At 72.2% G+C, this 55,445-nt stretch carries 51 protein-coding genes and 1 pseudogene (2 of these 52 running past the window's edge); 25 read left to right on the forward strand and 27 right to left on the reverse strand.

Annotated features, from left to right (window positions below; genetic code table 11):
- Positions 1-214, reverse strand: partial view of a response regulator gene (locus BM419_RS08925; RefSeq protein ID WP_020092557.1) — the 5' portion only. 167 nt of this gene lie to the left of the window's left edge; only the first 214 of its 381 coding nucleotides appear in the window; it begins with the start codon at positions 212-214; its stop codon lies off the left edge, out of view.
- A 195-nt stretch (positions 215-409) separates the two neighbouring features.
- On the opposite strand from BM419_RS08925, the gene BM419_RS08930 reads away from it, so the two are divergent.
- The 3 genes from BM419_RS08930 to BM419_RS08940 all read left to right on the forward strand — a co-directional run bounded on the left by BM419_RS08930 (position 410) and on the right by BM419_RS08940 (position 3,400).
- Positions 410-1,045: a glutathione S-transferase family protein gene (locus BM419_RS08930; RefSeq protein ID WP_091926229.1), complete on the forward strand. Its 636-nt coding sequence runs from the start codon at positions 410-412 to the stop codon at positions 1,043-1,045.
- A gap of 117 nt (positions 1,046-1,162) precedes the next feature.
- On the forward strand, positions 1,163-2,077 hold the full coding sequence (locus BM419_RS08935) for an amino acid ABC transporter substrate-binding protein (protein ID WP_091926230.1): 915 nt from the start codon (positions 1,163-1,165) through the stop codon (positions 2,075-2,077).
- 81 nt (positions 2,078-2,158) lie between these two features.
- Entirely contained in the window at positions 2,159-3,400 is a 1,242-nt protein-coding gene (locus BM419_RS08940; RefSeq protein WP_175556284.1) for an MFS transporter, read from the forward strand.
- 336 nt (positions 3,401-3,736) lie between these two features.
- Here BM419_RS08940 and BM419_RS08945 read toward each other — a convergent pair whose 3' ends face one another.
- Together BM419_RS08945 and BM419_RS08950 are read right to left on the reverse strand one after the other, a co-directional pair.
- Positions 3,737-4,981 (reverse strand): NAD(P)/FAD-dependent oxidoreductase, encoded by a 1,245-nt coding sequence (locus BM419_RS08945; RefSeq protein ID WP_091926231.1) that lies wholly within the window; start codon positions 4,979-4,981, stop codon positions 3,737-3,739.
- The gene (locus BM419_RS08950; protein WP_026604832.1) at positions 4,978-5,925 is read right to left on the reverse strand and encodes a LysR family transcriptional regulator; all 948 of its coding nucleotides are present in this window, start codon (positions 5,923-5,925) and stop codon (positions 4,978-4,980) included. Before BM419_RS08950 ends, BM419_RS08945 begins: the two co-directional genes overlap by 4 nt.
- A gap of 182 nt (positions 5,926-6,107) precedes the next feature.
- Between BM419_RS08950 and BM419_RS08955 the strand changes: the two genes are divergently transcribed.
- Genes BM419_RS08955 through BM419_RS08970 form a run of 4 tightly spaced genes read left to right on the forward strand, consistent with a single transcriptional unit; the run spans position 6,108 to position 9,536 of the window.
- A complete protein-coding gene (locus BM419_RS08955; RefSeq protein ID WP_091926232.1) occupies positions 6,108-7,163 on the forward strand; it encodes a class 1 fructose-bisphosphatase in 1,056 nt (351 codons plus the stop codon).
- Between the two features lie 23 nt (positions 7,164-7,186).
- The gene (locus tag BM419_RS08960) at positions 7,187-8,047 is read left to right on the forward strand and encodes a phosphoribulokinase (protein ID WP_091926233.1); all 861 of its coding nucleotides are present in this window, start codon (positions 7,187-7,189) and stop codon (positions 8,045-8,047) included.
- Positions 8,048-8,067: 20 nt separating this feature from the next.
- Positions 8,068-8,754 carry a ribulose-phosphate 3-epimerase gene (gene rpe, locus BM419_RS08965; protein WP_091926234.1) on the forward strand — a complete coding sequence of 229 codons (687 nt, stop codon included), beginning with the start codon at positions 8,068-8,070 and terminating at the stop codon, positions 8,752-8,754.
- Entirely contained in the window at positions 8,748-9,536 is a 789-nt protein-coding gene (locus BM419_RS08970; protein ID WP_091926235.1) for an HAD-IA family hydrolase, read from the forward strand. The genes rpe and BM419_RS08970 overlap by 7 nt, the downstream gene beginning before the upstream one ends.
- On the opposite strand, the gene BM419_RS08975 is transcribed toward BM419_RS08970, so the two are convergent.
- Together BM419_RS08975 and BM419_RS08980 are read right to left on the reverse strand one after the other, a co-directional pair.
- Positions 9,497-10,471, reverse strand: a complete 975-nt coding sequence (locus BM419_RS08975; RefSeq protein WP_091926236.1) for an MBL fold metallo-hydrolase — start codon at positions 10,469-10,471, stop codon at positions 9,497-9,499. The two genes, BM419_RS08970 and BM419_RS08975, sit on opposite strands and share 40 nt — an antisense overlap.
- Positions 10,472-10,505: 34 nt before the next feature.
- Positions 10,506-11,546: an SDR family oxidoreductase gene (locus tag BM419_RS08980; protein WP_091679417.1), complete on the reverse strand. Its 1,041-nt coding sequence runs from the start codon at positions 11,544-11,546 to the stop codon at positions 10,506-10,508.
- Between the two features lie 229 nt (positions 11,547-11,775).
- Here BM419_RS08980 and BM419_RS08985 point away from each other — a divergent pair, with 229 nt between their 5' ends.
- Entirely contained in the window at positions 11,776-12,522 is a 747-nt protein-coding gene (locus BM419_RS08985; protein ID WP_056526849.1) for a YebC/PmpR family DNA-binding transcriptional regulator, read from the forward strand.
- 145 nt (positions 12,523-12,667) lie between these two features.
- Here BM419_RS08985 and BM419_RS08990 read toward each other — a convergent pair whose 3' ends face one another.
- Complete coding sequence (locus tag BM419_RS08990) at positions 12,668-13,654, reverse strand: alginate O-acetyltransferase AlgX-related protein (protein WP_091926237.1); 987 nt, start codon at positions 13,652-13,654, stop codon at positions 12,668-12,670.
- A 178-nt stretch (positions 13,655-13,832) separates the two neighbouring features.
- Between BM419_RS08990 and ada the strand changes: the two genes are divergently transcribed.
- Complete coding sequence (ada, locus tag BM419_RS08995) at positions 13,833-14,897, forward strand: bifunctional DNA-binding transcriptional regulator/O6-methylguanine-DNA methyltransferase Ada (protein WP_091926238.1); 1,065 nt, start codon at positions 13,833-13,835, stop codon at positions 14,895-14,897.
- A gap of 192 nt (positions 14,898-15,089) precedes the next feature.
- Here the strand turns inward: ada and BM419_RS09000 are convergent, their stop codons facing one another.
- Together BM419_RS09000 and BM419_RS09005 are read right to left on the reverse strand one after the other, a co-directional pair.
- The gene (locus tag BM419_RS09000) at positions 15,090-16,400 is read right to left on the reverse strand and encodes a DUF5666 domain-containing protein (RefSeq protein WP_091926239.1); all 1,311 of its coding nucleotides are present in this window, start codon (positions 16,398-16,400) and stop codon (positions 15,090-15,092) included.
- A gap of 11 nt (positions 16,401-16,411) precedes the next feature.
- Positions 16,412-17,257: a DUF6502 family protein gene (locus tag BM419_RS09005; protein ID WP_091926240.1), complete on the reverse strand. Its 846-nt coding sequence runs from the start codon at positions 17,255-17,257 to the stop codon at positions 16,412-16,414.
- Between the two features lie 474 nt (positions 17,258-17,731).
- Here BM419_RS09005 and BM419_RS33195 point away from each other — a divergent pair, with 474 nt between their 5' ends.
- The 3 genes from BM419_RS33195 (at position 17,732) to BM419_RS09020 (ending at position 19,190) form a co-directional block, all read left to right on the forward strand.
- On the forward strand, positions 17,732-17,860 hold the full coding sequence (locus BM419_RS33195) for a hypothetical protein (protein ID WP_020092541.1): 129 nt from the start codon (positions 17,732-17,734) through the stop codon (positions 17,858-17,860).
- Positions 17,861-17,895: 35 nt separating this feature from the next.
- On the forward strand, positions 17,896-18,633 hold the full coding sequence (locus tag BM419_RS09015) for an outer membrane protein (RefSeq protein ID WP_091926241.1): 738 nt from the start codon (positions 17,896-17,898) through the stop codon (positions 18,631-18,633).
- 185 nt (positions 18,634-18,818) lie between these two features.
- A complete protein-coding gene (locus tag BM419_RS09020; protein WP_056526870.1) occupies positions 18,819-19,190 on the forward strand; it encodes a phospholipase A2 family protein in 372 nt (123 codons plus the stop codon).
- Between the two features lie 18 nt (positions 19,191-19,208).
- On the opposite strand, the gene grpE is transcribed toward BM419_RS09020, so the two are convergent.
- The 3 genes from grpE to BM419_RS09035 all read right to left on the reverse strand — a co-directional run bounded on the left by grpE (position 19,209) and on the right by BM419_RS09035 (position 24,189).
- Positions 19,209-19,823, reverse strand: a complete 615-nt coding sequence (grpE, locus tag BM419_RS09025) for a nucleotide exchange factor GrpE (protein WP_026604829.1) — start codon at positions 19,821-19,823, stop codon at positions 19,209-19,211.
- A 103-nt stretch (positions 19,824-19,926) separates the two neighbouring features.
- Positions 19,927-22,719 carry a [protein-PII] uridylyltransferase gene (locus BM419_RS09030; protein WP_020092537.1) on the reverse strand — a complete coding sequence of 931 codons (2,793 nt, stop codon included), beginning with the start codon at positions 22,717-22,719 and terminating at the stop codon, positions 19,927-19,929.
- Positions 22,720-22,770: 51 nt separating this feature from the next.
- A complete protein-coding gene (locus tag BM419_RS09035; RefSeq protein WP_091926276.1) occupies positions 22,771-24,189 on the reverse strand; it encodes a TAXI family TRAP transporter solute-binding subunit in 1,419 nt (472 codons plus the stop codon).
- A 224-nt stretch (positions 24,190-24,413) separates the two neighbouring features.
- On the opposite strand from BM419_RS09035, the gene BM419_RS09040 reads away from it, so the two are divergent.
- From BM419_RS09040 to BM419_RS09075, 8 genes are all read left to right on the forward strand, one after another.
- Positions 24,414-24,959 (forward strand): regulatory protein RecX, encoded by a 546-nt coding sequence (locus BM419_RS09040; protein ID WP_091926242.1) that lies wholly within the window; start codon positions 24,414-24,416, stop codon positions 24,957-24,959.
- Between the two features lie 76 nt (positions 24,960-25,035).
- Entirely contained in the window at positions 25,036-26,247 is a 1,212-nt protein-coding gene (locus tag BM419_RS09045; protein WP_091926243.1) for a putative DNA modification/repair radical SAM protein, read from the forward strand.
- Positions 26,247-27,728 carry a UdgX family uracil-DNA binding protein gene (locus BM419_RS09050; protein ID WP_244540728.1) on the forward strand — a complete coding sequence of 494 codons (1,482 nt, stop codon included), beginning with the start codon at positions 26,247-26,249 and terminating at the stop codon, positions 27,726-27,728. The genes BM419_RS09045 and BM419_RS09050 overlap by 1 nt, the downstream gene beginning before the upstream one ends.
- A gap of 60 nt (positions 27,729-27,788) precedes the next feature.
- A complete protein-coding gene (locus tag BM419_RS09055; protein WP_091926245.1) occupies positions 27,789-28,085 on the forward strand; it encodes a nucleotidyltransferase family protein in 297 nt (98 codons plus the stop codon).
- The gene (locus BM419_RS09060) at positions 28,066-28,425 is read left to right on the forward strand and encodes a HepT-like ribonuclease domain-containing protein (RefSeq protein ID WP_091926246.1); all 360 of its coding nucleotides are present in this window, start codon (positions 28,066-28,068) and stop codon (positions 28,423-28,425) included. The genes BM419_RS09055 and BM419_RS09060 overlap by 20 nt, the downstream gene beginning before the upstream one ends.
- A 22-nt stretch (positions 28,426-28,447) precedes the next feature.
- Positions 28,448-31,606, forward strand: coding sequence for a DNA polymerase I (polA, locus tag BM419_RS09065; protein WP_091926247.1), 3,159 nt, complete (start codon positions 28,448-28,450; stop codon positions 31,604-31,606).
- A gap of 220 nt (positions 31,607-31,826) precedes the next feature.
- Complete coding sequence (locus tag BM419_RS09070; protein WP_091926248.1) at positions 31,827-33,914, forward strand: hybrid sensor histidine kinase/response regulator; 2,088 nt, start codon at positions 31,827-31,829, stop codon at positions 33,912-33,914.
- 55 nt (positions 33,915-33,969) lie between these two features.
- Positions 33,970-34,941 carry an NADPH:quinone oxidoreductase family protein gene (locus BM419_RS09075; RefSeq protein WP_020092528.1) on the forward strand — a complete coding sequence of 324 codons (972 nt, stop codon included), beginning with the start codon at positions 33,970-33,972 and terminating at the stop codon, positions 34,939-34,941.
- A gap of 71 nt (positions 34,942-35,012) precedes the next feature.
- On the opposite strand, the gene BM419_RS32810 is transcribed toward BM419_RS09075, so the two are convergent.
- A complete protein-coding gene (locus tag BM419_RS32810) occupies positions 35,013-35,279 on the reverse strand; it encodes a hypothetical protein (protein WP_244540734.1) in 267 nt (88 codons plus the stop codon).
- Between BM419_RS32810 and BM419_RS09080 the strand changes: the two genes are divergently transcribed.
- Entirely contained in the window at positions 35,188-36,813 is a 1,626-nt protein-coding gene (locus tag BM419_RS09080) for a methyl-accepting chemotaxis protein (RefSeq protein WP_244540732.1), read from the forward strand. The two genes, BM419_RS32810 and BM419_RS09080, sit on opposite strands and share 92 nt — an antisense overlap.
- A 54-nt stretch (positions 36,814-36,867) precedes the next feature.
- On the opposite strand, the gene BM419_RS09085 is transcribed toward BM419_RS09080, so the two are convergent.
- The 7 genes from BM419_RS09085 to BM419_RS09115 all read right to left on the reverse strand — a co-directional run bounded on the left by BM419_RS09085 (position 36,868) and on the right by BM419_RS09115 (position 45,441).
- Entirely contained in the window at positions 36,868-37,881 is a 1,014-nt protein-coding gene (locus tag BM419_RS09085) for an adenosine kinase (RefSeq protein WP_091926249.1), read from the reverse strand.
- 52 nt (positions 37,882-37,933) lie between these two features.
- Entirely contained in the window at positions 37,934-38,485 is a 552-nt protein-coding gene (locus tag BM419_RS09090) for a Uma2 family endonuclease (protein ID WP_244491937.1), read from the reverse strand.
- Between the two features lie 76 nt (positions 38,486-38,561).
- The gene (locus tag BM419_RS09095; protein WP_091926278.1) at positions 38,562-39,971 is read right to left on the reverse strand and encodes an MFS transporter; all 1,410 of its coding nucleotides are present in this window, start codon (positions 39,969-39,971) and stop codon (positions 38,562-38,564) included.
- Positions 39,972-40,070: 99 nt separating this feature from the next.
- Entirely contained in the window at positions 40,071-41,000 is a 930-nt protein-coding gene (locus BM419_RS09100; RefSeq protein ID WP_020092523.1) for a glutaminase, read from the reverse strand.
- Positions 41,001-41,308: 308 nt separating this feature from the next.
- Positions 41,309-43,078, reverse strand: a complete 1,770-nt coding sequence (locus BM419_RS09105; protein ID WP_026604824.1) for an ABC transporter ATP-binding protein — start codon at positions 43,076-43,078, stop codon at positions 41,309-41,311.
- Between the two features lie 204 nt (positions 43,079-43,282).
- Positions 43,283-44,659, reverse strand: a complete 1,377-nt coding sequence (locus BM419_RS09110; protein WP_042669687.1) for an MFS transporter — start codon at positions 44,657-44,659, stop codon at positions 43,283-43,285.
- Positions 44,656-45,441 (reverse strand): PRC-barrel domain-containing protein, encoded by a 786-nt coding sequence (locus BM419_RS09115; RefSeq protein WP_091926250.1) that lies wholly within the window; start codon positions 45,439-45,441, stop codon positions 44,656-44,658. Before BM419_RS09115 ends, BM419_RS09110 begins: the two co-directional genes overlap by 4 nt.
- Positions 45,442-45,780: 339 nt before the next feature.
- Here BM419_RS09115 and BM419_RS09120 point away from each other — a divergent pair, with 339 nt between their 5' ends.
- Positions 45,781-46,188, forward strand: a complete 408-nt coding sequence (locus BM419_RS09120; RefSeq protein WP_026604823.1) for a hypothetical protein — start codon at positions 45,781-45,783, stop codon at positions 46,186-46,188.
- A 111-nt stretch (positions 46,189-46,299) separates the two neighbouring features.
- On the opposite strand, the pseudogene BM419_RS09125 reads toward BM419_RS09120, so the two are convergent.
- From BM419_RS09125 to BM419_RS33200, 3 genes and pseudogenes are all read right to left on the reverse strand, one after another.
- Positions 46,300-46,653 (reverse strand): annotated as a pseudogene (locus tag BM419_RS09125) (PRC-barrel domain-containing protein); the annotation flags it as partial.
- A 118-nt stretch (positions 46,654-46,771) separates the two neighbouring features.
- A complete protein-coding gene (locus tag BM419_RS09130) occupies positions 46,772-47,257 on the reverse strand; it encodes a DUF2721 domain-containing protein (RefSeq protein ID WP_042669689.1) in 486 nt (161 codons plus the stop codon).
- Positions 47,258-47,306: 49 nt separating this feature from the next.
- Positions 47,307-47,429: a hypothetical protein gene (locus BM419_RS33200; RefSeq protein WP_020092516.1), complete on the reverse strand. Its 123-nt coding sequence runs from the start codon at positions 47,427-47,429 to the stop codon at positions 47,307-47,309.
- A 243-nt stretch (positions 47,430-47,672) separates the two neighbouring features.
- On the opposite strand from BM419_RS33200, the gene BM419_RS09135 reads away from it, so the two are divergent.
- Positions 47,673-48,032: an SWIB/MDM2 domain-containing protein gene (locus BM419_RS09135; RefSeq protein WP_012320460.1), complete on the forward strand. Its 360-nt coding sequence runs from the start codon at positions 47,673-47,675 to the stop codon at positions 48,030-48,032.
- A gap of 341 nt (positions 48,033-48,373) precedes the next feature.
- Here BM419_RS09135 and BM419_RS09140 read toward each other — a convergent pair whose 3' ends face one another.
- The 5 genes from BM419_RS09140 to BM419_RS09160 form a co-directional block, all read right to left on the reverse strand.
- Entirely contained in the window at positions 48,374-49,171 is a 798-nt protein-coding gene (locus BM419_RS09140; protein ID WP_091926251.1) for an SDR family NAD(P)-dependent oxidoreductase, read from the reverse strand.
- 68 nt (positions 49,172-49,239) lie between these two features.
- A complete protein-coding gene (locus BM419_RS09145) occupies positions 49,240-50,667 on the reverse strand; it encodes an MFS transporter (RefSeq protein WP_091926252.1) in 1,428 nt (475 codons plus the stop codon).
- Between the two features lie 221 nt (positions 50,668-50,888).
- On the reverse strand, positions 50,889-52,235 hold the full coding sequence (locus BM419_RS09150) for an ATP-binding response regulator (RefSeq protein WP_091926253.1): 1,347 nt from the start codon (positions 52,233-52,235) through the stop codon (positions 50,889-50,891).
- Entirely contained in the window at positions 52,232-53,452 is a 1,221-nt protein-coding gene (locus tag BM419_RS09155) for an FIST signal transduction protein (protein WP_026604820.1), read from the reverse strand. The genes BM419_RS09150 and BM419_RS09155 overlap by 4 nt, the downstream gene beginning before the upstream one ends.
- 141 nt (positions 53,453-53,593) lie before the next feature.
- Positions 53,594-54,163, reverse strand: coding sequence for a c-type cytochrome, methanol metabolism-related (locus tag BM419_RS09160; RefSeq protein WP_091926254.1), 570 nt, complete (start codon positions 54,161-54,163; stop codon positions 53,594-53,596).
- A 250-nt stretch (positions 54,164-54,413) separates the two neighbouring features.
- On the opposite strand from BM419_RS09160, the gene BM419_RS09165 reads away from it, so the two are divergent.
- A complete protein-coding gene (locus tag BM419_RS09165) occupies positions 54,414-55,088 on the forward strand; it encodes a transglutaminase-like cysteine peptidase (protein WP_170855138.1) in 675 nt (224 codons plus the stop codon).
- 103 nt (positions 55,089-55,191) lie between these two features.
- Positions 55,192-55,445, forward strand: partial view of a hypothetical protein gene (locus BM419_RS09170; protein WP_091926255.1) — the 5' portion only. The gene runs 73 nt beyond the window's last position; only the first 254 of its 327 coding nucleotides appear in the window; its start codon is at positions 55,192-55,194; its stop codon lies off the right edge, out of view.

Genomic DNA, 55,445 nt, shown 5'->3' on the forward strand with positions numbered 1-55,445 from the left:
CGGTGCCGGATTTCAGCGTCCGGGCGACCGACCAGCCGTCGAGGACCGGCAGGTTCATGTCGAGGAGGATCACGTCGGGCTGGCCCGAGCGCGCCTGCCGGACGCCGGCCTCGCCGTCATGCGCGAGCATCACCTCGTAGCCGCGCCGCTTGAGGCGGCGCGAGAGGAAGTCCCAGATCTCTTCGTGGTCCTCGACCAGCAGAATCTTCGCCATCAGAACTCGTAACCCCCGGCTCGCGTCGTGCCGGTCGGAGGCCCAACGCGCGGCAACGCACAATCGCCCAACGTTCCTGCCGCGATTCCGGTCCCTGGAGAAGTGGGCTCCGGTCCGCGGTTGACCCGTCGGTCCGCGGGTAAGAGCGTGGACGCCAACGAATCGACAATCCTCGGACGGGGCGGAATGGCCAGTATGCCTGACATCGAGTTCTATCATTCGCCCAATACCCGCTCGTCGGGCGTCCGCGTGCTGCTCGAGGAACTCGGGGTCCCGTACCGGCTGCACGCGCTCAACATGCGCGCCGGCGAGCACCTCCAGGATGCCTACCGCGCCGTCAACCCGATGGCGAAGGTGCCGGCGATCCGCCACGGCGACGCCCTCGTGACCGAGCAGGCGGCCGTCTACCTCTACCTCGCCGACCTGTTCCCCGAGGCGGGGCTCGCCCCGGCGCCGACCGAGCCCGACCGCGCCACCTACCTGCGCTGGATGGTGTTCTACGGGTCGTGCTTCGAGCCCGCGGTGATCGACCGGCACCTCCAGCGGGAGCCGGGCCCGCGCGCCATGTCGGCCTACGCCGATTACGACAGCGTCATCGCCCGGGTGAAGGAGGCCCTGACGCCCGGCCCGTACCTGCTCGGCGCGCGCTTCAGCGCTGCCGACGTGCTGTGGGGCGGCGCCCTCGGCTGGACGACGGGCTTCGGCCTCGTCGCGCCCGACCCGGTGCTGGCGGCCTACGTGGAGCGCATCCGGTCCCGCCCGGCCTCGCGGAAGGTCGCGGCCGCGGACGCGCAGCTCGCCGAGGTGCACCAAGCGGCCGCGTCCGCCTGACCGCGGCCGGACTCTTGCTGGGGCTCGCGCCGGGGACCGGCCCCGGCGCGCGGTCCGGTCTCCCGCCGCCGGCGCACCCCGCGGACGGCCCCTCGCGCGACCGGAACCCGTCGGCCCATGCGTCTGCTCGCTCCCCTCATCGCCGCGCTCCTCCTCGGCGCCCCCGCGGGGGCCGCGCGGGCCGCCGATCTCACCGGCACCCTCAGGAAGATCCACGACAGCAACAGGCTGGTCCTCGGCGTGCGCGATACCGCGACCCCGTTCAGCTACCTGGACCAGAACCAGAAGGTCGTCGGCTTCGCGGTCGACATCTGCCTGAGGATCGCCGACGCGGTGAAGCGCGAACTGAAGATGCCGGGCCTCGAGGTCGGGATGGAGTTCGTCAACTCCTCCTCCCGCATCCCGCTGATGACCAACGGCACGATCGATCTCGAATGCGGGACGACCACCAACAACGCCGAGCGCAAGAAGCAGGTGGACTTCACCAACACGCACTTCCTCACGGCGACCCGCTTCGTCTCCCGGAAGGACCAGCACATCGCCGGCCTGGACGACCTGCGCGGCAAGACGGTCTCGTCGGTCGCTGGCTCGACCAACATCCTGATGCTGATCAAGGCCAACAACGAGCGCAAGCTCGGCATCACGGTGATCGCCGCCAAGGACGTCCCGGAGGGGTTCCTCATGGTCGAGACCGGCCGGGCCTCGGCCTTCGTCATGGACGACGTGCAGCTCAGCGTGGTCGCGGCCCAGTCCAAGGAGCCCGCCGCCTACGTGGTCAGCGAGGAGACCCTGTCCAATCCGGAGCCCTACGGGATCATGCTGCGCAAGGACGACCCAGCCTTCAAGGCGGTGGTCGACCGGGCGACGGCCGATCTCTACCGGAGCCCCGAGATCACGGTGCTCTACGACCGCTGGTTCCTGAAGCCCGTGCCGCCGCGCGGACTGACCTACAACGTGCCGCTGTCGTCGGCCCTGCGCTGGGCCTTCGCGCACCCGACCGACAATCCGGATCCCGCATTCTACGCGCACTGATCTGTCGCGCGGCGGGGTTCCGCTCCGGCGAGGGAGATGCGATGCCGCGGGTCTGATCCCGCCCGCCTCGCGAAGCGTGCCATGACCGACAGCACAGAGCCGGCTCTTCCGTCCAGCGCGGCCGTCGCCGCGCCGCCGGCCACGTCGATCCCGCGCCTGATCGTCGTGCTGGCCTGCGCGGGGTTCGGCAGCACCTTCGCGCTCCGCTCGGTCGAGCCCCTCGTCGGCGTGCTCGCCCGGGATCTCGCGAGCGACGCCCACACGGTGGCGCTCCTCTCCACCGCCTTCGCGCTGCCCTACGCGTTCATCCAGCCGGTGCTCGGCCCGATCGGCGACGCGCTCGGCAAGGAGCGGGTGATGAGCACCTGCCTTGCGGTGCTCGCCGTCGCGCTGACCCTGTGCAGCGTCGCGCCGGACATCGGCAGCCTGTTCGGCCTCCGCATGCTCGCGGGGGCTGCCGCGGGCGGCTGCATCCCGCTCTCGCTCGCGCTCCTGGGCGACCGCGTGCCGATGGAGAGCCGCCAGGTGGCGATCGGGCGCTTCCTCGTGGCGGTGATCCTCGGCCAGCTCTCGGGCTCGACCTTCGCGGGCCTGATCGAGGCGGCGATCGGCTGGCGCGGCGTCTTCGCGGTCACCGCCGCGGTGGCGGCCCTGGCCTGCGCGGCGACCGTCCTCGGCTTCGACCGGGCCGGCCGCGCCCCGGCCCGCCGCCCCGCCTTCGGCGAGGCGGTGACGCGCTACCGCACGATCCTGGGCAATCCCCGGGCGCGGGTGCTGTTCTCGGCGGTGTTCATCGAGGCCATCGCGATCTTCGGCGTGTTCCCGCACCTCGCCCCGCTGATCGAGGCGCGGGGGGAGGGCGGCCCGCGCGAGGCCGGGCTGGTTCTGGCGGGGTTCGCGGTCGGCGGCCTGCTCTACTCGGCCCTGGTCGGGCTGCTCGTCCGGCTGCTCGGCCTGCCGCGGATGCTGATCGGCGGCGGCCTGATCTGCGGCGCGTCGCTCACCGTGGTCGGGCTGGCGGGCTCCTGGCAGGTCGACTGCGCCGCGCTCACCGCCATGGGCCTCGGCTTCTACATGCTGCACAACACCTACCAGACGCAGGTCACCGAGGTCGCGCCCAAGGCCCGCGCCTCCGCGGTGGCGCTCCACGCCTTCTCGTTCTTCTGCGGCCAGGCGCTCGGCGTCGCGGTGATCGGGCAGGCGCTGCTCCGGTTCGGCCAGCTCGGGGCGCTGCTCGGATGCGCCGTCACCATCCTGGCGCTCGGGATCGCCACCGCCATCGCCCTGCGGCAGAAGCCGGGACCAGTCCCGTTTACCGGCTGAGCGCGCCTTTTCCCGGACGCCCGCAACGCAGTGGAAGGCGATCCGGGAACCAGCACACGAAGCGCCGCGAAAGCGGCACCGCATATCGATGCTTCGCGACGTTTCGCGCTGGAACCCGGGTCGCATTCCGCTGGTGCTCCATGCGCCCGGGAAAGGGCATGGTGCTCGGACGATTCAGAGCGGCGTCCAGCCGTTCCATGGTTTTCCGAGAGTTAGTCTGAACCGCGCGAGGTCGTCCTTGCGAGCGCAGCGAAGCAATCCAGTGTCGCGCCACGCCTCCCGATGTCGCGCTGCTCTGGGTCGCTTCGCTACGCTCGCGATGACGCGGAGCAGCTCTCAGACCCGCCCCATCGCCAGCCCCTTCAGGTCAAAGTCCGGATCGGCCGCCTGGTCGGGCGTCAGCGGCGTCCCGGCCGCGAGCAGGCGCCGCGCGATCATGTGGTCGCCCGCGCGGTCGACGGATTCCACCGCGCTCAGCTGCCCCTCGCGAAAGCGGAAGACCGAGAAGGCGTCGCCGATCCCGCGGACGACGCCGGCATCGCCGGGTCCCGACAGGCCCGCGATCTGCAGCTTGTGCGGACCCTGGTCGCTCCAGAACCACGGCAGCGCGCCGTAGGCGGCGGGCTTGCCGGTGAGGCGGGCCGCGAGGCAGCGGCCCTGGTCGATGGCGTTCTGCACGGACTCGATCCGCACCGTCCCGTCCGGCGTCAGCCCGTGGGCGAAGGGGATGGGGAAGCGGGCGCAGTCGCCGATCGCCGAGATGGCCGGATCGGGCGTCGCCAGGAACGCGTCGACCCGCACGCCGTCCTCGGCCGGCAGGCCGGCCTCCGCGGCGAGTTCCCGGTTCGGCAGGACGCCGATCCCCACGAGGACCAGGTCGGCCGCGCGTTCGCTGCCGTCCGCCAGGGCGACGCCGGTGGCGCGGCCGTCCCGCCCGACGATCGCCGTCACGCCCGCCCCGAAGGCGAAGCGCACGCCCATCGCGGCGTGGGCGCGGCGGAAGAATTCGCCCATCTCGGACGAGACCGCCCGGGCCATGGGCCGCTCGGCCGCCTCGATCACCGTCACCGGCAGGCCGCGCGCGGCCGCGACGGCGGCGAATTCGAGCCCGATGAAGCCGGCCCCGATGACGACGACCGCCCGGGCCTCGGCGACCGCCGCCTTCAGGACGTCGGCATCGGCGAGACCGCGCAGCTGGCGCACGCCCGCGAGTTCGGCGCCCGGGACCGGCAGGGGGCGGTTGCGCGCGCCGGTGGCGAGCACGAGGTGGTCGTAGGGGAGGTCGGTGCCGTCCGAGAGCTGCAGGCGGCGCGCGTCCCGGTCGATCGCGACGGCGCGGAGCCCCGGGCGGTGCGCGATGGCGTGCTCGGCGAAGAAACCGGGCGGGCGCAGGAACAGGCCCTCTCGGTCGGTCTTGCCGGCGAGGTAGGCCTTCGAGAGGGGCGGCCGCTGGTAGGGCAGGGCGGTCTCGTCGCCCACCAGGGTGATCGGGTCGCGGAACCCGCCCTCCCGCAGGGACGCGGCGAGCTGGAAGCCGGCCTGCCCGGCCCCGGCCACGACGACGCCGGCAGCGGCGCTCACGCCTTGGCTCCCGCCAGCACCAGACCGCTCTGGGCGACGCCCGGCAGGCAGCGCGCGCCCTCCGACATCAGGTAGGACCAGACCGCGGAAGCGGCCGGACCCAGCACCTTGTCGGCGCGCCGGACCGCGTACCAGTCGCGCCGGATCGGCAGGCCCCTGACGTTGAGGAGGACGAGGCGCCCGCTCTCCAGCTCGGCCGCCACGGAGTGCACCGAGAGCAGCGCGATCCCGAGCCCGGCCATCACCGCCTGCTTGATGGTCTCGTTCGACCCGGTGTCGATGTCCAGCGGCGCCCGCTTGACCAGGACGCCGCTCATGAACTCCTCGAAGACCATGCGGGTGCCCGAGCCCTCTTCTCGGAGGAAGAACGGCTGGTCCGCGAGGTCCTCGCGGTTCAGGTCGGTCCGGCCCGCCAGGGGGTGGCCGGGCGGCGCGATCAGCACGATCGGGTGCGGCCCGAAGGTGGCGGCCTCGATCGGGAAGTCCCGGGGCGGGCGGCCCATCAGGGCGAAGTCGATCTCGTAGCCGCGCAGCGCCTCCACGGTCTGGCCGCGGTTGCGCACCGACAGGCTGATCTCGACGCCGGGATGCTTCTTGACGAAGCCCGCGATCACCTGCGGGGCGAAGTACTTGGCGGTGGAGACGACCCCGAGCGCCACGCGCCCGCCCTCCGCGCCGCGCAGGGTGCGCAGGCGGTCCGTGCAGGTCTCCAGCACCGTGTTGATGCTGTCGATCGCCCAGAGCATCTCGCGGCCGGCATCCGTCGGCTTGAGGCCCCCCGGCGTCCGGTCGAACAGCAGCAGCCCGGCCTCCTCCTCCAGCTGGCGGATGCGCGCGTAGAGGGCGGCCGAGGTGACGTTCAGCTCCTGCGCAGCCCGGGTCATGGTGCCGAGGCGGGCCACGGCAGCGACCGCCTGAAGCTGCTTGAGGGAGAGGTTGCGCATGGCGGACATCTCGTTTTTTTCGTCCTATGGCACAAGATCGCACAGAAATCTTGAAGGCCCCGCCGCGGGTTCCTGTCGATCCGGAGACAGAGACCGCTATCTTGGCAGCCGAGCGGCCGCTACAGAGCCGGCGCGGAACGCGCGATCCCCGCGGACGGGATCCGAGCAGGAGGAGTAGGCCGATGGCAATTTCAGCGGCGATCGGGACGCCCCTCGAGACCTGCCTGGCGCAGGCCGTGGACGCCAATCCGGCGCTGAAGGACGCCGCCGCGGTGGTCGCGGCCGTGGCGCGGTCGGCGGTGGAGATCAGCGAGCGGATCGGGCGCGGCGCGCTCGGTGGCGACCTCGCGGCGGCCGGCGATCACAACAGCGACGGCGACGTCCAGAAGGCCCTCGACGTCATCGCTCACGAGAGCGTGACCGCGGCGCTGCGGGGCGCGCCGGTCGCCGAGGTCGCCTCCGAGGAGGCCGAGGAGGTGATGCGTCTGAACCCGGACGCCCCGCTCGCCGTCGCCATCGACCCCCTCGACGGCTCCTCCAACATCGGCGTGAACATGGCCGTCGGCATGATCTTCGGCATCCGGCCGTCGATCAAGGATCCGGCGAACCCGCTGGCCTCGTTCACCACCCCCGGCTCGACGCAGATCGCCGCGGGCTTCGTCACCTACGGCCCGGCCACGGCGCTGATCCTGACGCTCGGCGACGGCACCCAGTCCTACGTGCTCGACCGCGCCGAGGGCCGGTTCAAGCTGACGAGCCCGGCGATGTCGGTGCCGGCCTCCACCAAGGAATTCGCCATCAACGCCTCCAACGCTCGGCACTGGGACGCGCCGGTGAAGGCCTATATCGAGGATTGCCAGCGCGGCACCGAGGGGCCGCGCGACAAGGACTACAACATGCGCTGGCTCGCCTCGCTGGTGGCCGACATCCAGCGCGTGCTGACCCGCGGCGGCGTGTTCCTCTACCCGGGCGACGCCCGAAAGAACTACGCCCGCGGCCGCCTGCGGCTGCTCTACGAGGTCGCGCCCGTGGCCATGCTGGTCGAGCAGGCCGGCGGCGCGGCGACCGACGGCCAGACGCGGATCCTCGACCTCGTGGCCACCGGGATCCACGAGCGCGCGCCGCTGGTCTGCGGCTCCACCGAGGAAGTGGCGTGCGTCGCCACCTACTATGCCGGCGGCAAGCCCGATGCCGGCCGCTCGCCGCTCTTCGGCCAGCGCGGCCTGATGCGGTCATAGCCGCACCGTGAAGTCGTAAAGGCATGTCGGCGCGGCACCCCATCATCTCGGTGACCGGCTCTTCCGGGGCCGGGACCACCTCGGTGCGCAACACTTTCGAGCAGATCTTCCGCCGCGAGGACGTGCGGGCGGTCTTCATCGAGGGTGACGGCTTCCACGCCTTCGACCGCGACACGATGCGGGCGATGATGGCGAACGAGCCGACGCTGTCCCACTTCGCGCCGCGGGCCAACCTCCTGCCGGAGCTGGAGGCGGTGTTCCGCAGCTACGCCGAGTCCGGCACCGGCCGGACCCGTCACTACGCCCACGACCAGCACGACGCGCAGGCCTACGGTATCCCGGAGGGCAGCTTCTCGGACTGGGAGACGTTCCCGCCCGATTCCGACCTCCTGTTCTACGAGGGCCTGCACGGCTGCGTAGCCGACCCGGACGTCGACATCGCCCGCTACGCCGACCTGAAGATCGGCGTCGTGCCCGTGATCAACCTCGAATGGATCCAGAAGCTGCACCGGGACCGCTCGTTCCGCGGCTACTCCACCGAGGCGGTGACCGACGTGATCCTGCGGCGCATGCCCGACTACGTGCAGACCATCTGCCCGCAATTCTCGTTCACCGACATCAACTTCCAGCGGGTGCCGACGGTCGACACGTCGAACCCGTTCATCGCCCGCTGGATTCCCACCGCCGACGAATCGATGGTCGTGATCCGCTTCAAGGACCCGAAGGGGATCGACTTCTCGTATCTCGTCTCCATGATTCACGACAGTTTCATGAGCCGGGCCAACTCCATCGTGATCCCCGGCGGCAAGCTCGACCTGGCGATGCAGCTGATCCTGACGCCGATGATCATGCAGCTCGTCGAGCGCCGCCGCCGGCTGGCCTGAGCCGACCCCGAAAGCCTCCCATGCTCGCACCCGTCATCGCCCCGTCGATCCTGTCCGCCGACTTCTCGAAGCTGGCCGAGGAGACCCGCGCCGTGGACGCGGCCGGGGCCGACTGGATCCATCTCGACGTGATGGACGGGCATTTCGTGCCCAACATCACCTTCGGCCCGCCCGTGGTGAAGGCGCTCCGGCCGCACACGCAGAAGTACTTCGACGTGCACCTGATGATCGCGCCGGCCGATCCGTACCTCGCGGCCTTCGCGCAGGCGGGGGCCGACGGCATCACGGTCCACGCCGAGGCCGGGCCGCACATCCACCGCTCGCTCCAGACCATCCGCGACCTCGGCAAGCGCGCCGGCGTGGCGATCAACCCGGGCACGCCGGCCGCCATGGTCGAGCCGGTGCTCGACCTCGTGGATCTCGTGCTGGTGATGACCGTCAATCCCGGCTTCGGCGGCCAGAGCTTCATCAAGGGCGCCATGGAATCGGTGGCGCGGGTGCGCGCCATGGTGGCGGGCCGGGACATCCGCATCCAGGTTGACGGCGGGATCGACCCCGAGACGGTCAAGGTCGCGAGCCGCGCCGGCGCCGACACGTTCGTGGCCGGCAACGCGGTCTTCAGCGGCGGCCCGGGCGCCTACGCCGAGCGCATCGCGGCGATCCGCGAGGGCGCGGAGGGCGCCTCCGGTCGCGACCTGTCGTGCTGAGGGCGCTGATCTTCGACGTCGACGGGACCCTCGCCGAGACCGAGGACCTGCACCGGCAGGCGTTCAACCGCGCCTTCGCGGAGCTCGGACTGCCCTGGCGGTGGGACGAGGCGCTCTACGCCGACCTGCTGGCCGTCATGGGCGGCAAGGAGCGGCTCGCTCACTACATCGACACCGAGCACCCGGCGGAAGCCGCCGCGCTCCACGCCCGCGCGCCGGAGATCCACGCCATCAAGACGCGCGCCTACGGCGACCTCGTCGCACGGAACGGCCTGCCGCTGCGCCCCGGGATCGCCCGGCTGATCGCCGAGGCCCGGGCCGCGGGAATCCGGCTCGCGGTGGCCACCACGACGAGCCGCCCGAACGTCGACCGGCTCCTCGCCGCCAATTTCCCGCCGGACGTCGCGCCCTTCGACGTGATCGCGGCCGGCGACGAGGCGAGCCGCAAGAAGCCCGCCCCCGACGTGTTCCTGCTGGCGCTCGCCGGCCTGGAGATCCCGGCCTCCGAGGCGGTGGCCTTCGAGGATTCGGCCGCCGGCATCAGCTCGGCCCGGGCCGCCGGGCTGCCGGTCCTGGCGACCCGGAGCCGCTACACCGAGAGCCACCGGCTCGACGGCGCCTTCTCGGCCGTCTCGGATCTCGGCGAGCCGGACCGGCCGCACCGGCACCTCGCGGGCGTCGAATGGCCGGGCGGGGTCGTGGATCTGGCCTCCCTGATCCGGTGGCACGAATCCCGGGGCGGTCAGAGCACGCCGGTCCAGGCGATGGGCACGAGCCGGTAGCCCGGTCCGTCCCGTTCCACGTGGCCGAGCGACGGGAAGGGGAAGTGGTAGCCGACCACGAGGGCCCTCTCGGACGCGGCCGTGTCGTAGAAGCGGTGGCGCGTCGCCTGCGCCTGATCGGCGTCGTGATCGTACATCACGTGCCAGTCCGGGTGCTGCAGGAAGAAGGCCGGGATGTTGGTCACGTCGGACTGGATCAGCAGACGGTCCGCACCCGAGGCGACCGCGAAGGCCGTGTGGCCCGGCGTGTGGCCGGGGGCGGCGAGGGCGGTGATCCCGGGCACGATCTCCTCGTCCCACGCGAAGGTGCCGATCCGGTCCTTCAGGTCGCCGAGCACCCGGCGGGTGTTGGCGAAGTAGCCCTGCGTCACCGGGTCGGCGGCGCGGGCCATGTTGGCGTCGCTCATCCAGAACGCCCAGTCGGGTGCGGCGGCCCGGATCTCGGCGTTCGCGAAGGCGAGGGACCCGTCCGCCCGCTTGAGGCCGTTCGTGTGGTCGGGATGGAGGTGCGAGAGCAGGACGAGGTCGATGTCCTCGGGCCTGATCCCGGCCGCCGCGAGGTTCGCCGCGAGGCGGCCGACGGGCGCGCCCGGCACCGGGCCGTTGCCGGTATCGATCAGGACGAGCTTCGCGCCCGTGTTGATCAGCGTCGGGTTGAACGGCACCGTCACCTGGCCGGGGGGCATGTAGGCCGCCCGCGCGGCGCCGAGCGCCTCGTCCCGGGGAACGTTGCGCACGAAGCGGTCCGGCATCGGGAAGCTGCGCGCCCCGTCGTTGAGGATCGTGACCTCGCAGCTGCCGATACGTGTCCGGTAGAAGCCCGGCGCCTGCGCTCCGCCGAAGGGTGCGGTGGCGCGGGCGCGGCCGCCGAGACCCAGGACGGCCCCTCCGGCGAGCGCGGCCCGCACCAGATCGCGACGGTTCGTGCCCGGCATCGGATCCTCCTAGAAACCCGCGTTGGCCCGTGTCCTAGCGTCTGCCCGGCCGGCGATCGGCGCGGGCGTCCGCCCGCCCGTGCGCCTCGGTGGCGAACAGCATCGTCCCGGCCACGAGGCCGAGCGCGGCCGCGATCCCGAACTTGAGCCAGCGCGGGTCGGCCGCCGCGACGTCGCTGGTCGCGCGGGAGTCGAAGCGGCCGTGGGCGCCGGGATCGGTGTCCACCGGGTCGTAGAGGTTGTCGGGTCGGTTCTTCTGCGCCTGCACGCCGGTCATCTCCCCGCGATAGCCGTGCCGGGCGAGGTAGCCGTCGATCCAGCCCGGGATCAGCATGTTTCCGATGATCGCCTTCCAGGCCGAGGCCCCGATCCACATTTCCCGGGGCGCGTCGTGCGCCGCCCGGAAGACGTGCCGGGCGATGGCCTCCGGCTGGTAGATCGGCGGCACCGGCTCGAGCTTGCGTGGCAGCCGCGAGCGCGCCCAGTCGAATTGCGGCGTGTTCACGGCCGGAAGCTGTACCATCGTCAGGCGGACTCGGCTGCGGTCGTGGAGCAGCTCGCTGCGCAGGGAATCGACGAAGCCCCGCACGGCGGCCTTGGCGGCGCAGTAGCTCGCCTGGAGCGGGATCGACCGGTAGGCGAGCGCCGAGCCGACATGCACGATCGTGCCCCGGTCGCGCGGGACCATGTGGCGGAGGGCCGCCAGCGTGCCGTGCACCTGCCCCAGATAGGTCACCGCGGTGGCGCGGTGGAACTCGTCCGGGCTCGTCTCCTGAACGGGCGCGTAGACCGTCACCATCGCGTTGTTGACCCAGACGTCGATGCCGCCGAACGCCTCGGCCAGCGCGTCGGCGGCCTGGGCGACGGCCTCCGCGTCGGCGACGTCGGCCGCAAAGGCCAGGGCCCGGCCGCCGGCCCGCTCGACATCGCGGATCGTGCCCCTCAGCCCCGCCGGGCCGCGCGCGATCAGCCCCACGTTCCAGCCGTGCCGGGCGAATTCGTGGGCGACAGCCCGGCCGACGCCGGCGCTCGCGCCCGTGACCATGACCGTGCTGCGTCCGTTCCGGCTCGACATCGGGTTCCCAGCTGCGTGTGAAGTCCAGCGCCAACGCCCGAGACGGCGACTTTTTCCGCGGTCACGGGATTGCGAAGCCCGCGGGGCCGTGTCGACCCGCGTCGCGCCGACCGGCACCGGCCGCGTTGCTTCGTCCGAAGGCGGCGGCCTATATACGGCGCGACCTCACAGCCGCGACGGCGGGGTCCCGCACGCCCGCCCGCGCCAACGAACAAAAGTCCGAACCGTCATGGCAGGCCATTCGCAGTTCAAGAACATCATGCACCGGAAGGGCCGGGTGGACGCGGTCCGCTCGAAGGTGTTCGGCAAGCTCGCCCGCGAGATCACGGTGGCGGCCAAGCTCGGTACGCCCGACCCGGCGATGAACCCGCGCCTGCGCGCCGCGATCCTGGCGGCCCGCGCCGAGAACATGCCCAAGGACAATATCGAGCGCGCCATCAAGAAGGCCGCCGGCGCTGACGGCGAGAACTATGAGGACATCCGCTACGAGGGCTACGGGCCCGGCGGCGCCGCGCTGATCGTCGAGGCACAGACCGACAACCGCAACCGCACCGCCTCGGACGTGCGCTCGGCCTTCACCAAGTCCGGCGGCAGCCTCGCCGAGACCGGGGCCGTCGCCTTCATGTTCGACCGCGTCGGCGTGATCGCCTACCCGGCCTCCGTGGCCGACGCCGACACGATGCTGGAGGCGGCGATCGAGGCCGGCGCCGACGACGTCAGCTCCGGCGAGGACGGACACGAGGTCATCTGCGCCCAGGATTCCTACGGCGAGGTCACCAAGGCCCTCGAGGCGCGCTTCGGCGAGCCCGCGCGCACGGGCCTGATCTGGAAGGCGCAGAACACCATCAATGTCGACGACGAGACCGGCGAGAAGCTCATCCGCCTCGTCGAGGTGATCGAGGATCAGGACGACGTCCAGAACGTCTACGTGAACTTCGCCCTGTCGGACGCGCTGGTGGCCAAGCTGCAGGCGTGAGGGGCACGGCCGGCGAGCCGGGAACGGACAGTTCCGGTCGCAGCCATGCCGGGCGCGCTTGCGCTCCGGATCCCGCTCGGCAATCCCGGACTGGCGAAGTCGGGGGTGGCGGCGTGTTCGCCCTCCGGAGTTCCGGGCTCGCCCGTCAGGCGCCCGCGGCCGCGAGTTCGGCCCCGAAGCGGTCCTGCGCGTAGCGCTCCACCGAGAAGGTGTCGTCGGGCAGCTGCACCATGAAGCGCTCGGCCACCTCGGTCAGCACGATGTCGGGCCGGACGCGCTCGATATACGGCCAGTCCAGCGAGGTGCTCCAGACGAAGTGCACCTCGCGGAACGTCTCGGCCAGCATGATCGTCAGCATGTACGGCATGACGTGCGAGAAGGAATCGCCGAACAAGACCAGCCGGCGCGGGTCGGTGGCCTTGGCGTTCCCGTAGATCACGTGCGCACCGACATGCAGCGTGTGCAGCAGGCCGGCCTTCTCCCGGGCCTCGACGATCGGGCTGCCGTAGGTCCGGACCGCGTCCTGCTGCATCAGGACGGTGCGCGAGCGCGCCCGCCGGGGTGGATCGAAGGCGCTCCCCAGATCGCCGTCGTGGTCGGTCTCGAAGGACGGCCGCTCTCGCAGGTCCTGCCGCGGCTCGGCGCCCAGCGCCCGGCAGATCTCCGCGTAGGCGAGATAGCAGCCGTCGGCGGACCAGTGGGTGTCGGTCCGGCAGTAGAGGTCGGCCGCGTCGCGCTGCGCCCGCATCGGCGTCACCAGATCGATGCAGGTCTGCCGCCAGCGCTTCCGCCGGCGCCAGGCCGCGTACAGCCCGACCGGACCCGGGAAGCGGCCCGCCGGCGGCTCGCTGTGGAGGAGGCGGTAGGCCGGCGACGCGCCCGGCCGGATGGTGAGCCCGTCGAGCCGGTGATCGTAGATCATCAGCTTCTCCGGGGCGACGACGTGGCGGTACAGGATCCCCTGGGCGCGCAGGCGCCGCTCCCGCGTCGTCACGAGGCTGCGCCACTGCCAGATCAGCTCGGTCGTCTCCTCCGGCCGCTCGTACTGGCCGAGCACGTCGTTCGTTCCCGTCTTCAGGAACAGCCAGCCGTCCTGGCCGACATGGATGTGATCGGGCGTGCTCGAAGCCATGGCGCACTCGTGAGGCGGGTCGCCCGTTTCGGCGGCCGCCGATGTCGAATTCGGCCGCAAGGCGCGGGATGCCGGAGCGGCGGCGGACCGGCAGAGTGCCGCACGCGTCATCCACCACCCGGCAGGCCCCGTCATGCCCCTCCTCAACGCCCGCGCCAAGCCGCATAGTACGGCTGCCATGAGCCCCGTTCCCGCGACAGACCCCGGCGATGCCGAGCGCTGGGCCGCCCTCGCCGCCCGCGACCCGCGGGCCGACGGCACCTTCGTGTACGCGGTCCGCACCACGGGCGTGTACTGCCGCCCGAGCTGCGCCGCGCGCGCGGCGCGGCCCGAGAATGTCAGCTTCCACCGGACCTGCGCCGAGGCCGAGGCTGCCGGCTTCCGGCCGTGCCGCCGCTGCCGCCCGGACGAGCCCGCCCTCGCCGAGCGCCGGGCCGAGGCGGTCGCCCGCGCCTGCCGCCTGATCGAGACGGCGGAGACGGTTCCGTCCCTCGCCGCGCTCGCCCGCGCCGCCGGCCTGAGCGCCTACCACTTCCACCGGGTGTTCAAGGACGCCACCGGCGTGACCCCCAGAGCCTACGCGGCCGCCCACCGTGCCGCCGCCGTGGCGCGGCGGCTGCCTGGGGCCGCCTCGGTGACGGAGGCGCTGTATGAGGCCGGCTACGCTGCCGCGAGCCGGTTCTACGCGGCTGGCGCGCCGCGCCTCGGCATGGCGCCCGCCGCCTACCGGACGGGTGGCGCGGGCCTGCGCATCCGGTTCGGCATCGGCACTTGCAGCCTCGGCGCGATCCTCGTCGCCGCCACCGAGGCGGGCGTCTGCGCGATCCTCCTCGGGGACGCGCCCGAGCCGCTCCTGCACGATCTCCAGGACCGCTTCCCCGCCGCGGAGATCGAGGGCGGCGACCCGGCCTTCGAGGGCTGGATGGCGCGGGTCATCGGGCTCGTGGAGGCGCCAGGCAGCGGCCTCGACCTGCCCCTCGACATCCGCGGGACGGCGTTCCAGCAGCGGGTCTGGACGGCGCTGCGCAAGATCCCGGTGGGATCCACCGCGACCTACGCGGAGATCGCCCGGGCGATCGGCCTGCCGACGGCGACGCGCGCGGTCGCGCAGGCCTGCGGGGCGAACCCGGTCGCGGTGGCCATCCCCTGCCACCGCGTCGTGCGCTCGGACGGTGCCCTGTCGGGCTATCGCTGGGGCGTCGCGCGCAAGCGCGCGCTGCTCGACCGGGAGGCGGAGGCCTGAAGTCCCGCGCCTCCGGTGCTCCGTGCGGTCTGCCCCAGGGCCGTTCCCTTTCGTAGTGCGACGGTCCGGAGGAAAGGTGCCTCCGGTCGAGACAGCCGCGACTTGCCCCGCTCCCGTGCGGGAGAGGGGAACCGCGCCTCGCTCACGACGGGCTCGGCGATCGTCACCGTCCCGACGTAGCCGGGAGCGGCGCTAGCGTCGACCGCCGCCAGGGCCGCCGAAACCGCCGCCACCGAAGCCGCCCCCGCCCGGGCCCGGGCCGGGGCCCCCGGGCGGGCCGCCGAAGCCCCCGGGGCCGCCCGGGAACGCCCCGGGGCCTGCCGGCGGCGCGCCGCCGAAGCCGCCGCGCGGCGCTCCGAATCCGCCGGTGCCCTCCGATCCGGGGACGACCGCGCCCCCAGGCCGGGTGTCGATCGCGGGGCCGCGCGGTTCGCCGATGCCGCCCAGGCCGCCCTGGCGGCCTCCGGGCTCGGCGCCGAAGCGGCCGGGCGCCTCGTCGGGGAGGTTGCGGAGGTCGAGCCGGTCGCGCTCCCGCTCGAACCGCGGGGCGTCCGGCCGCTGCGGCTCGGGCGCGATGCGGTCCTCGATCCGCAGCCGCTCCACCGTCAGGTCCCCGTCCCGCGCGATCGCCGCGGTCAGCACCGCCCGCACGCTCCCGGTGCGCGGAACCTGCGCGCCGGGGCGGCCCGCGACGGCGTAGCCCGCGCCGACGTCGAGCCTGCCGCTATCCCGGCCGATATAGGCCTCGATCGAGACCTGTTTCAGACCCGGCGGGAAGGGCAGGCCGACCTGCGCGGCGTTGGTCACGGTGAGCTCGCCGTTCGCCGCACGGCCCGTCACCAGGGCGCGCCGGCCCGGCGGCAGGGCGTCGGCGCCCGCGAGGCGGAGGCCGCCGATCCCGAGGCCGCCCGCGACCCGCCGCACCGGGCCGGCGACGCGGTCGGGCCCGGTGTCCCGCGGCTCGATCAGGCTCGCCACGATCACGCCGTCGGGCCGGCGCAGCCCGCTCACGGCGACCCGCGCGCCCGGCCGCCACGCGCCGCCAAGACCCGCGGTCGAGACCCGCTGGCCGAGCACCACGAGCCGCCCCGGCGCAACCGACTCCACCGGCCCGACCACTTCGCTCGTGACGTCGATCCGCCCCGTGGCGAGTCCGCCGCCCTCGGGCCGCGCCACCACGTGGACGACCTGACCGATCTTCAGGTCGGCGGCCTTCGCGGCCGTGCCGTCGATATGCACCTCCACCTCGGGCGGATAGGCGATGCGCAGGTCGTTGACGACGATCGAGCCGAAGCGTCGGATCGTACCGATCACGCCGGTGCCGCCGATGCCGCGGTCGCCCTCGCCGAGGGGCCCGCTCTTCGGCGCGTCGGTCCGCATCATGCCGGTCCCGCCGATGCCCTGATCGCGCGGGGATTCCTGCGACCGGACGGTGCCGGGCAGCACGGTCGCGGCGCCCGCGAGCAGGCGCAGGACGAACCGGCGGTTGAGCGTGGCGCGCACCGGCCGGCCTCTCACCGCTCGTCCGCTCGCCGCGCCGGCGGCGCCGCTTCGGTGTAGACGTACAGGCCGAAGTTCCAGCGATGCGTGCCGCCGGGATCGGTCTGGCAGGCCGCGTGCGCTTCCCGGTTGGCCTGCTGCAGCGCCTCCACGGCGATCTCGCGGGCGCGCGCCTCGAGCCGGGTCGCGAGGTCCTTGGACAGCCCGTCGTAGTGGACCGCCCGCTCGAGGAAGCGCGGCGCGTCTCCGAAGATGTTGGCGACGGCGGCGGCGATATGGTCGTGCAGGTTGCGGCCGAAATAGTAGAGCTGGGGCCCCTCGGCGCCGTCGCCCCTCGGTACGTAGGCGGCCTCGGCCAGCACGATCCGGTCCTGCGGATCCGTGAAGGCCAGCCCGCGATCGAGCCACTCGTCGAGGACGGCGCGCGGCCGCAGGTCCCGCGTCACGCCCGCGACCAGCGACTCGAACGAGGGTGCGCCGCCCTCGGCCGTGCGCGGAAGTTTCAGGGGCTGGCCCTGCGCGTCGGTGAAGGCCGGGTCGGCGATCCAGCGGGCGATGATCCGGCTGGTGCGGGAGACGACCGCCGGGACGGCGCTGACCGGAGCACCGGCGCCCCGCAGGCGCCGGACCTCCTTGCGGTGGATGCCGGTGAGCAGGGAGACGCGGCTGTCGGTCTGCTCCTTTCCGGCGAGGGCGAAGTCGTACTCGGCGACGTTCACGTAGAGCTCGCGCAGCAGGTCGGTGAGCGCCGGGAAGGTGATGCCGCGGGCGACGAGCAGGCGCACGAGGGGGCGCAGCAGCCGCGCCAGCGGCGCGTGCAGGCTGGCGCCCTCCCGCGGTGTATCGGCAGTATCAGACATGGCCGCATCGTGACGGCTCATGCTGTGGGACACAATCCCACCGCGTGCGAAGGCGCACGCTGGTCCCTCGATTTCGCGTTGACGTGGGATTTTTGCACACGTAGAAACGTCTCGTGGTCAAATTTCCCACGAAATGCGGGGCCGGCCGATGACGATTGATACGCGAACGCCCGTGGCGATGCCCCTGCCGCCGCTCACGCTTCCCACCGCCCAGGCGCGACGGGCAAGCCTGGGTGATCCCCTTCCGCGGCTCCGACGCCTCGTCTGCGTCGTCGCCGCGCTCACACTGCCCGTCCTCGGGGTCGCCGTCGCGGAAACGGTCCACCGCGCCGGTTCACCGAGGGCGCCGCAGGCCGCCGCTCCCGCCACCCCCTCAGGCGGGGCGGCGGCACCCTCGGGCGCCGTCGGGCCCCGACGCGCCGCGAGAACCGTGAGGGTCGCGGCACGCACGGAAGAGAACCGCGAGGTCCGCTCTTGATCGCCCTGTCCGGTATCGACCGCGCACGAACCGCGCCGACCTGCGGTGGAGCGGCCATTCTCGATCTCGCTCTTTGCCTGATCCTGTCCGTGACCGTCGTCGGGCTGCTCCTCCTGGCCCTCTGATCCCGCGGCTCCGCCGCGCGCCGAACGAGATTTCCATGAACGCACGAACCTCCGCAGCCCTCGCGGGCGCCGCATGCGGCTGCCTAGCCCTCGCCGCCCAGGCGGCCGACCTGCCCCGCCGCGCGCCGCCGCCGCTACCGCCGTCGCTTCCGGTCTTCACCTGGACGGGCTTCTATGCCGGCGTGAATGCGGGATACGCGTTCCCGACCGGGAGCGGCGGCTTCACCGACCCGACCTACGGCACCGTCACGGGCGGCAGCCGGTCAGGCGGCTTCGCCGGCGGCGGCCAGATCGGCTACAATTACCAATTCACGCCGGGCTCCGGCGTCGTCGTCGGCGTCGAGGCCGACATCCAGGGCGCGGCCTTCGCCAAGGCGGACGCCGCCTATCTCGGCACCACGCCGTACTACAGCGTCCGACCGAGCCTCGACTATTTCGGCACGGTCCGCGCCCGGCTCGGCTACGCGTTCGACCGGGTCCTCGTCTACGGGACCGGCGGTTTCGCTTACGGCGGCGGGGCGCGCGCGACCGACGCGGGCGCCTACCCCTACACCCTGCCGTCGACCGACCGGACCGGATACGCGGCCGGCGGCGGCATCGAGTACGCCTTCACCGAGAAGCTCTCCGCCAAGGTAGAGGCGCTCTACCTCCATCTCGGCCGCGGAACGAACGCCGCCACGTACTACAACGCCAGTGTTCCGGCGTTTTATGGTGCCGGCAAACAGGACTCCGGTTTTGCGGTGGTTCGGGCCGGTGTGAATTACCGATTCTGAGCAATATTCGTTGGGCGATAGCTTGACGGAGCGGTCAAGCTGGGTCGCAATGCCCTGCATTCGGCTTCGCGAATCTGTCGGCCGCGCGAGCCTGTCCACGGCCGAGGGATGTCGGTGAGGCCGGATACCGCGCGGGTGCAGCCCCGCGGGACCGCGGATTCTCTCCGACAGGATCGGCCGTGAGCATGCCCAGCTCGACCTCCCTCACGACAATGCTGCTCGCCGTCGCGCTCGCGGCCTGCACCGTCCCGGCGCGGGCGCAGGAGATCGTGCCACCCGGGCCCGACGGGCGCGGCGCCATCCTGATCTACGGGAATTTCTGCGGCCCCGGCAGCCGCGGGCCCGGCTACCCGCCGATCGACGCGCTGGATCTCGCCTGCGCGCACCACGACGCGTGCTCGCCCGAGCCGGCCGCGGGAACGCTGCCGACCTGCGCCTGCAACGGCCGCCTCCGCGTCGAGGCGGGGCTCGTCGCCCGCGATCCGGCCGCGCCGGCCCAGACCCGCCAGACCGCGCAGTTCATCTCGGATTTCGCCGCGGCGCTGCCCTGCCAGTAGGGCGCGCCGCGGGACCGTTCAGGCCGCGTCGGCCGGGTTGGCGGCTGCCTTCGGGCCGCCCTTGGCGACGCCCACCAGGGCCGGGCGCAGCACGCGCTCGCCGATGACGTAGCCCGCCTGCACGACCTGCACGACGGTGCCGGCCGGAACCTCCGCGTTCGGCACCTCGAACATCGCCTGATGGCGGTTCGGGTCGAACTTCTGGCCCTGCGGCTCGACGATCTTCACGCCGTGGCGCTCGAGGGTCTTGCCGAGGTCGCGCTCGGTGAGCTCGATCCCGTCGATCAGCCCCTTCAGGGCGCCGTCGGCCGTGGCCTTCGCGTCGGCCGGAACGCTGTCGAGGGCGCGGCGGATGTTGTCGGCGACGTTGAGCACGTCCCGGGCGAAGTTGGTCACCGCGTAGGCGCGCGCGTCGGCGACCTCGCGCTCCGTCCGGCGGCGCAGGTTCTCCATCTCGGCGAGGGTGCGCAGCGTCCGGTCCTTGAGCTCGTCGCGCTCGGCGGTCAGCAGGGCCAGGGCCTCCGCGACCGGATCGACGGTGGCCGACTCGCTGCCCTGACCCGCGGGCGCGGGATCCTGGGCCGCGCCGGCACCGGCTTCGACCGTGGTCTGGCGCTGGTCATCCTGGGGCATGTCGTTGCTCGTCATCACGTTTCAGTCGTGGGCGGGAATCGGTGAGGGATGATGGAATCGGCGCTGATATCTGGCCACGGGGCCGCGAAATCAACCCGTACGCTCACGCCTCGCGCGGCGGCGGCGCCGCCACCAGCGCCTCCAGACCCTCGGCCTTGAGCGTCGCGACGTCGTGGGCGAACACGTCCATCACGGCGGCCCGGATCGCGGCCTGCCGGTCGGGCTGCGTCACCCGCGTGCCGGTGAGGTCGGTGACGTAGAAGACGTCCACGGCGCGCTCGCCGAACGTCGCCACATGCGCCGACGTGATGTTGAGCGACAGCCGGCTGAAGGCCGTGGTGAGCTCGTAGAGCAGGCCCGGCCGGTCGAGGCCGGTGATCTCCACCACGGTCTCCCGGCTCGACAAGGCGTTGTCGATGATGACGTCCGGCGGCACCGGGAAGGTCTTAGCGCGGGTGCTGGTCGGCGGGTGCTTGTCGGCCACGAGGTCGGCGATCTTGATCTCGCCCTTCAGCGCCCGCTCGATCGCCGCGGTGATGCGCTTGGTCCGACGCAGCTCGTCGTCGTCCCGCTCGAAGGCGCGCGAGATGAAGATCGTGTCGAGGGCGAACCCGTCCGTGGTGGTGAAGATCTGCGCGTCGACGATGTTGCTGCCGGCCGCCGCGCAGGCGCCGGTGACGATGGCGAGCAGGCGGGGATGGTCCGGCGAGTAGACCGTGATCTCGGTCACGCCCCGGACGGGATCGAGGGCGACGTCGGTCGCGCTGGTCCGCCCGTCGCGCACGACGTCGCGCAGGAAGATCGCGTTCTTGAGCTGGCGCGTGCCGTCGACCTTGAGCCAGTAGGCTTGGCTGTGGCGGGCCGCGTAGGCGTCGAACTCCTCCGAGCCCCAGCCGGGCAGCTGTTCCCGCAGGCCCATCTGCACGAGGCGCACCCGGTCGGTGCGGGCGATCTCGGAATGGCCGCCCGAGAGGTAGACCTCGGTCTCGTCGTACAGGGTGCGGACCAGGGTGCCCTTCCAGGCGGTCCAGACGCCGGGGCCGACGGCGGTGATGTCGGCCACCGTCAGGATGGTCAGGAGCTTCAGCCGCTCCAGGCTCTGCACGCTCGCGGCGAAGCGCTCGATCGTCTTGGCATCCGAGAGGTCGCGGCTCTGCGCGGTCATCGACATCAGCAGGTGGTGCTCCACGAGCCAGCGCACCGTCTCGGTCTCGGCCTGGTTCAGGCCGAAGCGCGGGCAGAGCTTCTCGGCGATGGCGGCGCCGGCGATCGAGTGGTCCTCCGGGCGGCCCTTGGCGATGTCGTGCAGCAGGATCGCGACGTAGAGCGCGGTGCGGTTGTGGATCGAGTGCACGAGGCGCGAGACCAGCGGGTAGGTCTCCTGGGCCCGGCCCGATTCGATGTCCGCCAGCACGCCGACCGTGCGCAGCAGGTGCTCGTCCACCGTGAAGTGGTGGTACATGTTGAACTGCATCATCGCGACGATGCGGCCGAAATCCGGGATGAAGCGGCCGAGCACGCCCGCCTCGTTCATCTCGCGCAGCGCCTCCTCCGGCGCGTTCCGCGAGGTCAGGATCTCGACGAACAGCCGGTTCGCCTCGGGGTCCACGCGTAGCGACGGGTTGACGAGGCGCAGGGACCGGTTGGCCAGCCGCTTCGCGTCCGGATGGATCGCGAGGTTGTGCCGGTCGGCGAGCCAGAACAGCCGGATGAGGTTGACCGGGTCGCGCTCGAAGGCGTCCTCCGCGCGCAGGTTCACCCGGCCGTGGTCGATCCAGAAATCCTCCGCCTCCATGGCGGTCGCCCGGAACCGGTCGCGGAACCGGCCGATCCAGCGGTCGAGAACCGGAGTGCGCTTGGCGTGGCGCGCCTCCAGCTCGGCGCAGACGATGGCGGTGAGATCGCCCACATCCTTGGCGATGCGGAAATAGGCCTTCATGAAGCGCTCGACGCCGGAGAGGCCGCCCCGGGCCTCGTAGCCGAAGCGCTCGGCGATCCGCGGCTGCAGACCGAAGGACAGGCGCTCCTCGGCGCGCTTCGTGGCGAAGTGCATGTGGCAGCGCACCCGCCACAGGAACTCCTCGCAGCGCTCGAACAGCGCGTACTCTTCCGGGGTGAACAGGCCGGCGCTGACGAGCTCGATCTGGTCGCGGACCCGGTAGGTGTACTTGGCGATCCAGAACAGCGTGTTGAGGTCGCGCAGGCCGCCCTTGCCGTCCTTGACGTTGGGCTCGACGAGGTAGCGCGAGGTGCCGGCCTTGGAGACGCGCAGGTCGCGCTCGCGCAGCTTCGCCTCGACGAACTCGGCGGCGGACCCGACCACCAGCTCGGCGTCGAAGCGCGTCACGAGCTCCTCGTAGAGCACCCGGGTGCCGAACAGGTACCGCGCCTCCAGGAGGGCCGTCCGGATCGTCATGTCGGCCCGCGCCTCGCGCAGGCACTCCTCGACCGAGCGGGTGGCGTGGCCGACCTTCAGCTTCAGGTCCCACAGGACGTAGAGCATCCCCTCGACGACGCTCTCGGACCACGCGGTCTGCTTGTAGGGCAGCAGGAACAGCAGATCGATGTCCGATCCCGGTGCCATGGTGCCCCGGCCGTAGCCGCCGGTGGCGACCACCGCGAGCTGCTCGCCGGTCGATGGGTTGTCGTTGGGATAGAGCCGCCAGACCACGGCGTCGTGGATCGCCCGGACCACCGCGTCGGTGAGATTCGACAGGGTCTGCGCGCACAGCAGCCCGTTGCGGTCCTCGAGGAGCTGCGCCTCGGCGGCCCGGTGGCCCTCCTCGATCACCCGGCGCAGCTGCGGCACCAGCGCGGCCCTGAGCTTCGTGGGCTCGCGGGCCTCGCGGTCGAGGTTCTCGAGAACCGTGTCGAGGGCGGCGACGGGATCGAACATGGTTCCCGTTAGCATGATATCCCTAAGCCGCCAGCCATGCGGCGCCCGCCGCTACTCCGCGGCCGGCAGATCGAGGGCGAGCAGCCGGGCCGTGCGGTTGCGGGCCGCCGCCCGGGGCTCGGTCTCGCTCGTCTGCCGCCGCGCGTCGGCGATGGCCGCGTGGACGCCGTCGACCGCCAGGATCAGCGCGCTGACCGTCCGCGCGTCGATGCTGCGCTCGCGGGCGTAGCAGACCACGTCCGCCACGAGCCCGTCGGTCTCGATCGCGATCGCGTCGAGTTCGGCGGCGCTGGTCGCCGCGCGCACCTCGCGCATGATGTCGAGGAGCCGGTCGAGGACGAAGTCGACCCGCTCCCGGCGCTTGCGGGCGAGGCGCTGGCCGAGCCACGCGAAGCCGGAGCCGATCGTGCCGCCGAAGAAGGCGAACAGGTAGATGTAGTCCTCGTAGCGGTCGAGGAAGGTCTGCTGCTCGCGCTCGAAATAGTCGACGGCGCCGGGGTGGTTCGGCAGGCGCGCCGAGGTCGCCGCCACCGTCGTGTCGAAGTCCGGCGCCTTCATCAGCTTGGCCACCGGCGCGGTCGAGGCGAGCCGCGAGCGCCACTCGAACAGGTGCTGCGTCGCCGAGGCGACCGCGACGCGGCTCACCGTGCCGCGGGCCATCAGGCGATAGGAGGCGCCGACGGTCTTGACCTCCTCGTCGGGCCGCTTCGGGCGGCCGCCGAAGGTGCCGGCCGGGATCGTCACCGCCTGCAGCTCGGGGAAGCGCTGCAGGATCGCGTCGCCGTCCGGGATCGAGACGAAGCCGATTTTGCGGTCCGGCGCGCCCAGCTCGACGGCGCGGACGACCGCGGCCGCCGGCTTGGAGGCCGGGCTCGCGATCACCGCCACCGCGTCGACCCGCTTCTCGGTGAGTGCGGCCGTGACGTCGCCGACCTTCAGCGGCACCACGACCACGTGGCCGGGCTCCGCCTCGGCGGCGTGGCCGGCCTCCGGCGCGTCCTCGCCCACGATGTCCGGCACGAGGTCGTAGAAGGAGAGCAGGTTCGTGAGGAACGACAGGTCGGCGCTGTGGCGGACCACGATGCCGAGCCGCTTGCGCGCCAGGGCCGGCACGTCGTCGAGATCGGCCGCCTCCGGCGCCGCGATGACCAGGGCCTCGTCGTGCAGGATCGCCAGGGTCAGCCCGTTCTCGGGCAGGAACACGTCCGGCCGCACCACCGCGAGGTCGGCCTTGTTGCGCTGGAGTGCCAGGGCGCTGTCGCGCACGTCGCCGTAGCGCACCACCTTGAGACGGACGTCTTCCCGCGCCCGGTCGAGGGCGCCGGCATAGGCCTCGATCAGCGCGGCCTCGGGCCCGTCCTGGGGGCCGACCGCCACCGTCAGGGTGTTCGGGCGCGACAGGTAGACGATCGCGGCCGCGGCCGCGGCGAGCCCCAGGGCCACGAGGACCAGGAGCCACTCGCGCCGCATCAGTACGGCCGCCGCGCCGTGCAGCCGCAGGCGCCATCGGCCCTGCGGAGTGCCGGGCGAAGAACGGTGGTTCGGGCCATGGCCGAGCCTGTCGCGTTGCGCGCGTTCCATACCCGAGTCATGGAACGCAAACCTGTCGAGATCGTGAAGAACTGGTGAAATCTCCATTCGTTGCAGGATCCGCGCCAGAAGGTCGCGACCGCGAGATCAAGCCGCCCGGCCCCGTGAGCCCGGCCTGGCTGGAGCGTGCGGCGCTCCACTATCTGGAGCGCTACAGCGCCTCGACCGAGATGCTGCGCCGGACGCTCGCGCGCCGCGTCCAGAAGCGCGCGCGGGCCCGGGGCGAGGATCCCGAACGCTTCGCCGACCTCGTGACGGCGACCGTCGCGCGGGCGGTGTCGGCCGGCCTCGTGGACGACGCGCGCTTCGCCGATACCCGCCTCGCCACCCTGCGGCGTCGCGGCACCTCGACCCGCGGCGTCTCGGCCAAGCTCGCCGCCAAGGGGGTCCCGCGCGACGTCGCGGAGGCCGCCATGCTGGCGGAGCGCGACGCCCTGCCGGACGGGGAGGCGGACGCGATCGAGGAGCAGGCCGCGCAGGCCTACGCCAAGCGGCGACGCCTGGGACCGTTTCGCCGTCCGGACCAGCGGGCGACGCACCGCGACCGCGACCTCGCCGCCCTGGCCCGGGCCGGCTTCGCCTACGGCCTCGCCCGCCGTGTGGTCGACCGGGAGCCCGACGAATCCGGCGAGCCCGACGCGCCTGCGTGACGGGTGCGGCATCGCGGCCCGGGGTGAACGCCGCGCCGGCCTTGCACCTTCGGCCGCGTTGTTCATTGTCTGTTCGATGGACGAGACCCTGGCCAAGAAGCTGCGCATCCTCGCGGACGCCGCCAAGTACGACGCCTCCTGCGCCTCCTCGGCCGCGCCGAAGCGGGCGGCCGGCAAGGACGGGCTCGGGTCGACCACCGGCGCCGGGATCTGCCACGCCTACACGCCCGACGGGCGGTGCGTCTCGCTCCTCAAGATCCTGCTGACGAACTGGTGCCTGTTCGACTGCGCGTACTGCGTGAACCGGCGCTCCTCGAACGTGCGGCGGGCGAAGTTCACCGTGGAGGAGGTCGTGAACCTCACCCTGAACTTCTACCGGCGCAACTACATCGAGGGGCTGTTTCTCTCCTCCGGCATCATCAAGTCGCCCGACCACACGATGGAGCTGCTGACCCGCGTGGCGAAGTCGCTCCGGCGCGACCACGGCTTCGCCGGCTACATCCATCTCAAGTCGATCCCGGAGGCGAGCCCCTGGCTGATCGAGGAGGCCGGCCTCTACGCCGACCGGCTCTCGATCAACGTCGAGCTGCCGACCGAGGCGAGCCTGGAGCGGCTCGCGCCCGAGAAGGACGGCGCCGCGATCCAGGGGGCGATGGCGCAGATCGGCGAGCGCATCGTGCAGGCCAGGGCCGAGAAGCGCCGGTTCTCGCCGGCCGGCCACTCGACGCAGGTGATCGTCGGCGCGGACACCACCACCGACGAGGCGCTGATCCGCAAGAGCGCGCTCCTCTACGGCAGCGTCGGCCTGAAGCGGGTCTACTACTCTGCCTACAGCCCGATCCCGGACGGGTCGGCGATCCTGCCGCCGAAGCCGCCGCCGCTCCAGCGCGAGCACCGGCTGTACCAGGCCGACTGGCTGCTCCGGTACTACGAGTTCACCCCCGACGAGGTGGCCGATGCGTCGGAGGGCGGGATGCTCGCCCTCGACATCGACCCGAAGCTCGCCTGGGCGCTGAAGCACCGGGACAAGTTCCCGGTGGACGTGAACCGCGCCGACCGGGAATGGCTGCTGCGGGTTCCGGGGCTCGGGGCGCGGGCGGTCGACAAGATCGTCAGGGCGCGCCGCCACGCGACCTTGCGCCTCGACGACGTCGCCCGGCTGACCTCCGGCCTGAAGCGGGCGCGGCCGTTCCTCGTCGCCGCCGACCATCGGCCGGTCGGGCTCACCGACCGGCTCGACCTGCGGGCGCGGCTGGTCGAGCCCGCGGCGCAGCTGAGCCTGTTCTGATGGGGGCGGGGTACGCGCCGTTTCCGTCTGCCTCCGTGGAGAGGGGGGATGCGCGGTCGCCGCGCTCCGTCGCGCTGCGCCCCGGCGCCGATCTCGACGGTTTCCGCAAAGCCGCCCGGAGCCTCGTCGCGCAGGGCGTCCCGCCCGAGGCCGTGACGTGGTCGGTGACGGACGCGCCCGGCCTGTTCGGCAGCGACGCGCAGCCGGCGACCGGCACGCCGCTCGTCCTGCCGAAGGCCGTCGCCGGCCTGATCCCGCAGGTCGTTCCCCACCGCGATCCGGAGCGCTACGGCCTGCTCTACGCGCTGATCTGGCGGGTCTGCCGCGGCGAGCGGCACCTGATGGAGGTCGGCAGCGACCCGCTGGTCCACCGCCTGCACCGGATGGCGAAGGCGATCGGGCGCGACCTCCACAAGATGCACGCCTTCCTGCGCTTCCGTCGGGCGGAGGGACCGGACGGCGAGCGCTACGTCGCGTGGTTCGAGCCGGACCACCACATCCTCGAGGCGGCGGCGCCGTTCTTCGTCGACCGCTTCCGCGGGATGCGCTGGTCGATCCTGACGCCCGAGGGCTCGGCCCATTGGGACACCGAGACCCTGACTTTCGGGCCGCCCGGCGACCGCGCCCATCTTCCGGAGGGCGACGGCTTCGAGGCCGGCTGGCAGACCTATTACGAGAGCACGTTCAACCCGGCCCGCACCAACCTGAAGGCGATGCGGGCGGAGATGCCCAAGAAGTACTGGCACAACATGCCCGAGACGGCCGCGATCCCGGCCCTGGTCCGGGCGGCGGCCGGGCGCACCGAAGCGATGATCGAGAGGGAGCCGACCATGCCCACACGCCGCGAACCCGTCCGGGCCGTCGCCGCCATGGCCGACCAGGATCCCAAGACGCTGGAGGCGCTGAACGCGATCATCCGCCGGACCGAGCCGCTGGTTCCGGGGGCTACCCAGGCCGTGCTCGGCGAGGGGTCGGTCGGGGCGACGGTGGCCTTCGTGGGCGAGCAGCCCGGCGACCAGGAGGACCGGCAGGGCCGGCCCTTCGTCGGGCCCGCCGGCCAGCTGCTCTCCCGCGCCATGGCGGAGGCCGGGATCGACCGGGGCGCGAGCTACCTGACGAACGCGGTCAAGCACTTCAAGTTCGAGGAGCGCGGCAAGCGCCGCATCCACCAGAAGCCGACAGCCGGCGAGGTCAGCCACTACCGGTGGTGGCTCGACCGGGAGCTCGAATTCGTCGGTCCGAAGCTCGTCGTGGCGCTCGGCGCGACCGCCGTGCTGGCGCTGACCGGCAAGGCGATCCCGATCACCCGGGCGCGCGGCCCGTTCCGCTTCGACCGGCACGACAACCGATTCCAGGGCTTCATCACGGTCCACCCGTCCTACCTGCTCCGGCTGCCGGACGAGGCGAAGGCGGAGGCCTACGCGGCCTTCGTGGACGACCTGCGCCGGGTGGAGGCGCTCGGGCGCGAGCTGGCGGCCTGATCCTCCTCTGCCGCGCTTCTGCTATGCTGGCGGCCGCCGATTCCCTCCGGTCCCGCCGCCATGGACAAGCTCGCCGCCCTCGATATCCTGCGCGCCAACGAGGCGGAACTGCGCCGCCGCGGCGTGCTGCACGCGGCCTTGTTCGGTTCGGTTGCCCGGGGCGACGCGCAGGCCGACAGCGATCTCGACGTGATGATCGAGATCGACCGGGAGCGCGTGCGCGACCTCTTCACCTATGCCGGCCTGTGCCGCTTCATCGACGATCTGTTCCCGGTTCCGGTCGACGTGGCCGACCGGGAGAGCCTGAAGCCGCGCGTCCGTCAGCGGGCCGAGCACGATGCGGTTTCCGCCTTCTGAACGGGCGCTCGCCGCCTGCGATGACATCATCGACAACGCCGATGCCGCTCAGCGCTTCGTCGCCGGCATGTCGTTCGAGGCCTTCGTGGCGGACTTGCGGACCAACTACGCGGTCGTCCGCTGCCTGGAGATCGTCTCGGAGGCGAGCCGACGGCTGACCGACGCGATGCGCGAGCGCCATCCGGATGTTCCGTGGCGCGACATCGCCTCCATCGGAAACGTCTTTCGTCACGGCTACCATGGCGTCAAGCTGGACATCGTCTGGCGGACCGTCCACGAGCGCTTGCCCGTTCTCGTCGCGGCCTGCCGCGCCGAAATCGCCCGCGCGCCCGACTCCTGATCGCCCCGAGCCGCCTGAACCCATGACCGACTCGAAGCCCGACTCGAGCCCCGAGACCAAGCCCGTCGGACCCGGCGATCAGGTGATCCTGGTCGACGGCTCGTCCTTCATCTTCCGGGCCTATTTCCAGTCGATCAACCAGGACCAGAAGTACAATTCGCGCCCCTCCGACGGGCTGCCCACCGGCGCCGTGCGGCTGTTCTGCACCAAGATCGCGCAGTTCCTGCAGGACGGCGCCGCCGGCACCATGCCGAGCCATCTCGGGATCGTCTTCGACAAGTCGGAGGGCTCGTTCCGCAAGGAGATGTTCCCCGACTACAAGGGCCACCGCCCGGACGCGCCCGACGACCTGAAGCGCCAGATGCCGCTGATGCGCGACGCGGTGCGCGCCTTCGGCCTGCACGCGGTGGAGCTGGAGCGCTACGAGGCCGACGATCTCATCGCCACCTACACCCGCCAGGCCGAGGCGCGGGGCGCAGGCGTCATCATCGTCTCGTCCGACAAGGACCTGATGCAGCTCGTCGGGCCGCAGGTGCGGTTCTACGATTTCGAGTCGGGTGCCAAGGGCAAGCCCGGCTACCGGCCCGAGCGCAACCTCGACGTCGAGGCGATCGTCGCCAAGTGGGAGGGCCTGCAGCCGAACCAGATCGGCGACGCGCTGGCGCTCATCGGCGACACCTCCGACAACGTGCCGGGCGTGCCCGGCATCGGCCTGAAGACGGCCGCGGCGCTGATCAAGGAGTTCGGCAGCCTCGAGGCCCTGCTGGAGCGGGCGGGCGAGATCAAGCAGCCCAAGCGGCGAGAGACGCTGCTCGCCAACGTGGATCAGGCCAAGCTGTCGCGCAGGCTCGTGGCGCTGATGGAGGACGTACCGGTCCCGGTGCCGCTGGACGACCTCGGCGTGCCCCAGCCCAATCCCGAGAAGCTGGTCGGCTTCCTGAAGGCGATGGAGTTCAACACGCTGACGCGCCGCATCGCCCAGATGCTGCACGTCGATCCCGAGGCGGTGAAGCCCGACCCGCGCCTCCTGCCGGGCGCCCGGCCGCACGGCTACGGCAACGCCGCCGGCGGCAGCGACGCGGTGCCGTTCTTCGGCGATTCCGTGCCGCCGGATCCCGAGACCGCGGCCGCCGGGGCCGAGCGACCGCCGGGCGCCGCCCCGCCGGAGGGCGGCGAGATCGATCCCTTCGCCGATCTCGACCTGCCGGACGCGCCCGCCAGGCCCCGGGCGCCCGTCGAGGCGACACCCGGCAACGTGGTGGCGGCCCGGGCCGCGGAATCCGTGGCGCCGTTCGACACCGCCGCCTACGAGACGGTCTCGTCCCTGGAGCAGCTCGACGCCTGGATCGCCGAGGCCGAGGAGGCCGGCGTGATCGCGGTCGATACCGAGACCGACTCGCTCGATGCCCACAGGGCCGGCCTCGTCGGCGTCTCGCTGGCGGTCGCCACCGGCCGGGCCTGCTACATCCCGCTCGCCCACGTCCAGGCCGCCAAGGTGCAGGCGGACGCCACCGACCTGTTCGGCGAGGGCGCCGCGCCCTCCGACGTGGTCGAGCCGGTGCCGGGCCAGATCCCCCTGAAGGAGGCCGTCGCCCGGCTGAAGCCGCTCCTCGAGCACCCCGGCGTCCTGAAGGTCGGCCAGAACCTCAAGTACGACTGGGTGGTGCTCGCCCGCTACGGCATCGAGGTCGCGCCGTTCGACGACACGATGCTGATCTCGTACGTGCTCGACGCCGGCAAGGGCGGCCACGGCATGGACGAGCTGGCCCGCCGGCACCTCGGCCACCAGCCGATCACCTTCTCGGACGTGGCCGGCACCGGCCGCAACAAGGTGACGTTCGACCGCGTCGCCATCGACAAGGCCACCGCCTACGCGGCCGAGGACGCCGACGTGACCCTGCGCCTGTGGCGGATGATGAAGCCGCGCCTCGTGGCCGAGCATCGGGTCGCCGTCTACGAGACCCTGGAGCGGCCCCTGCTGCCGGTGATCGCCCGGATGGAGCAGCGCGGCATCCGCGTCGACCGGGAGATGCTGAGCCGCCTATCCGGGGATTTCTCGCAGATCCTCGTCCGCCTGGAGGAGGAGATCCAGGAGGATGCCGGGGAGAAATTCTCGGTCGGCTCGCCGAAGCAGATCGGCGACATCCTGTTCGGGAAGATGGGTCTGCCGGGGGCCAAGAAGACGCCGTCGGGCCAGTGGGCCACGCCCGCGACCCTGCTGGAGGAGCTGGCCCAGGCGGGCCACGAGCTGCCCAAGAAGATCCTGGAATGGCGGCAGCTCTCGAAGCTGAAATCCACCTACACGGACGCGCTCCAGGCCCATGCCGACCGCGAGACGGCGCGGGTCCACACCTCGTTCTCGCTGGCGGCGACCACCACGGGGCGGCTGTCCTCCTCCGAGCCGAACCTGCAGAATATCCCGATCCGCACCGAGGAGGGTCGCCGGATCCGCCGCGCCTTCGTGGCGGCGCCCGGCAACCGGCTGATCTCGGCCGACTACTCGCAGATCGAGCTGCGGCTGCTGGCCCACATGGCCGACATCCCGGAACTCCGGAAGGCGTTCGAGGACGGGATCGACATCCACGCGGCGACGGCCTCGGCGATGTTCGGCGTGCCGCTCAAGGCGATGACGCCCGACCTGCGGCGCCGGGCGAAGACCATCAACTTCGGCATCATCTACGGCATCTCGGCCTTCGGCCTCGCCGACCGGCTCGGCATCGGCCGCGAGGAGGCCTCGGCGTTCATCAAGCAGTATTTCGAGCAGTTCCCGGGCATCCGGGACTACATCGAGACCACCAAGAAGAGCTGCCGCGACAAGGGCTACGTCACGACCCTGTTCGGCCGCGTGTGCCACTACCCGCAGATCCGCTCCAACAACCCCTCCGAGCGCGCCAGCGTCGAGCGGCAGGCGATCAACGCGCCGATCCAGGGCTCGGCCGCCGACATCATCCGGCGGGCCATGACGCGGATGGAGGCGGCCCTCGCCGCGAAGAAGCTCAGGGCGCGCATGCTGCTGCAGGTGCACGACGAGCTGGTGTTCGAGGCGGCCGAGGACGAGGTGGAGCGGACGATCCCGATCATCCGCGGCGTCATGGAGGAGGCGCCGGCGCCGGCCCTGACCCTGAAGGTGCCGCTGGTGGTCGAGGCCAACGCGGCGGGCAACTGGCAGGAGGCGCATTGACGGGTCGGACCGAGGCTCAGCCGGCCGTCTTCGCGAGCGGAGCGAGGCGATCCAGCCGGCGCCGCGCTTGCCGACGTCCCGTAGCCCTGGGTCGCTTCGCTCCGCTCGCGAGGACGGCGGCGCGCTGAGACGACGTCGTCGAACCGCGACCGGGCAGCTTGGAGATGCCGCCGAAGACGGTCATACGCCGTACGCCCATGACCTGCATTGCTCAGAGCCCGTGACCGACCCCTTCCCCTTCCTCTCCGGCGGCGGCGAGGCCGCGCGGATGATCCGCGCGCGCGACTGGTCGGGTCATCCCCTGGGGCTTCCGGAGATATGGCCAGCGGAGTTCCGCGCGGCCCTGTCGCTCGTCCTCAACTCGCCGGAATCGATGATCCTGGCCTGGGGGCCCGACCTCCACTTCTTCTTCAACGACACCTACTTCCCGCTTCTCGGTCCGCGGCTGCCCTGGGCGATGGGCGAGCGGTTCGACGTGGTCTGGGCCGATGCCTGGGATCAGGCCAAACCGATCATCGACGCCGCCATGGCGGGCCGTCCGGAGCGCTTCGTCGACCTGCCGTGGCAGCTCGACACCGACCGCGGCGCCCGGGAGACGTGGTGGACCTTCTCGTACTCGCGGGTTCTCGACGCCGAGGGCCGGGTCGCCGGCCTGTTCATCCTCACCAACGAGACCACCGGCCGGGTCCTGGCGGACGCCGCCCTCAAGGAGAGCCAGGGACGGCTCGAGGCGGCGCTCGCGGAGCTGCGCGACCTGAACGCGACCCTGGCGCACCAGGTCGAGGAGCGGACGGCCGACCGCAACGCCCTGTGGACGCTCTCGTCCGACATGATGCTGCGCTGCCTGTTCGACGGGACGATCACCGCGGTGAACCCGGCCTGGACCGAGGTGCTGGGCTGGCGCCCGGACGAGCTGATCGGAACCAAGCTCATCGCCTTCGTCCACCCGGACGATCTCGACCGCACCGTCGAGGGCGCGCGCCAGCTCTCCGCGGGGTCGAGCCTCGCGCGCTTCGACAACCGCTACCGCCACCGGGACGGCGGCTATCGCTGGATCACCTGGGCGGCCCGGCCCGGGGAGGGCGTCATCAACGCCGTCGGCCGCGACTTCACCGCGGAGCGCGAGCGCGCCGACGCCCTGGCCGCCGCCGAGGAGGCCCTGCGCCAGTCGCAGAAGATGGAGGCGGTCGGCCAGCTGACCGGCGGCATCGCCCACGACTTCAACAACCTGCTCGCCGGCATCTCCGGCTCGCTGGAGCTGATCCAGACCCGGCTCGGCCAGGGCCGCGTCATGGATGTCGACCGCTACATCAACGCCGCGCAGGGGGCCTCGAAGCGGGCCGCGGCGCTGACCCACCGGCTGCTCGCCTTCTCGCGTCGCCAGACCCTCGACCCGAAGCCCACCGACGTGAACCGGCTGGTGGCCGGCATGGAGGAGCTGATCCGCCGCACCGTGGGCCCCGCCGTGGTGGTCGAGGTCGTGGCGCCGCCCGGACTCTGGCCGGCCCTGGTCGACCCGCCGCAGCTCGAGAACGCGCTCCTCAACCTGTGCATCAACGCCCGGGACGCGATGCCGGAGGGCGGCCGCATCACGATCGAGACCGCCAATGCGTGGCTCGATGAGCGCGCCGCCCGGCGCCACGACATGCCGCCGGGCCAGTACCTGTCGCTGTGCGTCACCGACACCGGCAGCGGCATGGCGCCGGAGATCGTCGGCAAGGTGTTCGAGCCGTTCTTCACCACGAAGCCCCTGGGGCAGGGCACCGGCCTCGGCCTGTCGATGATCTACGGCTTCGCGCAGCAATCCGGCGGCCAGGTGCGGATCCACTCGGAGGTCGGCAGGGGCACGACGGTCTGCCTGTACCTGCCCCGCCACCGCGGCGCGGTCGCCGAGGAGGACGCGCACGCCGCCGTCGGCGCGCCGCCGCGGGCCGCGCCGGGCGAGACCGTGCTGGTGGTCGACGACGAGCCGACCGTGCGCATGCTGGTCACCGAGGTGCTGGAGGATCTCGGCTACACGGCGATCGAGGCCGCCGACAGCGCGGCCGGCCTCAAAGTGCTGCAATCCGACGTGCGCATCGACCTGCTGGTGTCCGACATCGGATTGCCGGGGGGCATGAACGGGCGCCAGATGGCCGAGGCCGGGCGGCTCACGCGCCCGGGCCTCAAGGTCCTGTTCGTCACCGGCTACGCCGAGAGCGCGGTCTTCGGCAACGGGCCCCTCGAGGCCGGGATGCAGGTCATCACCAAGCCGTTCGTGGTGGAGGTGCTGGGCGCCCGCATCCGCGAGATGATCGGAACGGCTTGACCGCACGGTCGGTTCGGGCCTGATCGGCCGGGAAACGCCGGGGAGGAGGGACGCCATGCGGGCGCTGCTGTGCACGAGGCTCGACGGGCCGGAGCATCTGGAGATCGTCGAGCGGCCCGACCCGGTGCCGGGCCCCGGGCAGGCGCTGGTGCGGATGCGGCTGGCGGCCCTGAACTTCTTCGACACGCTGATCACCGCCGGGCGCTACCAAGTGAAGCCGACCCTGCCGTTCTCGCCGGGCGGCGAGGGGGTCGGCGTCGTCGAGGCGCTGGGCGAGGGCGCCGCGGGCGTGTCCGTGGGCGAGCGGGTGATCGTCCATGCCGGGCACGGCTGCTGCGCGGAGCTGATCGCCCTCGACGCCGCCCGGCTCACGCCGGTGCCGGACGCCGTGCCGGACGAGCAGGCGGCCGGGCTGACCATCACCTACGGCACCTCGCTGCACGCCCTGGCGAACCGCGCGCGCCTGCGGCCCGGCGAGTGGCTGGCGGTCCTCGGCGCCTCCGGGGGCGTCGGCCTCGCTGCCGTCGAGCTCGGCCGGCTGATGGGCGCCCGGGTGATCGCCTGCGCCTCCTCGGAGGAGAAGCTATCGGTCGCCCGCGCCCACGGCGCCGAGGCGGGCGTCGTCTACGACCCGGCGACGCTCAAGGACGAGCTGCGCCGGATCTCGGGCGGCGGGATCGACGTGGTCTACGACGCGGTCGGCGACGCCTACGCGGAGCCGGCCCTGCGGGCGCTCGGCTGGCGCGGGCGCTTCCTCGTGATCGGCTTCGCCGCCGGCGCCATCCCGCGGCTGCCGCTGAACCTGATGCTCCTCAAGGAACTCGACGTGCAGGGCGTCCACTGGGGCGCCTTCCTGGACCGGGAGCCGGAGGCGCACCGGGCCGATCAGCGCCGGCTCCTCGACTGGGTCGCCGCGGGCAGGCTCACCGCGCAGGTCCACGGCGTCTACCCGCTGGCGGAGTACCCGGAGGCCTTCGGCCTCCTGACCCGCCGCGCGGCGGTGGGCAAGGTTCTCCTGCGGCCCTGACCCGGGGCGCGGCCGCCAGCCTCAGCCCGGATCGGCGCGCGACCCGCGGCGCGGCGTCGGCGGGCGACGCGCTATGCGTTCCGCGCCGATCTGCGGCGCAGATCGCTGCCGCAGTAGAGGTTGCGGAAAAATCTGTCTTTCATCTTCATGCATCCCGACGCGACGGTGTCGTCCTCTGTGGTGCCCGAGATGAGACTGCGAAGAAGTATCGTATCAAAGCTGATACTGCCCTCGATTGTCGGCTTTCTGCTTTTCCTGGCAAGCTCGGCCGTCGGCTTGATGCAGATACAGGCCATCAACGCCGCCGCCGTGGAGACCCGCGACGTCTGGGTGCGCAAGGACAACGATCTCCATACGATTCGATTCCTGATGCTGCGGTACCACACGACGACGATCCGCAAGGTGGTCGCCGTCGACGACGGTGAGAACCGGGACCTCGATGCCGAGTTCGTCGAGATGGATCGGTCCATCCCCGAGGCCTTCCAGAGCTACCGCGCGCGCGCGACGACGCCCCGGGAGCGCGCGCTCTGGGACGCGTTCGAGGGGCGGTGGAAGGTCTATCGCGTCGCCCAGGAGGCGATCCTCGTGCCGCTCAGGCGCGGCGACCGGAACGCGGCCCGCGACGCCATCGCGCCCGCCCGCCCGCCGCTCGTGGCCGCCTTCGATGCCCTGGCGGATCTCGCCCAGGTCACCGCCGAGGGCACGAACGTCTCGGTCCAGCGCTCCGAGGACGCGTTCCGGACGGCGTGGTCCGTCACCGTCGCGCTCGCGGTCATCGGGTTGCTCATGACCGGCGCGGCGGTCTGGTGGGTCTGGCACCGGGTCGCCCGCCCGATCCGGTCCCTGGCCGGAACCATGGGCCGGCTCGCGGCCGACGACCTCGACGCGGCCGTCGGCGGTTCCGAGCGCGGGGACGAGATCGGCGTCATGGCGGCGTCCGTCCAGGTCTTCAAGGACGGCCTGATCCGGGCGCGCACGCTCGAGCACGACGCCGCACAGGCCCGCGCCACGGCCGAGGCGGAGCGGCGGAGCGGCATGCACCGGATCGCCGACGCCTTCGAGGGCACGGTCGGCGGCATCATCGGCACGGTCTCGGCCGCCGTCGCCGCGCTGCAGGACACGGCCTCGGCCATGAACGAGGCGGCCGCCGACACCGCCGATCGCTCCGGCCGGGTGGCGAGCGCGGCCGAACGCGCCGCCAGCACCGTCAGCGTCGCGGCGGCGGCGGCCGAGGAACTCGGCGCCTCCGTCCAGGAGATCGGCCGCCAGGTCGCGGGTTCGACGGAACTGACACAGTCGGCGGTCGCGGACGCGGAGGCGACCGCGCATCTGGTCCAAGAGCTGAACGGGGCGGCGATCCAGATCGGTCATGTCGTGACCCTGATCTCGACCATCGCCGAGCAGACGAATCTCCTCGCGCTGAACGCCACGATCGAGGCGGCGCGGGCCGGCGCGGCGGGCCGCGGCTTCGCCGTCGTGGCCGCGGAGGTCAAGGAACTGGCCGCTCAGACCGCGCGGGCAACCGACGAGATCGGCGGCCACGTCGCCCGCATCCAGTCTTCCACCGGCGACGCCGTCACGGCGATCGGACGCATCGGCGGTCGGGTTCAGGAACTCAGCGCGGTGGCGACGCGGATCGCCAGCGCCGTGGAGCAGCAGGGCGCCGCGACGCAGGAGATCGTCCGCAACGTCTCCCAGGCCGCCCAGGGGGCAGCGGACGTCACCAGCACCATCACGGGCGTCGCCGACGCGGCGAAGGGGACCGGAGCGGCGGCCGATCAGGTTCTCACGGCAGCCTCGGAGCTGTCGAACCGGTCCGGCCACCTCAGGGACGAGGTGACGCGCTTCCTCGCGACCGTCCGCGTGGCCTGAGCGCGCGGGATCGGCGCGGACGCGGATCTCCCACCGCGCGCCCGGCGCGCCGGCTCAGAGGAGCCCGCGCGCCTTGGCCAGGCCGACCAGGTCCGCCTGCGGGCGGGCGCCGATATGCTGGATGACCTCGGCGGCCGCGAGCGTGCCCAGGCGGGCGCTGGCGACGTTGTCGAGCCCGCGGGCGTGCCCGGCCAGGAAGCCGGCGGCGAACAGGTCGCCCGCGCCGGTCGTGTCGACCACCGTCTGGACCGGGCTCGCCTCGACGGCCCGGACCTCGCCGCCCTGGACCACCAGGGCGCCGTCGGCCGAGCGCGTGACGAGGCCGAGCAGGTGCCGGCCGCGGGCGTTGCGCTCGTCGCGCAGGGCCGCCACGGCGGCCTCGGGATCCTCGGTCTCGTAGAGGCTCTGCAGCTCGGCCATGTTGGCGAACAGGATGTCGATGCTGCCGTCCCGCACGAGGCCGAGGAACTCGTCGCGGTAGCGGCCCACGCAGAACGCGTCCGACAGGGTCAGCGCGACGGCGTTGCCCGCCTGATGGGCGAGCTGCGCGGCCTTGCGGAACGCGTCCTTGGCGGCCGGCGGATCCCACAGGTAGCCCTCGAGATAGACGACGCGGGCCGAGCTCACGAGCGCCTTGTCGACGTCGTCGGGCGACAGGCCCTGGCAGGCGCCGAGATACGTGTTCATCGTGCGCTCGCCGTCCGGCGTCACGAGCACGAAGCACCGGGCGGTGGCCGGCCCCTCGGCGGCGGCCGGGACGGCGAAGTCGACGCCGGTCGCCTTGAGGTCGTGGCTGAACAGGCCGCCGAGCTCGTCGTTCCGGACCTTGCCGACGAAGCCGGTCTTGGCCCCGAGGAGCGCCGCGCCGACCGCGGTGTTGGCGCCCGAGCCGCCCGACACGATCGTCGCCGGTCCCATCGCCTGGAACAGCGCCTCGGCCCGCGGCTCGTCGATGAGCTGCATCGCGCCCTTGGTGACGCCCTGCGCCGACAGGAAGGCGTCGTCCGTGCGGGCGATCACGTCGACGATCGCGTTGCCGAGCACGAGGAGATCGAGGGGTGCAGTCATCCGGGCGTCCTGATTCGCGTTCGCGCCGCTGTGGCATCCGCCTCGGATCGGATCAAGCGCCGTCGTCGGCGGGCGCGAGGTCGGCGAACAGCTCCGGCACGGGCAGGCGCAGGCCGGGGGGCGTCAGGTCCAGCGTCTCCCGGGTCGCGATGCGGGTCTCGATCAGGCCGCCCTGCGCGCGGCGGTGATGGATGACGAGACGCTTCACCGGATCCACGATCAGATAGTGGATGACGCTCTCCAGACCGAAGTAGCGGGTCAATTTCAGGCCCGAGTCCACCGCGCGTGTGCCCGGCGACTGAACCTCGACGACGATGACGGGATCGGTGATCTCGGTCGCATCGGGGTCAGCGCGCATCCCGCAGTAAACGAGGGCGTCGGGCTCGAAGACCGTATCCCGATCGACGCGAACACTGATGCCATCCGGCAGCGCGTAGCAGGCGCTCCCCGCTTGCTTCAGTGCGGACCGGAGCGCCAGATAGGTGGCCGCCTTGACCTCGGCATGCCGAACGCGCTCCGGCGACATCGCGAACACCTCGCCATCGACCAGCTCGAAGCGCCCCGGCTGCCCCTCGGCCCAGGCGAGAAACTCGTCGACCGTCATCCGGGATCTCGGCTGAGCGACCATGCCCGAGGTTAGCACGGATTCGGCTTGCCGGGAGCTGTGCTCCTCACGGGCCTCACCCCGCGATCTTCTCCAGCGCGACGTCCCGCGTCCGGGGACCCAGCAGCCCGACGAGCAGGCCCGCGGCCAGCATCGCCGCCGAGATGAACAGGAACACGCCCGGCGTCCCGGCCTCCCGCAGCACGAACGCGATGACGAAGCCGGTGAAGATCGCCGAGAAGCGGCTCCAGGAATAGACGAAGCCGACCGCCCGGGCCCGGATGCCCGTGGGGAACAGCTCGGCCTGATAGGCGTGGAAGCTGTACGACATCACGTTCGAGGCCAGCGTCAGGCCGATGCCGAGCGCCACGATGACGGCGACGTCCCGCGTCTGCGCGAAGGCCAGGCCGCAGGCGATGTAGAGGAGGGCGGCGGCCACGATGACGTGCTTGCGCTCGAACCGGTCGGCGATGGCGAGGCCGATCAGGGGCCCGACCGGGGCGGCCAGCGCGATCAGCGCCGTGTAGGCGAGGCTCGACGTCACCGTGATGCCCTGGGCCACCAGGAGGGTCGGCACCCAGTTGGCGAAGCCGTAGAAGCCGACCGTCTGGAAGACGTTGAACCCCGCCATCATCAGGGCGCGGCGCCGGTAGGGCTGGAACCACATGTCGCGGAACGCGCCGCGCGGCTGCACCGGCTCCGGCGCGGCCGGTGCGGGAAGCGCGCCGCCGTGCTCGGCCGCGATCCGCGCCTCCAGCCGCCGCAGGACCGCCTCGGCCTCCGCCAGACGGCCGTGCTCGACGAGCCAGCGCGGGCTCTCCGGCAGGCCCGCTCGCATCCACCAGACCACGATCGCCGCCGAGGCGCCGATCAGCACCACCCAGCGCCACCCGTCGATGCCGAGGGGCGCCGCCGGGATCAGCAGGTAGGACAGGAACGCCACCACCGGCACGGCGGTGAAGCCGATGCCCTGGCACAGGGCGAAGGCCCGGCCCCGGATCGCCTTCGGCACCAGCTCGGACAGGTAGCTGCCGATCGTCACCATCTCCAGGCCGAGGCCGATCCCCGCGATCAGGCGCCAGAGGTTGAGGCCGAAGGCGTCGCTCTGGCAGGCCATCACCACGTTGGCGGCGGTGTAGGACAGCAGCGACCACGTGAAGATCGCCCGCCGGCCGAACCGGTCGGCGAGCCAGCCGCAGGCGATGGTGCCGATGAACAGGCCGGTGAAGAGGGCCGCCACGAAGCTCGCGACGCCGCTGGCGCCGAACAGGCCCGGGGTCGTCGGCGTGAGGATCCCGGCCTTGACGAGGCCCGGCGCGACGTAGCCGGTGAACAGCAGGTCGTAGAGCTCGAAGAAGAAGCCGAGGCCGAGCAGCACCACGAGGCGCCAGACCGTCGGCGTCGCCGGAAGCCGGTCGAGGCGGGCCAGGATGGCGCCGGGATCGAGAGCTTCCTCGGCAGCCCGGACTGCCGTACGCGTCGCCATGCCGGTGCGCCCCGTCTCGGCGCCGCGGCGCCCCGCCGGCGCAGTGCCGCGGAAGCGGGCGCCGCGCAAGAGGGTGCGACGCGGGGCGCGGCGCTCTCCTCAGGCGCCGAAGACGGACCAGCCCATGCGCTGCGTCAGCCGCTCCAGGGCGATGCGGCCGAGATGGGAATTGCCCGCCGCGTCGAGGCCGGGCGACCAGACGGCGATGGACGCCTTGCCGGGCGCGATCGCCAGGATGCTGCCGCCGACCCCGCTCTTGCCCGGCAGGCCCACGCGGTAGGCGAACTCGCCCGACCCGTCGTAGTGGCCGCAGGTCAGCATGATCGCGTTGATGCGGCGCGCGCGCTCCGCCGACACCACCGAGTGGCCGGTCGACGGGTTGACGCCGTTATGCGCCAGGAACCGTCCGGCCCGCGCGAGCTGGCGGCAGTTCATCGCGATGGCGCAGTGGTGGAAGTAGACGCCGAGCGTGTAGTCGACCGGATTGTCGAGGACGCCGAACGACTTCATGTAGTTGGCCAGCGCGGTGTTGCGGAAGCCCGTGCGCTTCTCCGAAGCCGCCACCGTCTCGTCGATGGTGATGCTGGAATCCTGGGCCAGGAACTGCATGAAGCGCAGGATCTCGCCCAGCGCCTCGCGGGGCTCGTGGCCCGAGAGGATCACGTCGGTGACCGCGATCGCGCCCGCGTTGATGAAGGGATTGCGCGGCACGCCGCGCTCCCGCTCCAGCTGCACGATGGAATTGAACGGATTGCCCGAGGGCTCGCGGCCGACCCGTTTCCAGAGGCGGTCGCCGACCATGCCGAGGGCGAGGGTGAGCGTGAACACCTTCGACACGCTCTGGATCGAGAACGGCGTCTCGCTGTCGCCGCCGGTGAAGACCTGCCCCTCGGCGTCGATCACCGCCAGGCCGAACTGGCCGGGATCGACCCGGGCGAGCTCCGGGATGTAGTCCGCGACCGCGCCCCGGTCGGGGCGCTGGGCCATCTCCTCGGAGATCTCCCGGATAACGTGGGCAAGGTCGGGCACGGTCGGGCTCGGGCGTCGCGTTGCGTCGGAACCGGGCCGGTTCGCGACGTCTCAGGCGATGCAAGCTCCGGTCCGGCCGCGCGGTGATCTAGCAGTGCCGGGCGGGCGTGGGAACCGGAGCGGCCGTGCCCGCGCGACGATCGGCCGGCGAGCGCCGGCCGCCGGGCCGTCACTCGATCCATACCGTCATCGCGAGCGCAGAGAAGCGACCCAGGGATGCGCCACGCTCGGGCATCGCGTGCCTCACTGGATTGCTTCGCTGCGCTCGCAAAGACGGCTGCGGTGCGTCCGCTCGGCGAGAAGGATCATCACGCGGCGGCGAGCGCCATCGCCATCGATTCCTTCTTCATCAGCTCCCGGAAGAAGCCGTCGAGATGGGTCAGCTTGTCGGGCGAGCCGTCCTGCGCGATGCGGCCGCCGTCGAGCACGACGATCCGGTCGAAATCCTGCAGCGTCGAGAGACGGTGCGCGATCGCGATGACGGTCCGGCCCTTCATCAGGTTGGCGAGGGCGTGACGGATCGCCTGCTCGGATTCGGCGTCGAGCGCCGAGGTCGCCTCGTCGAGCAGCAGGATCGGCGAGTTCTTCAGGATCGCCCGGGCGATGGCGATGCGCTGCCGCTGGCCGCCCGAGAGCTTCACGCCGCGATCGCCCACGATCGTGTCGAAGCCTTCCGGCAGGGCCTTGATGAAGTCGGTGCAGTGCGCCGCCTCGGCCGCCTGCCAGACCTCCTCGTCGGTCGCCTCGGGCCGGCCGTAGCGGATGTTCTCACGCAGGGAGCGGTGGAACATCGAGACGTCCTGCGGCACGACCGTGATGGCCTCCCGCAAGGATTCCTGCGTGACGCGCTCGATGTTCTGGCCGTTGATGCGGATCGCGCCGCTCTGCACGTCGTAGAAGCGCTGGATCAGCGAGAACAGGGTCGACTTGCCGCCGCCCGACCTGCCCACGAGGCCGACGCGCTGGCCGGGCTCGATGACGAGGTCGAAGTCGGTGAAGACGGGGCGCCCGTCCGGATAGCTGAACGCGACGTGCTCGAACTCGATCTTGGCGCCCTGGCCGCTGAGCGGCTGCGCCTCCGGATGGTCCACGAGGTCGTGGGGCTGGAGCAGGGTGTGCAGCGCCTCGGAGAGGCGGGCGGTGTGCTGGGTCGCGTCGACCAGCGCCACCGCGAGGTCGCGGGTCGCGGCGAGGATGCGGATGCCGAGCGTGCAGACGAGGACCACCTGACCGTTCGTCGCCTGGCCGGCCTCCCACATCTGGATCGCCCAGTAGAGCAGGCCGAACACGGCGAGCACGGTGAGCACCGCGTGCACGATGCGCAGCTTCTCGAGATAGAGCAGCGAGGAGCGGCGGGCGCGCATCTCGGTGGCGACGGTGCCCTCGAAGCGCTGGCCCTCGCGCTTGAACGCCGAGAAAGCGCGCACGAGCGACATGTTGCCGACGAGGTCGACCATCTCGCCGTCGACGGAGGCGGCCTTGGCGGCGAAGTCGTGGTGCAGCGGCTTGCCGGCCGCGGCCATCTTGAACATCAGCACGACGACGGCGGCGAACACGCCCGCCAGGATGCCCGCCATGGTGAGGTTGACGGTGGCGATGTAGGCGATCGACCCGAAGGCCGCGACCGTCGGCGGCATCACGTTGAACACGAACATGTTCTCGACCGTGAAGATCGCGTTCGAGGTCGCCGTGATCCGCGACGCCAGGGTGCCCGGCTGGCGGTCGGAGAAGAAGGTCGGGGAGTGGCCGGTCAGGTGCCGGAACAGGTCGCGCCGGATGTCGCCCGTGATGCCCACGAAGGTGAAGGCGCCGGTCAGCGCGGCCACGCGCCAGAGCATGTTGTCGGCGGCGATGAAGGCGATCAGGACCGCCAGGGCGCCCCAGATCACGGTGTTGTCGGGGCCGGGACCCTTCGTCAGCGCGTCGACCACGCCCTTCAGGGCGTAGTCGGTGGAGACCGAGAAGCCGACGGCGCCGAGCACCGAGATCAGGATGACCAGGTGCGGCAGCCAGCGGCGCCGGAGATACCGTCCGACGAAGGCGAAGGGCCTGTCGGCGTATCGGTGCAGCTCTTCCATCGCGGTGACCATTCCGTATTCGCGCGGCTTTGGCTTACGGGCTGAGGCGGAGTGCAGCGCGGGCGCAGTCTGACCCGCAGCGGCAACGCGAGAGCGTTGCCATATGTTTCACCGGCTCGCACCTTCGTTGCGCTTTTATCCGCAGAACCTGAACGCCGCTTGAGCGGCGTGGAAACACCCAAGCGAATCCGATGCCGTGACCGTTCAGGCCGCGCGCTCCGGCTGGCGCGTCTCCGGCATGATCAGCGCCACCAGCATGAAGGCCGCGAAGCCGACGACCGCGAGCCCCAGGAAGGCGCTGTGGCTGCCGAGATGGTCGGCCATGATGCCGGCGAGCGAGGTCGAGAGGGCCGCGCCGATGCCCATGGCGGTCCCGACCGCACCGAGGGCGAGGTTGAAGCGGCCGGTGCCGCGGGTGAGGTCCGACACGATCAGCGGCACCATCACGCCCAGCACCGAGGCCGAGATCCCGTCGAGCACCTGGATGGCGACGAGGCCGTAGGGGTTGGTCGTGTAGGCGAGCAGCAGGCCGCGGACCGGGAGGGCGCCGAAGCCGAACAGCAGCACCGGGTAGCGGCCGAAACGCTCGGCGGCCCGGCCGACCGCCGGGGCGCTGACCGCGAGGACGGCCTGCGGGACCATGATGCAGGCCGCCACGAGCGCGGTCGCGGTCTCGCTCGCCCGCAGGGTCAGGACGCTGCCGACGAGGGGCAGCATCGCGGCGTTGGCGAGGAAGAACAGCACCATGCAGGCCGCGAAGCACAGGAGGCCGCGGTTGGTCAGGAGTGCGCGGATGCCGTCCTGGCCGGACGCGGGCGCCGTCGAGGCCGGCGCCGCCTGGGCCGGGGCCGGCTCCTTGAACACACCCGGATCGATGTCCTGGGCGCGGATGCGCGCCAGCGCGATCACCGTCGGGATCCCGAGGGCGGCGGTGAGGTAGAAGACGGCGCCGTTCGACAGGTAGTAGCCGATGGCGCCCATGCCGGCCGCGCCGAGGGCGTTGCCCAGGGCGGCGAAGCTCGCGTTCCGGCCGAGGCGCTCGCCGGCCCGGGCGCGCCCGACCAGGCCGATGCTGATCGCCGCGATGGCCGGCGTCAGCACGCAGCTCGCGGCCGAGTGGAGCGCCATCGCCAGGAGCACGATCAGGAAGCTCGGCCAGACCGCCAGCGCGAAGGCGCTGCCGGCGATCCCGATGACCGCCACGGCGGCGGCGAAGCGCTTCGAGCGCACGACGTCGACGAAGGCGCCCCCCGGCACCTGGCCGAGGAGCGCCACGAGGCTGCCGACCGTGAGGGCGAAGCCGATGTCGGACTGGGTCCACTTGGCCTGCGAGAAGTAGACCGCCAGGAACGGGCCGAACCCGGTCTGCAGGTTCGCGACGAAGAACGCGAAGGCGTCGAGGCCGTAGCGGCTCGCCGACGAGATCGCGCGTTCGCCGTGGACCGCCGAGCCTGCCGGCGCGCGTGCGGCCTCGGCCGCCTGATCCTTCAGGCGGGTCGGACGGGAACGGATGTCCTGCCGGGGCACGTCACGCTCGCGGGGGGCGGCGGCGGTTCTGACCTTCAACCGGGCCACCGTCACTTATCCGGTGCCTTCTCCGGGGGCGGGGCGGGCGCGGGCGCGGGCACAGGCGCGGCGGGGGTCGGCGGGGTCGCGGCGGCAGGCGCCGCGGCGCCCGAGGCTGCGTTGCCGGGCACCGGCGCGGCCGGGGCCGGGGCCGACTGCGGCGGTGTCGCGGAGCCCGCCGTCGGCGCGGCCGCCTGCTCGCCCTCGGCCGCGGGCGCGGCCGGGCTGGCGGGGCCCAGGACCACGATCGGCTCGCCGGCCTTGTATTCCGGGGAGACGCGGACCTGATTGCGGGTCAGCGCGACCGACAGCTTGCGCTCCTTCCCGCCGTCCGGCGTGAAGCGCAGGGCGCGCCAGTCCACGGCGATCTTGCGGGTTCCCACACCGAGGAAGCCGCCGAAATCGATGATGGCGGCGCGGGGATGACCCTCCTTGTCGATGATGATGTCGATGACGCGCCCGAGCTCGTCGCCGCCGGCGCTGCGCACGCTGCGGCCGAGCAGGCTCTCGTAATCCTGCGTGTCGAGGACGGTGGCGGGTGTCCCCTGCTGCTGGGCCTGGGCCGCGGAGGGCGGCGCGCCCGCGGCAGCCGGCGGGCTGGCGGGCGGGGCGGCCGGGGTCGCCGCGGGCGGTGGCGTCGGGGCCGGTACCGGGGCCGGCGTCTGGGCCGGCGGTGCGGATGGCGGCGCGGCCGGACTCTGCGGCGCGGCCTGACCGGCAGGACCCTCGCTGCCGCTCACCTGGGCCTGCGCCGCGGCCCCCGACGCCCAGAGGGCGAGCGTCACGGCCGCGATCATCCGGTTGGTTCTGAACACGCTTCGTCCTCTGAGGAAAGGCCGGGCCGCGCCGGCGTGCCGGCGCGTCCACGACCGCATTCGGCCGGTTCCGGGTCCGCCGCCGGCAGGATCCCGCCCGCGGATGGCGTCGTGCCGCAGGACCTGGGCGAAGTTATGGACCGCGGCGGCCTCGCAGCAAGGCTCGGGCCGCGCGGGGCGCCCGCACGGTCCGAGGGGGCGGCGTCATCCCCCGGCGTCCCGCGGCGCTGTCTGGTTTTCGCCGCATCCCCAGCGTAGACAACCGCGCATAAACCCACGCGAGCCGCGGATGGCACCGCGGCCACTGTCGAGGACTACACGATGTCGACCCTCACCACGTCGCGATGCGCGGCAGCGCGCGGCCTCGCGCTCGGTGCCGCCCTGTCCGGTCTCGTGGCCGGCTGTCAGGCGCTCGGCGGAGGCGGAGGCGTGATGCCGGCGACGGAGGTCGGGCTGCCGCCGTCGCTGCGCGGTTCGCTGCCGAACCGCGAGCCGCGCAACGCCGCGGTCGATGCCGACGGTCAGCCTCTCCAGACGGCGCCGACGAGGCAGCTCGCGATTCCCAAGACCGCCGGCGGCGCCACGCGGACGGCCGACAGCGGCGAGCGCCGCATCCGGCGCGAGGATCTCGACGGCGGCAACGCGGCCGTCGGCGGCAGCGGCGGCAGCGGCTCGATGGGCCCGATGCTGTCGCCGGGCGGCAGCGTCGGCCTCGGCGGGAAGTTCTGAGCCGGCACGTCCCGGGGCCCGCACCGCTCCGCAGCGGGGCATCCGCGCGCCGCGACGCGGGATGATCCGCGCCCGACAGCCCGGGTCGACGAGCCGGGCCTAACCGGCCGCCTGGCTCGGCGCCTCCGCGAGCACGCCGGGCTCGAGATCGACCACGTAGCCGCCGAGTTCGGTGCTGTAGCTCAGCGCCTTCCAGGGCAGCGGGTGGTGGGTCTCGCCGAGCCCGAGGAAGCCCCCGAAGGCCAGAACCGCGTAGGCGACCTGTCCGGAGATCTTGTCCACCATGAAATTGTGGATGGCGCCGAGGTGGCGGCCGCTGCGGTCGTAGACGGCGGTGCCCTCGACCCTGTTGGACGCGATCAGACGCGGCGTCTCGTCGATGGCGACGCCTTCGCCGGCGGCGGGGTCGAGCTCCAGCGTGCCGGGCTTTCTCAGGGTGCGCTCGTTGGGCAGGTCCGTCGGCATGATCTCTCCCGGTTCGCGCGCGGGGTCGTGCCCGCGCGGCGGTCCCTCGGCTCACTAAGCGCGCCGGTCGGGACCGGTTCCGCCGGCGGGGCGCGGGGTCCGGACCCGCACCGAGCGCTCAGCGGTCGGGCGGCATGCCGGCGCTCGCCCGCCGCTGGTTGATCCGGTCGCGGACCGAGCGGTTCGCCAGCAGCATCTCGAAGCCGAAGGCCACGAGGGCGCACAGCGTGCACAGGATCGCCGCGCCGAACAGGCCGAACAGCAGGGTCGCGACCGTGCTGTCGCGCAGCGCGCCCACGAACAGCGTCAGCACCGAGCCGCAGGTCGCCACGCCGCCGAGCGCGGCCAGGAACACCGCGGCGTCGAGCGCGAGGGAGCGCCGGTGAAGGCGGTCCAGGCGCTGCCCGAGGCGGACGCGCTCGGCGTCGCCGGCCCCCGCCAGCAATCCGGAGACGTGGTCGGCCTGGTCCGCCACGCGCGCGAGGCGGGCCCCGAAGACGTTGAGGAGCGTCGCGATGCCCGACAGCAGGAAGACGGGGCTGAGCGCCACCTGGACGACGTGGGCAGTCCCTTCCAGGCTCGCGAGGGTGATCGGGTCGGTCATGCGGTCGGGCTGATGCACCCGGCGGACCGGCGCGGCAATCCCGGGTCGCTCAGATCAGTCCGCGCCCCGGCGCGGTGCCGGAGGCCGTCGTCTCCGCGCGGATCACCAACCCGAGACCGGTGACCAGTCCGGTGGCGAGCAGGAGCGCGAGCGTGAGGGCCGGGGCGAACATGTCTGTACTTCGCGCGCAGGATTGTTAAGAGCAGGTTTCGCGCCCGGCATCGGACCGAATAATCTTCACCACGGCGTCGATCGGGCGATCCCACAGGGGATTCTCGTGCGTGCCTTGTGGATGAGGGGGCTGCAAAGGCAATTTCCCCTTGGAACGGCGGCGGCACCGCTTAGTTGCTGCTATGCTGGCTCGGCCGTGGGGCGATCATGCCCCGGCCTGCGGCCCGAGAACCGGAGGAAGTTTATGGCCACAAAGACCGAGAAGGCTGCGCCGAAGGCGGCCAAGACCACCAAGACTGCGGAGAAGGCCGCCCCGGCGAAGGCTGCGAAGCCGGCTGCCGCCAAGTCGGCCGGCACCAAGCCCAACGCTCTGCAGCAGCCGCTGAAGCCGTCGGCCGAGCTCGGCGCCATCGTCGGCACCAGCCCGCTGCCCCGCGGCGAGGTGGTCAGCAAGGTTTGGGACTACATCAAGAAGAACAATCTTCAGAACCCGCAGAACAAGCGCGAGATCGTTGCCGACGACAAGCTCAAGAAGGTCTTCGGCAAGGACAAGTGCTCCATGTTCGAGATGAACAAGCATCTCGCCGCCCACCTGAAGGCCTGATCACGACCTAGAGCCAAGTCCGGCGTCTCGTCTGGGCCGACGGCTCTAGGTGCCTCCGCGACGCTCCAGTCGGGCCGGCCGACCGGCCGACATGGCGCGGCGCGCCGCGGGCGAAAGCCCGGTATCCAGAGCCGCCGGTCGCTCCGGCGGGCTCGGGCGATCCGCGGAGCGGGGCGCGTCCACAGGTCCGGATCCACGGGTCTGGATCGCGGGCTTCCTCGCGCGCTCTCGCCGGGCATCGCGGTTCCGCGCCCGCGGGTTGGTTGACCGGGCCACCGCTTCCGAGACCGGCGGGTGATGCTCGGACCGGTCCTGATCCCGGGTTCGGGCCCTGCCTGATCCTAGGCGAGGCCCTGCAGGACACCGCCGTCGACCCGCAGAGCTGCGCCGGTGGTGGCGCTCGCGGCCGGGCTGCAGAGATAGGCGACGAGGTTCGCCACCTCCTCCACCCGCGCGAGGCGCCGGATCAGCGAGGAAGGCCGGTGCTCCGCGACGAACTGGCGGCCCATGGCCTCGAGGTCGGCGTCGGCCGCGCCGCCGGCCATCTGCGTCATGAACTCCGCGACGCCCTCCGACAGGGTTGGGCCGGGCAGGACGCTGTTGACCGTCACGCCGCTGCCGGCCACCGTCTGGGCGAGCCCGCGGGAAATCGCGAGCTGCGCGGTCTTGGTCATCCCGTAATGGACCATCTCGGTCGGCGTGTTGATCCCGGACTCGCTGGAGATGAAGATCACCCGGCCCCAGCCGCGCTCCGCCATGCCGGGCGTGTAGGCCCGGGACAGGCGCACGCCGCTCATCACGTTGACGTCGAAGAAGCGCTGCCAGTCGGCATCCGGGATCTCGAAGAACGGCTTCGGCTCGAAGATCCCGGTGTTGTTGACCAGGATATCCACGACCGGCAGCCCCTGGACGAGCGCGGACACGCCGTCCGCGGTCGCGACATCCCCCGGTGCCGCGAAGGCGCGGCCGGCCCGCGCCTCGCCCCGCAGCCTCGCCAGCGCGGCCTCGACGCGCTCGGGCGTGCGGCCGTTGATGCCGACCTCGGCGCCGAGGTCGAGGAGTTCCTTGGCGATGGCGTAGCCGATGCCGCCGGTCGAGCCGGTGACCAGGGCCTTCCGGCCGGAGAGATCGAGATCCATGGGACGCTCCTGCACGTGACTCGTCGCGTCAACGCGGTCCCGCGCCCGCGGTGGCATACGGGGTCGGTCTAGCCGCTCCGACTCCGCCGCAGGACGCTGGCGCAGCCGCCGATCACCGAGAGCGCCACCGCGCAGGAGAGCGAGATGGTGACGGCCCGCTCGGCCCCGAGCCCGTGCGTCAGGCCGAAGATCACCGCCACCAGGGCCGCGCCGAACGACTGCCCGGTGAGCCGCGCCGTCGACTGCATCCCGCTCGCCCCGCCGGCCCGCTCGCGCGGCGCCGAGGTGACGATGACCTTGTTGTTGGGCGACTGGAACAGGCCGAAGCCGAGGCCGCACAGGGTGAGCCTCCAGACGATGTCGAGGGTGGCGGGGGCCGCGGGCAGGAGCGTCACGCTGACGAGCCCGGCGGCCATCATGGCCAGCCCGACGCCGCCGAGGATGCCGGGCGGGTAGCGGTCCGCGAGGCGGCCGGAGATCGGCGCCATCGCGGCGACCGCGATCGGCCAGGGGGTGAGCAGGAAGCCGGTCTGGGTGCTGGAGAGGTGCAGCACGTCCTGGAAGTAGAAGGGCAGCGCCACGTAGGAGACCATCTGGGCGCAGAACGAGGCGACGGACGTCGCCATCGACAGGGCGAAGGCGGGGATCCGCAGCAGGTCGACCGGCAGGAGCGGGGCGGGCAGCCGGATCTGGCGCCGGACGAACACCGCGGCGATGACCAGGGCGGCGGCGAGCTCGACGATCGCGACCCCGCGCGCCTCCGGATCGCCGAGACCGTCGATCCCGATGATCAGCAGGCCGAAGGTCAGCGCGTTGAGCACCGCGCTCGCGAGGTCGAAGGGGCGGCCGCTCGCCGGTGTGACCGGCAGGGTCCGGGACGCCACCGCCAGGGCCAGCAGGCCCACGGGGATGTTCACGAGGAAAAGCCAGGGCCAGGTCGCCACCGACAGGATCGCCGCCGCCACGGTCGGGCCGGCGGCCGAGGCCACCGCCACCACCAGCGCGACGTTGGCGACCCCCTGGCCGATCATCCGGTGCGGGTAGATGAAGCGCACGAAGCCGATATTCACGCTCATGATCGCCGCGCCACCGAGGCCCTGGACGATGCGCGCCGCGATCAGCATCGGCAGGTTCGGCGCGACCGCGCAGGCGAGCGACGCGGCGACGAACAGCGCGAGCCCCGGCAGGTAGACTTTCCGGAAGCCGAAGATGTCGCCGAGGGCCGCGAACGGCAGGAGGCTCGCCGTGACGGCGACCTGGTAGGCGTTGACCACGAAGATCGCGTCGGCCGGCCGGACCGCGAGGTCCTTGGCCATGACGGGCAGCGCCACGTTGACGATGGCCCCGTCGAGGACCGCCATGGTCATGGCGAGCCCGATCGCCGCCATGGCGAGGACGCGCTCGCGCGGCGGCAGGCCGTCCTGGACGGGCCCCTGCGCGGTGCCCTGAGGATGACCCGGCGGGCTGCCTGTCGGACCGTGCGGGACCTGCACCATGGGTGCGCGCTCCTGCGGCGTCCCGGCGGGTCCGTGACGTCGATGGCGGGGGGACATCCGGGCACGGGACGCGCCGCGGATGCTGCTCCCTGTCGCGCAGGCGGGGAGGCCCGTCGAGGGGTGCCGTGTGTCCTATGTCACGGCGCGGACGGGAGTGTTCGCCGCGGACGCCCGCGGCTCGGATCCGGCGCGAGCCGGCGCGCCGCGGCGCCCGATCGGGTTCAGGCCAGCATGTAGGTGAGCAGGGAGCGGAGCTGGGCCGGCTTGATCGGCTTGTGCACGAGCTCCGCGCCGGCGGCGGTGACGCGCTCCTCGACCGCGCCGGTATGGTCGGCGGTGGTGACGATGACCGGGAGCGGCCCGGTATGCAGCGCCCGGAGATAGGCGGCCACGTCGAGGCCGCAGGCGCCGTCGTCGAGATGGTAGTCGAGCACCAGGATGTCCGGCGCCCCGGCGCCCGCCGCGACGGCGGCCTTCACCCCCGCGAGGTCGCGGAAGGTCGAGACCCTTGCATCCCAGTTCTGGAGCAGGCGCGCGAGGGCGTCGGCCGTGGAGGCGTCGTTCTCCACGACGAGGACGTGGGCTCCCGAGAGCCGGGTCGCCACCGGCGCGGGCGGCGCCGCGGCGGCCGGGACCGCGCTCAGGGGCAGCGTCAGCGACACCCGGGTGCCGTGGCCGACCCGGGAGCGCAGCCGCAGGGGATGATCGAGGGCGAGGGCCATGCGGCGGACGATCGACAGGCCGAGGCCGAGGCCCGGCTCCTCGCCGCTGCTCGGCCGGTCGCCGCCCCGGAAGAACTCGTCGAAGACGAGCTCGCATTCCTCGGCGGCGATGCCGCAGCCCGTGTCGGTCACCTCGATCCGGACGCCGCCGGAGCGGCGCCGGGCCGCCAGGACGATCCCGCCGGTGCGGGTGTAGCTGACGGCGTTGGAGACGAGGTTCTGGAGGATCCGCTGCAGGAGCACCACGTCGCTGGTGACGGTCAGGTCTGGGCAGTGGACCGACAGGCGCAGGCCCTTGCGCTGCGCGAAGGGCTCGAAGCTCTCGGCGATTCCCGCCAGCAGGTCGGGCAGGAAGACGGGCTGGACCTGCGGCCGGACGATCCCGGCATCGAGCTTCGAGATGTCGAGCAGCGTCTTGATCAGGTCCTCGATGGTCTGCAGGCCCCGCTCCACCTGTCCGGCGATGGTGCGCGCCTCCGGCGGCACGTCGAGGTCGGCCAGCGCCGAGATCGACAGGCGGGCGGCGTTGACCGGCTGCAGCAGGTCGTGGCTCGCCGCCGCCAGGAACCGCGTCTTCGAGCGGTTGGCAGTCTCGGCCTCCTCCTTGGCCGCGGCCAGCGCCTCGTTGGAGCGCTCCAGCCGGTGCATCAGCCCGGTCAGCTCCTCGGTGCGGGTGCGGACCCGGCCCTCGAGCATGATCGCCGTCTGGAACAGCGAGTAGGCGCTGCCCCGCTGGTCCATGGAGCGCTCGACATGGGACATCAGCGCGGCGTTGATCCGCTCGAGCTTCTCGATCCGCCGGTGCAGGGACGCGTCGGTCTCGAGGCCGTTCGGGTGCAGGGTCACGACGCGGCCGGGGCGGGGGCCGCGGCCGGCGCGCCCGCGGCGAGGGTCTTGCCGATGGCGATGCCCGTGAAGGTCTGGTTCAGGTGCATCGCCCGGTACTGCTCGCCGAAGGTCTCGAAGCCGACGACGTTGTAGCGGCGGTAGAGGTCGGCGATCCCGTGGCGGACCTGCCGGCTCTCGGCGTCGAGGCGGCGGAGCACGCACTCGAAGCCGATGATGAGGTCGACGCCGCCGAGCACGGCGTCGAGGCGCGCCAGCTCCGCCCGGGTCGAGGCGACGATGTCGCGCGGCTCGGCGAGGGTGAGCACCACGCCCTCGTCCACCGCGCAGAAGAAGCTGAGCGAGCCGTCCTCGTTCATCCGCCGGATCGAGCGGCAGAAATACTCGCCGCCGACCTTCACGGCGAGCGGGTAGGCGGCGAAGCTCATCGGCGACAGGCCCTCGGGGTCGAGGCCGATCGCCATCGCGTATTCCCGGGCCGCCGGCTCGGCGTTGAGCTCGTGCACGGTGCGGCGCTCGCCGTCCGAGGCGGTGACCACGAACTTGGTCCGCGTCGGCTCGAAATTGTCGCTCTTGAAGATCTCTACCGAGAAGTCGGTCTCGACGAGCACCAGGACCGCCGCCTTGCGGTGGATCTTCCCGCCGTGGAGCATGACGGCGTCCCGGAAGCGCAGGTCGTCGCCGGCCGAGCCGCCGACGATCGGGATGCCGTCGAGCGCCCAGGCGATCGCCGAGACCACGGTCTCCTCGGCGTTGGCGAGCCCGTCGATCAGCGACAGGGCGAAGCGGTGGCCCGTGCCGGCCGCGTCGACATCGCGGCACCGGTCCAGCGGGTCCAGGGTCCGGCGCAGCGCCCGGACCGCCGAGGCGGTCCGCTCCACGTCGAGGTGGTCGATGGCGTCGAGGACGGTCGAGACGATCCGGAACCGCTCGGCCGGAAACGCGATGACAACCAGTCCGCGGTCGAGGCCGCCGGCCGGGGCGATGCCGCCCGACATCGAGCAGCCGGCCACCGGCACGCCGGGGAACCGGGTCTCCAGCGCGCGCGCCAGGATCTCGGCATCGTAATCGGCGGAGAAGAACGCGACGACCTGCGACAGGGCGGTGTCACCGACCGCGAGCGCCACCTCCGCGGCCGCGTCGGCGGCCCCGGCCGCGTCCGTCCAGGCCGTCCAGATGCCGCACAGATGGCGGCGCACTCCCGATCCTTGAGCCACGTTCCACCCCCTGCGACCCCCTCGGCAGGCTTGGCGCCCGCTCTTCAGCGTCTTGGGCGGAGTATGTCGTGCGCAATCGAGCGGTGCAACGGGGCGTGTCGACCCGGTCCGGTTCGCGCGGGAAGCCGGACCGGGGCGGCCTCACTTCATGCAGGCATCCTCGGCCTTCTCGAAGGCCGCGGGCTTGGGTTCGTGCTCGGACGGCCGGTTGCGGCCGAGCGCCCCGTCGGAGCGGGCGCGGAGATAGGTGTAAATGTCCGGCAGGTAGCAGGTGACGTTCTTGTTCTCGCCGAAGGCGGGCATCACCAGCTCCTGCGAGGCGTTCACGTCCCTCTTGCCGCCCACGACGATGCCGGCGAACTGCGCGTAGTCCATGCCCTTGAGGGCTTCGACCAGCGACGGCGCGTAGGTCGATCCCAGCCCGTCGGGGCCGTGGCAGGCCATGCAGTTCGCGCTGTACCGGACGTAGCCGGACATGGTGTACCAGTCGACCATCTTGCCGCCGTCCGTGACGTGGTAGGTCGGGTTACCGTTCTTGTCGGTGTACTGACCGTCTTGGACCTTGGCCGGCTGCGTCGGCCCCTCGCTCTTCAGGTCGGTCGCGGGCGGGGCGGCGGTCGGAGCCGCGGCGGAGGCCGGCAGCATCCCCAGGGTTCCCGCTGCGAGCACGGCCAGGACGAGGCCGGCCACTCTGTCTGCAACGCAACGCATACGTCTTCCTCCTGCCGCCCACAGGCTTCTTCTTGGTGGCGCGGTGCCGGGATAACGGCGGATCTCGTCGGAGAACACCTTGAGGCGCCTTCACGTTTTCGCGCACGGCCGGTGAGCGTCACGATGACCGGCCGAGAGTGCGCTTATCCGCGTTGCGCACAGCATTAACCTTTTGTTAATCGGCGGATTGCCGCCGGCCCGCCGGCGTGAGAGCTTTCGTTAACGAGAGCTTAACGGTTGGGTCCCGGCGATGCGGTTCGCGGTTTCCATGATGCAGGGCCTGGTCAAGGGACCCGCCTCGCGTCGGCTCTCCCGGAGCCGCCGGGCGGCCCTGGCTGCCCTCGCCGTCGCGGGGCTCGCCGCCCCGGCCCAGGCGCAGACGCTGGCGAGCCTGCCCACCGAGGCCGGCGCCCGGGTGCAGGGCGATGCCAAGCCGATCGCGGCGTGGGTGACGTTCTGCCAGACCTACGCGGCGGAGTGCGCGCTGGACCGGGGTGAGCCGGCCCGGATCAGCCTGACGCCCGCCACCTGGGCGACGATCGTGTCGGTGAACCGGCGGGTCAACAAGGCGATCGAGCCGATGACCGACCAGGACCACCTGCACGTGGCCGACCGCTGGGACCTGGCCGAGGACGGCATCGGCGACTGCGAGGACTTCCAGCTGCTCAAGCGCCACATGCTGGCCGAGGCCGGCCTGCCGCGGCGGGCGATGCGCATGACCGTGGTGATCGACGAGAAGGGCGAGGGCCACGCCGTGCTGACCCTGATCACCGACCGGGGCGACCTGGTGCTCGACAACAAGACCAGCGCGATCCTGCCCTGGCACAAGACCGGCTACGTGTTCATCAAGCGCGAGAGCCAGGACGCCGTCGCCTGGGTCTCCCTCGGCGGCGTCACCTCCCCGGTCACCACCGCAAACCGGTGAACAAGCCACGCGGCGAGCAGTGGAACCTCGGCCGCATGCGCTGTTCCTTAACGGATCGCTAACCCTGCGGCGCCACTCTGTCGGGTGACGGAGTGCCTTAACGATGCCGCGAGCCCGCCACGTGACGCCGGTCCCGCTTCTGGCTGTCGTCCTCGTCGCCGCCGCCTGCGGCACCGCCCGGGCCGCGAGCGAGACCGAAGCCCGCCACGCCGCGTGGCGCGACTGCGTCAGCCGCAACTTCCGGATCCAGGCCGCACTGACGGACCGGGATCTCGCCGCCGACGCCGCCTTCCGGGCCTGCCGGACCGCCGAGGACGCCTATCTCGCGACCCTCACGGCCTCGCCGCTGCTCGACGA

Origin of the sequence: Methylobacterium sp. yr668 (genome assembly GCF_900116245.1) — a bacterium.
In the GTDB taxonomy this organism is placed as follows: Bacteria; Pseudomonadota; Alphaproteobacteria; order Rhizobiales; family Beijerinckiaceae; genus Methylobacterium.

What these genes read in the sequence shown, in the direction of transcription:
- BM419_RS08930 (WP_091926229.1), top strand. Translation starts at nt 410, where the DNA reads ATGCCTGACATCGAGTTCTATCATTCGCCCAATACCCGCTCGTCGGGC.
- BM419_RS08935 (WP_091926230.1), top strand. Translation starts at nt 1,163, where the DNA reads ATGCGTCTGCTCGCTCCCCTCATCGCCGCGCTCCTCCTCGGCGCCCCC.
- BM419_RS08940 (WP_175556284.1), top strand. Translation starts at nt 2,159, where the DNA reads ATGACCGACAGCACAGAGCCGGCTCTTCCGTCCAGCGCGGCCGTCGCC.
- BM419_RS08950 (WP_026604832.1), bottom strand. Translation starts at nt 5,925, where the DNA reads ATGCGCAACCTCTCCCTCAAGCAGCTTCAGGCGGTCGCTGCCGTGGCC.
- BM419_RS08955 (WP_091926232.1), top strand. Translation starts at nt 6,108, where the DNA reads ATGGCAATTTCAGCGGCGATCGGGACGCCCCTCGAGACCTGCCTGGCG.
- BM419_RS08960 (WP_091926233.1), top strand. Translation starts at nt 7,187, where the DNA reads ATGTCGGCGCGGCACCCCATCATCTCGGTGACCGGCTCTTCCGGGGCC.
- rpe (WP_091926234.1), top strand. Translation starts at nt 8,068, where the DNA reads ATGCTCGCACCCGTCATCGCCCCGTCGATCCTGTCCGCCGACTTCTCG.
- BM419_RS08975 (WP_091926236.1), bottom strand. Translation starts at nt 10,471, where the DNA reads ATGCCGGGCACGAACCGTCGCGATCTGGTGCGGGCCGCGCTCGCCGGA.
- BM419_RS08980 (WP_091679417.1), bottom strand. Translation starts at nt 11,546, where the DNA reads ATGTCGAGCCGGAACGGACGCAGCACGGTCATGGTCACGGGCGCGAGC.
- BM419_RS08985 (WP_056526849.1), top strand. Translation starts at nt 11,776, where the DNA reads ATGGCAGGCCATTCGCAGTTCAAGAACATCATGCACCGGAAGGGCCGG.
- BM419_RS08990 (WP_091926237.1), bottom strand. Translation starts at nt 13,654, where the DNA reads ATGGCTTCGAGCACGCCCGATCACATCCATGTCGGCCAGGACGGCTGG.
- ada (WP_091926238.1), top strand. Translation starts at nt 13,833, where the DNA reads ATGAGCCCCGTTCCCGCGACAGACCCCGGCGATGCCGAGCGCTGGGCC.
- BM419_RS09005 (WP_091926240.1), bottom strand. Translation starts at nt 17,257, where the DNA reads ATGTCTGATACTGCCGATACACCGCGGGAGGGCGCCAGCCTGCACGCG.
- BM419_RS09015 (WP_091926241.1), top strand. Translation starts at nt 17,896, where the DNA reads ATGAACGCACGAACCTCCGCAGCCCTCGCGGGCGCCGCATGCGGCTGC.
- BM419_RS09020 (WP_056526870.1), top strand. Translation starts at nt 18,819, where the DNA reads ATGCCCAGCTCGACCTCCCTCACGACAATGCTGCTCGCCGTCGCGCTC.
- grpE (WP_026604829.1), bottom strand. Translation starts at nt 19,823, where the DNA reads ATGCCCCAGGATGACCAGCGCCAGACCACGGTCGAAGCCGGTGCCGGC.
- BM419_RS09030 (WP_020092537.1), bottom strand. Translation starts at nt 22,719, where the DNA reads ATGTTCGATCCCGTCGCCGCCCTCGACACGGTTCTCGAGAACCTCGAC.
- BM419_RS09035 (WP_091926276.1), bottom strand. Translation starts at nt 24,189, where the DNA reads ATGCGGCGCGAGTGGCTCCTGGTCCTCGTGGCCCTGGGGCTCGCCGCG.
- BM419_RS09045 (WP_091926243.1), top strand. Translation starts at nt 25,036, where the DNA reads ATGGACGAGACCCTGGCCAAGAAGCTGCGCATCCTCGCGGACGCCGCC.
- BM419_RS09050 (WP_244540728.1), top strand. Translation starts at nt 26,247, where the DNA reads ATGGGGGCGGGGTACGCGCCGTTTCCGTCTGCCTCCGTGGAGAGGGGG.
- BM419_RS09055 (WP_091926245.1), top strand. Translation starts at nt 27,789, where the DNA reads ATGGACAAGCTCGCCGCCCTCGATATCCTGCGCGCCAACGAGGCGGAA.
- BM419_RS09060 (WP_091926246.1), top strand. Translation starts at nt 28,066, where the DNA reads ATGCGGTTTCCGCCTTCTGAACGGGCGCTCGCCGCCTGCGATGACATC.
- polA (WP_091926247.1), top strand. Translation starts at nt 28,448, where the DNA reads ATGACCGACTCGAAGCCCGACTCGAGCCCCGAGACCAAGCCCGTCGGA.
- BM419_RS09075 (WP_020092528.1), top strand. Translation starts at nt 33,970, where the DNA reads ATGCGGGCGCTGCTGTGCACGAGGCTCGACGGGCCGGAGCATCTGGAG.
- BM419_RS09085 (WP_091926249.1), bottom strand. Translation starts at nt 37,881, where the DNA reads ATGACTGCACCCCTCGATCTCCTCGTGCTCGGCAACGCGATCGTCGAC.
- BM419_RS09090 (WP_244491937.1), bottom strand. Translation starts at nt 38,485, where the DNA reads ATGACGGTCGACGAGTTTCTCGCCTGGGCCGAGGGGCAGCCGGGGCGC.
- BM419_RS09095 (WP_091926278.1), bottom strand. Translation starts at nt 39,971, where the DNA reads ATGGCGACGCGTACGGCAGTCCGGGCTGCCGAGGAAGCTCTCGATCCC.
- BM419_RS09105 (WP_026604824.1), bottom strand. Translation starts at nt 43,078, where the DNA reads ATGGAAGAGCTGCACCGATACGCCGACAGGCCCTTCGCCTTCGTCGGA.
- BM419_RS09115 (WP_091926250.1), bottom strand. Translation starts at nt 45,441, where the DNA reads ATGATCGCGGCCGTGACGCTCGCCCTCTGGGCGTCGGGGGCCGCGGCG.
- BM419_RS09120 (WP_026604823.1), top strand. Translation starts at nt 45,781, where the DNA reads ATGTCGACCCTCACCACGTCGCGATGCGCGGCAGCGCGCGGCCTCGCG.
- BM419_RS09130 (WP_042669689.1), bottom strand. Translation starts at nt 47,257, where the DNA reads ATGACCGACCCGATCACCCTCGCGAGCCTGGAAGGGACTGCCCACGTC.
- BM419_RS33200 (WP_020092516.1), bottom strand. Translation starts at nt 47,429, where the DNA reads ATGTTCGCCCCGGCCCTCACGCTCGCGCTCCTGCTCGCCACCGGACTG.
- BM419_RS09135 (WP_012320460.1), top strand. Translation starts at nt 47,673, where the DNA reads ATGGCCACAAAGACCGAGAAGGCTGCGCCGAAGGCGGCCAAGACCACC.
- BM419_RS09140 (WP_091926251.1), bottom strand. Translation starts at nt 49,171, where the DNA reads ATGGATCTCGATCTCTCCGGCCGGAAGGCCCTGGTCACCGGCTCGACC.
- BM419_RS09145 (WP_091926252.1), bottom strand. Translation starts at nt 50,667, where the DNA reads ATGGTGCAGGTCCCGCACGGTCCGACAGGCAGCCCGCCGGGTCATCCT.
- BM419_RS09160 (WP_091926254.1), bottom strand. Translation starts at nt 54,163, where the DNA reads ATGCGTTGCGTTGCAGACAGAGTGGCCGGCCTCGTCCTGGCCGTGCTC.
- BM419_RS09165 (WP_170855138.1), top strand. Translation starts at nt 54,414, where the DNA reads ATGCGGTTCGCGGTTTCCATGATGCAGGGCCTGGTCAAGGGACCCGCC.